Annotated in this window: 51 protein-coding genes; 26 read left to right on the forward strand and 25 right to left on the reverse strand. The window is 61.0% G+C overall.

Translation table 11 applies throughout. From position 1 onward, the window contains the following. A partial coding sequence (locus tag H4I99_RS24355) for a hypothetical protein (RefSeq protein ID WP_206683979.1) occupies positions 1-319 on the reverse strand: 319 nt, incomplete at its 3' end. Here H4I99_RS24355 and lhpI point away from each other — a divergent pair. The 4 genes from lhpI to H4I99_RS15280 all read left to right on the forward strand — a co-directional run bounded on the left by lhpI (position 318) and on the right by H4I99_RS15280 (position 5,742). Then, a complete protein-coding gene (lhpI, locus tag H4I99_RS15265; protein WP_163902492.1) occupies positions 318-1,277 on the forward strand; it encodes a bifunctional Delta(1)-pyrroline-2-carboxylate/Delta(1)-piperideine-2-carboxylate reductase in 960 nt (319 codons plus the stop codon). The two genes, H4I99_RS24355 and lhpI, sit on opposite strands and share 2 nt — an antisense overlap. Then, entirely contained in the window at positions 1,277-3,739 is a 2,463-nt protein-coding gene (hrpB, locus tag H4I99_RS15270; protein ID WP_164490818.1) for an ATP-dependent helicase HrpB, read from the forward strand. The genes lhpI and hrpB overlap by 1 nt, the downstream gene beginning before the upstream one ends. 29 nt (positions 3,740-3,768) lie before the next feature. Beyond that, on the forward strand, positions 3,769-5,073 hold the full coding sequence (locus H4I99_RS15275) for an ActS/PrrB/RegB family redox-sensitive histidine kinase (protein WP_163902490.1): 1,305 nt from the start codon (positions 3,769-3,771) through the stop codon (positions 5,071-5,073). A gap of 78 nt (positions 5,074-5,151) precedes the next feature. Next, positions 5,152-5,742 carry an ActR/PrrA/RegA family redox response regulator transcription factor gene (locus H4I99_RS15280; RefSeq protein ID WP_163902488.1) on the forward strand — a complete coding sequence of 197 codons (591 nt, stop codon included), beginning with the start codon at positions 5,152-5,154 and terminating at the stop codon, positions 5,740-5,742. Between the two features lie 12 nt (positions 5,743-5,754). On the opposite strand, the gene H4I99_RS15285 is transcribed toward H4I99_RS15280, so the two are convergent. Continuing rightward, entirely contained in the window at positions 5,755-6,240 is a 486-nt protein-coding gene (locus tag H4I99_RS15285; protein ID WP_163902486.1) for an MmcB family DNA repair protein, read from the reverse strand. Between the two features lie 179 nt (positions 6,241-6,419). Here H4I99_RS15285 and H4I99_RS15290 point away from each other — a divergent pair, with 179 nt between their 5' ends. Beyond that, positions 6,420-7,103, forward strand: coding sequence for a L,D-transpeptidase (locus H4I99_RS15290; protein WP_163902484.1), 684 nt, complete (start codon positions 6,420-6,422; stop codon positions 7,101-7,103). Positions 7,104-7,178: 75 nt separating this feature from the next. Here H4I99_RS15290 and H4I99_RS15295 read toward each other — a convergent pair whose 3' ends face one another. From H4I99_RS15295 to hslV, 6 genes are all read right to left on the reverse strand, one after another. Beyond that, entirely contained in the window at positions 7,179-9,350 is a 2,172-nt protein-coding gene (locus H4I99_RS15295) for a malate synthase G (RefSeq protein ID WP_163902482.1), read from the reverse strand. Between the two features lie 123 nt (positions 9,351-9,473). Beyond that, a complete protein-coding gene (locus H4I99_RS15300) occupies positions 9,474-11,480 on the reverse strand; it encodes a hydantoinase/oxoprolinase N-terminal domain-containing protein (protein ID WP_163902481.1) in 2,007 nt (668 codons plus the stop codon). A 90-nt stretch (positions 11,481-11,570) separates the two neighbouring features. Continuing rightward, on the reverse strand, positions 11,571-12,980 hold the full coding sequence (locus H4I99_RS15305; RefSeq protein WP_163905981.1) for a cytochrome P450: 1,410 nt from the start codon (positions 12,978-12,980) through the stop codon (positions 11,571-11,573). 44 nt (positions 12,981-13,024) lie between these two features. Beyond that, complete coding sequence (locus H4I99_RS15310) at positions 13,025-13,972, reverse strand: DUF1402 family protein (protein ID WP_163902479.1); 948 nt, start codon at positions 13,970-13,972, stop codon at positions 13,025-13,027. A gap of 160 nt (positions 13,973-14,132) precedes the next feature. After that, positions 14,133-15,440, reverse strand: a complete 1,308-nt coding sequence (gene hslU / locus H4I99_RS15315) for an ATP-dependent protease ATPase subunit HslU (RefSeq protein WP_163902477.1) — start codon at positions 15,438-15,440, stop codon at positions 14,133-14,135. 49 nt (positions 15,441-15,489) lie between these two features. Then, entirely contained in the window at positions 15,490-16,017 is a 528-nt protein-coding gene (hslV, locus tag H4I99_RS15320; RefSeq protein WP_163902475.1) for an ATP-dependent protease subunit HslV, read from the reverse strand. Positions 16,018-16,226: 209 nt separating this feature from the next. Between hslV and hisB the strand changes: the two genes are divergently transcribed. The 6 genes from hisB (at position 16,227) to coaA (ending at position 20,486) form a co-directional block, all read left to right on the forward strand. After that, on the forward strand, positions 16,227-16,835 hold the full coding sequence (gene hisB / locus H4I99_RS15325) for an imidazoleglycerol-phosphate dehydratase HisB (RefSeq protein ID WP_099055935.1): 609 nt from the start codon (positions 16,227-16,229) through the stop codon (positions 16,833-16,835). Between the two features lie 98 nt (positions 16,836-16,933). Then, a complete protein-coding gene (gene hisH / locus H4I99_RS15330) occupies positions 16,934-17,584 on the forward strand; it encodes an imidazole glycerol phosphate synthase subunit HisH (RefSeq protein WP_163902473.1) in 651 nt (216 codons plus the stop codon). Between the two features lie 31 nt (positions 17,585-17,615). Continuing rightward, positions 17,616-18,350: a 1-(5-phosphoribosyl)-5-[(5-phosphoribosylamino)methylideneamino]imidazole-4-carboxamide isomerase gene (gene hisA / locus H4I99_RS15335; RefSeq protein WP_163902472.1), complete on the forward strand. Its 735-nt coding sequence runs from the start codon at positions 17,616-17,618 to the stop codon at positions 18,348-18,350. A gap of 14 nt (positions 18,351-18,364) precedes the next feature. Next, positions 18,365-19,153 carry an imidazole glycerol phosphate synthase subunit HisF gene (gene hisF / locus H4I99_RS15340; RefSeq protein ID WP_163902470.1) on the forward strand — a complete coding sequence of 263 codons (789 nt, stop codon included), beginning with the start codon at positions 18,365-18,367 and terminating at the stop codon, positions 19,151-19,153. A 17-nt stretch (positions 19,154-19,170) separates the two neighbouring features. Further along, positions 19,171-19,494, forward strand: coding sequence for a phosphoribosyl-ATP diphosphatase (locus tag H4I99_RS15345; protein WP_163902468.1), 324 nt, complete (start codon positions 19,171-19,173; stop codon positions 19,492-19,494). Next, positions 19,491-20,486, forward strand: a complete 996-nt coding sequence (coaA, locus tag H4I99_RS15350) for a type I pantothenate kinase (RefSeq protein WP_099055930.1) — start codon at positions 19,491-19,493, stop codon at positions 20,484-20,486. The genes H4I99_RS15345 and coaA overlap by 4 nt, the downstream gene beginning before the upstream one ends. 49 nt (positions 20,487-20,535) lie before the next feature. Here the strand turns inward: coaA and H4I99_RS15355 are convergent, their stop codons facing one another. From H4I99_RS15355 to H4I99_RS15370, 4 genes are all read right to left on the reverse strand, one after another. After that, positions 20,536-21,162, reverse strand: a complete 627-nt coding sequence (locus H4I99_RS15355) for an alpha-ketoglutarate-dependent dioxygenase AlkB family protein (RefSeq protein ID WP_163902467.1) — start codon at positions 21,160-21,162, stop codon at positions 20,536-20,538. 39 nt (positions 21,163-21,201) lie between these two features. Beyond that, on the reverse strand, positions 21,202-21,675 hold the full coding sequence (lysM, locus tag H4I99_RS15360) for a peptidoglycan-binding protein LysM (RefSeq protein WP_163902465.1): 474 nt from the start codon (positions 21,673-21,675) through the stop codon (positions 21,202-21,204). 88 nt (positions 21,676-21,763) lie between these two features. Then, entirely contained in the window at positions 21,764-22,198 is a 435-nt protein-coding gene (arfB, locus tag H4I99_RS15365) for an alternative ribosome rescue aminoacyl-tRNA hydrolase ArfB (RefSeq protein WP_163902463.1), read from the reverse strand. Positions 22,199-22,296: 98 nt separating this feature from the next. Then, on the reverse strand, positions 22,297-23,907 hold the full coding sequence (locus H4I99_RS15370; RefSeq protein WP_163902461.1) for a phosphoenolpyruvate carboxykinase: 1,611 nt from the start codon (positions 23,905-23,907) through the stop codon (positions 22,297-22,299). Between the two features lie 339 nt (positions 23,908-24,246). Here H4I99_RS15370 and H4I99_RS15375 point away from each other — a divergent pair, with 339 nt between their 5' ends. The 12 genes from H4I99_RS15375 (at position 24,247) to trxA (ending at position 41,965) form a co-directional block, all read left to right on the forward strand. Next, entirely contained in the window at positions 24,247-24,969 is a 723-nt protein-coding gene (locus H4I99_RS15375; protein WP_194362135.1) for a response regulator transcription factor, read from the forward strand. Positions 24,970-25,041: 72 nt separating this feature from the next. After that, a complete protein-coding gene (locus H4I99_RS15380) occupies positions 25,042-26,823 on the forward strand; it encodes a sensor histidine kinase (RefSeq protein WP_163902460.1) in 1,782 nt (593 codons plus the stop codon). Then, positions 26,820-27,287, forward strand: a complete 468-nt coding sequence (locus H4I99_RS15385; protein WP_163902458.1) for an HPr kinase/phosphorylase — start codon at positions 26,820-26,822, stop codon at positions 27,285-27,287. Before H4I99_RS15380 ends, H4I99_RS15385 begins: the two co-directional genes overlap by 4 nt. Positions 27,288-27,410: 123 nt before the next feature. Next, positions 27,411-27,812, forward strand: a complete 402-nt coding sequence (locus H4I99_RS15390) for a PTS sugar transporter subunit IIA (protein ID WP_163902456.1) — start codon at positions 27,411-27,413, stop codon at positions 27,810-27,812. Between the two features lie 21 nt (positions 27,813-27,833). After that, entirely contained in the window at positions 27,834-28,106 is a 273-nt protein-coding gene (locus tag H4I99_RS15395; RefSeq protein WP_163902454.1) for an HPr family phosphocarrier protein, read from the forward strand. Between the two features lie 172 nt (positions 28,107-28,278). Further along, positions 28,279-29,679: an adenosylhomocysteinase gene (gene ahcY, locus H4I99_RS15400; protein ID WP_163902452.1), complete on the forward strand. Its 1,401-nt coding sequence runs from the start codon at positions 28,279-28,281 to the stop codon at positions 29,677-29,679. A 239-nt stretch (positions 29,680-29,918) separates the two neighbouring features. Continuing rightward, positions 29,919-32,477 (forward strand): PAS domain-containing sensor histidine kinase, encoded by a 2,559-nt coding sequence (locus H4I99_RS15405; RefSeq protein WP_163905976.1) that lies wholly within the window; start codon positions 29,919-29,921, stop codon positions 32,475-32,477. Further along, positions 32,474-33,988: a tRNA (adenosine(37)-N6)-threonylcarbamoyltransferase complex ATPase subunit type 1 TsaE gene (tsaE, locus tag H4I99_RS15410; RefSeq protein ID WP_163902450.1), complete on the forward strand. Its 1,515-nt coding sequence runs from the start codon at positions 32,474-32,476 to the stop codon at positions 33,986-33,988. Before H4I99_RS15405 ends, tsaE begins: the two co-directional genes overlap by 4 nt. Positions 33,989-34,106: 118 nt before the next feature. Then, positions 34,107-34,838: a nucleotidyltransferase family protein gene (locus H4I99_RS15415; RefSeq protein ID WP_163902448.1), complete on the forward strand. Its 732-nt coding sequence runs from the start codon at positions 34,107-34,109 to the stop codon at positions 34,836-34,838. Then, positions 34,807-38,025 (forward strand): double-strand break repair protein AddB, encoded by a 3,219-nt coding sequence (gene addB / locus H4I99_RS15420; protein WP_244625115.1) that lies wholly within the window; start codon positions 34,807-34,809, stop codon positions 38,023-38,025. Before H4I99_RS15415 ends, addB begins: the two co-directional genes overlap by 32 nt. Next, positions 38,015-41,569, forward strand: coding sequence for a double-strand break repair helicase AddA (addA, locus tag H4I99_RS15425; protein ID WP_163902444.1), 3,555 nt, complete (start codon positions 38,015-38,017; stop codon positions 41,567-41,569). The genes addB and addA overlap by 11 nt, the downstream gene beginning before the upstream one ends. A 75-nt stretch (positions 41,570-41,644) precedes the next feature. Beyond that, positions 41,645-41,965, forward strand: a complete 321-nt coding sequence (gene trxA, locus H4I99_RS15430; protein WP_099055916.1) for a thioredoxin — start codon at positions 41,645-41,647, stop codon at positions 41,963-41,965. 65 nt (positions 41,966-42,030) lie between these two features. Here the strand turns inward: trxA and H4I99_RS15435 are convergent, their stop codons facing one another. From H4I99_RS15435 to H4I99_RS15470, 8 genes are all read right to left on the reverse strand, one after another. Further along, complete coding sequence (locus tag H4I99_RS15435) at positions 42,031-43,374, reverse strand: bifunctional folylpolyglutamate synthase/dihydrofolate synthase (RefSeq protein ID WP_244625117.1); 1,344 nt, start codon at positions 43,372-43,374, stop codon at positions 42,031-42,033. Between the two features lie 139 nt (positions 43,375-43,513). Then, the gene (gene accD / locus H4I99_RS15440) at positions 43,514-44,422 is read right to left on the reverse strand and encodes an acetyl-CoA carboxylase, carboxyltransferase subunit beta (RefSeq protein ID WP_163902442.1); all 909 of its coding nucleotides are present in this window, start codon (positions 44,420-44,422) and stop codon (positions 43,514-43,516) included. A gap of 38 nt (positions 44,423-44,460) precedes the next feature. Continuing rightward, entirely contained in the window at positions 44,461-45,300 is an 840-nt protein-coding gene (trpA, locus tag H4I99_RS15445) for a tryptophan synthase subunit alpha (protein WP_163902440.1), read from the reverse strand. Position 45,301: 1 nt separating this feature from the next. Continuing rightward, the gene (gene trpB / locus H4I99_RS15450) at positions 45,302-46,522 is read right to left on the reverse strand and encodes a tryptophan synthase subunit beta (protein WP_163902439.1); all 1,221 of its coding nucleotides are present in this window, start codon (positions 46,520-46,522) and stop codon (positions 45,302-45,304) included. Then, a complete protein-coding gene (locus tag H4I99_RS15455) occupies positions 46,519-47,193 on the reverse strand; it encodes a phosphoribosylanthranilate isomerase (protein ID WP_163902437.1) in 675 nt (224 codons plus the stop codon). The genes trpB and H4I99_RS15455 overlap by 4 nt, the downstream gene beginning before the upstream one ends. 74 nt (positions 47,194-47,267) lie before the next feature. Beyond that, a complete protein-coding gene (locus H4I99_RS15460) occupies positions 47,268-48,026 on the reverse strand; it encodes a M48 family metallopeptidase (protein WP_163902435.1) in 759 nt (252 codons plus the stop codon). Between the two features lie 96 nt (positions 48,027-48,122). Then, complete coding sequence (locus H4I99_RS15465; protein ID WP_163905971.1) at positions 48,123-48,551, reverse strand: DUF2852 domain-containing protein; 429 nt, start codon at positions 48,549-48,551, stop codon at positions 48,123-48,125. Positions 48,552-48,692: 141 nt separating this feature from the next. Beyond that, the gene (locus H4I99_RS15470; protein WP_163902433.1) at positions 48,693-49,973 is read right to left on the reverse strand and encodes a polyhydroxyalkanoate depolymerase; all 1,281 of its coding nucleotides are present in this window, start codon (positions 49,971-49,973) and stop codon (positions 48,693-48,695) included. Positions 49,974-50,303: 330 nt separating this feature from the next. On the opposite strand from H4I99_RS15470, the gene H4I99_RS15475 reads away from it, so the two are divergent. After that, complete coding sequence (locus H4I99_RS15475) at positions 50,304-50,900, forward strand: nitroreductase family protein (RefSeq protein WP_163902431.1); 597 nt, start codon at positions 50,304-50,306, stop codon at positions 50,898-50,900. A 172-nt stretch (positions 50,901-51,072) separates the two neighbouring features. Here the strand turns inward: H4I99_RS15475 and gyrB are convergent, their stop codons facing one another. From gyrB to H4I99_RS15500, 5 genes are all read right to left on the reverse strand, one after another. Then, positions 51,073-53,508, reverse strand: a complete 2,436-nt coding sequence (gene gyrB / locus H4I99_RS15480) for a DNA topoisomerase (ATP-hydrolyzing) subunit B (RefSeq protein WP_163902429.1) — start codon at positions 53,506-53,508, stop codon at positions 51,073-51,075. A 138-nt stretch (positions 53,509-53,646) separates the two neighbouring features. Further along, positions 53,647-54,012, reverse strand: coding sequence for a type II toxin-antitoxin system RelB family anti-toxin (relB, locus tag H4I99_RS15485; protein ID WP_099055908.1), 366 nt, complete (start codon positions 54,010-54,012; stop codon positions 53,647-53,649). Further along, positions 54,009-54,569 carry a Smr/MutS family protein gene (locus H4I99_RS15490; protein ID WP_425314389.1) on the reverse strand — a complete coding sequence of 187 codons (561 nt, stop codon included), beginning with the start codon at positions 54,567-54,569 and terminating at the stop codon, positions 54,009-54,011. Before H4I99_RS15490 ends, relB begins: the two co-directional genes overlap by 4 nt. Next, positions 54,566-55,690 (reverse strand): murein transglycosylase A, encoded by a 1,125-nt coding sequence (gene mltA / locus H4I99_RS15495; RefSeq protein ID WP_163902425.1) that lies wholly within the window; start codon positions 55,688-55,690, stop codon positions 54,566-54,568. Before mltA ends, H4I99_RS15490 begins: the two co-directional genes overlap by 4 nt. Beyond that, entirely contained in the window at positions 55,687-56,385 is a 699-nt protein-coding gene (locus H4I99_RS15500) for a Tim44/TimA family putative adaptor protein (protein ID WP_163902423.1), read from the reverse strand. Before H4I99_RS15500 ends, mltA begins: the two co-directional genes overlap by 4 nt. 152 nt (positions 56,386-56,537) lie before the next feature. Here H4I99_RS15500 and H4I99_RS15505 point away from each other — a divergent pair, with 152 nt between their 5' ends. Both H4I99_RS15505 and secB read left to right on the forward strand, forming a co-directional pair. Further along, positions 56,538-57,032, forward strand: coding sequence for an FxsA family protein (locus tag H4I99_RS15505; protein ID WP_163902421.1), 495 nt, complete (start codon positions 56,538-56,540; stop codon positions 57,030-57,032). 103 nt (positions 57,033-57,135) lie between these two features. Then, positions 57,136-57,612: a protein-export chaperone SecB gene (gene secB / locus H4I99_RS15510; protein WP_163902419.1), complete on the forward strand. Its 477-nt coding sequence runs from the start codon at positions 57,136-57,138 to the stop codon at positions 57,610-57,612. Positions 57,613-57,671 lie beyond the last annotated feature (59 nt).

Genomic DNA, 57,671 nt, shown 5'->3' on the forward strand with positions numbered 1-57,671 from the left:
ATTTCAATGATTTCTTCAGAACGAGAAACTTCGTCGCCAGCAGCGCCGCCGCCCTCGTCAGTGAGCGGATGTATAATCCTACCCCCTCAATCAAGTCAACACTATCTATCACAAAAATTACAAAAATCAGACAACTCATTGATTGTAAAAGAAAATCTTCAGATGTGGATGAATAACGCAAAACCAGACGCCCAAAACACAGGGTTCCAGAGCACACCCCCAGCCCGCATTTGAGAAGGAAGAACCCCGGAAAGGATTTCACGCTTGAATGGACCGCCCCACTTGCTAGTGTCGGCACCCTTATAGAGGAGAGGATCATGCTGGTACTGCACGAAACCGAGACTGCGGAAGCGCTGAAGTGGGACGAGCTGACCAACGCGATCGAACGGATGTTCCGCAGCCATTGCGTGACGCCGGTCCGTCACCATCATGAAGTGGAGGTACCCGGCGAAGCGGCGGCCACTCTCCTTCTGATGCCGGCCTGGGTTCCCGGCGACTATATAGGTATCAAACTGCTTTCGGTCTTTCCCGACAACCATCTGCGCGGCCTGCCCGCAATCTATGGCAGTTATCTTCTTTCTTCCGGCAAGACCGGCAAGATGCTCGCCGTGGTCGATGGCGGTGAACTGACCGCCCGGCGCACAGCCGCGACGTCGGCCTTGGCAGCCGGTTATCTCGCGCGTGAGGATGCAAGCCAGCTCCTCGTTGTCGGCACCGGACGCCTTTCCCTCAATCTCATTCAGGCGCATTCAACAATTCGCCCCATAAAGAGTGTCAGGATCTGGGGCCGAAATCCGGCCAATGCGGAAAAGACCGCTGCAGACGCAAGGGAGATGGGTTTTGACGCCACCGCCTGTACGGATCTGGAAGCGGCAACGCGAGAAGCCGACATCATTTCCTGCGCGACGCTTTCCAACGAACCGCTGGTTCACGGCGCATGGTTGAAACCGGGCGCCCATCTCGATCTTATCGGTGCGTTCAAGCCGACCATGCGGGAGAGTGATGACGAAGCGGTGCGGCGCGCAACCATCTTCGTCGACACCCGGGAAGGCGCGATGAGCGAGGCGGGCGATATTCTGCAGCCTCTGAAGGCCGGAATCATTCGCGAGACCGATATCAAGGCCGATCTCTTCGACCTCGCGGCCGGCCGGCACCGGGGCCGCACCGCCAATCACGAGATCACCCTGTTCAAGTCGGTGGGCGCGGCGCTGGAGGACCTTGCCGGAGCCATCCTTGCCTATGAGGCGGTTACCGCGCGCTTCAAATCGGAAACCTGATGCCATTCAATCTGCCCAGCCTCCCGGTCTCGGAAAAGCTTGCCGATCTGGCTGAAGCGCTCCTCCGGGAGAACCGCGCCGTCCTTTCCGCTCCCCCGGGAGCGGGCAAGACGACGATCGTGCCGATCCATCTTCTGGACCAGCCCTGGCGGGGGGACGGCCGTATTATCCTGCTCGAACCGCGTCGGCTCGCGGCGCGGGCGGCGGCGAGCCGGATGGCGAGCCTCATCGGGGAAACCGTCGGCGAGACCGTCGGCTATCGCATGCGGCTCGACAATCGGGTTTCGGCGCGAACACGGATCGAGGTGGTGACGGAAGGCGTATTCGCCCGCATGATTCTCGAGGATCCCGAACTCAATGGTATCGCGGCGGTTCTGTTCGACGAATTCCATGAGAGATCGCTCGATGCGGATTTCGGTCTGGCGCTGGCGCTCGACGCCCAGACTGCGTTGAGGCCCGACCTCAGGATCCTCGTGATGTCGGCGACGCTCGACATCGAGCGCGTCGCAACCCTTCTCGACAAACCGCCCGTCATCATCAGCGAAGGGCGAAGCTTCCCCATCGATATCCGCCATCAGGACAGGCCGGGCGGCACGCGCATCGAGGATGCAGTGACCTCGGCCATTGCCACTTCGCTCGCCCAGGAAACGGGCTCAATCCTCGCCTTCCTGCCGGGACAGGCGGAGATCCGCCGCGTGGCCGAACGGCTCGACGGCAAGGTCACGTCATCGACCCATGTCGTACCGCTTTACGGGAACCTCTCGCAGAAGGAACAGGACGAGGCGATCCGACCAGCTGCGCCCGGCATGCGGAAGGTGGTGCTGGCGACCTCCATCGCCGAGACCTCCATTACCATCGACGGCGTCAGGATTGTCATCGACAGCGGGCTTCAACGCCTCCCGGTCTTCGAGCCGTCGACCGGCATTACACGGCTTGAAACGGTCAGGGTTTCACGCGCATCCGCCGACCAGCGCGCCGGCCGCGCCGGACGAACGGAACCCGGTATCGCCATCCGGCTGTGGCATCAGGGACAAACGGCTGCTCTCCCGGCATTTACGCCACCGGAGATTCTTGCGAGCGATCTCTCCAACCTCGTGCTCGACATGGCGCATTGGGGCGTTCTCGAACCCGAAGGCCTGCGCTTCATCGATCCACCACCGGCCGCGGCCTGGAAGGAGGCGAAGAACCTCTTGCAAATGCTGGGTGCGCTGGACAAGACCGGAGCGCTCACGGCCAAGGGGCGCACCATGCGTGATCTCGCCCTGCCCGCGCGACTTTCCGCCATGGTGCTTGCTGCTGCGGAGGATGGACAGGCCGCGGAGGCTGCGCGTCTTGCCGTGCTTCTCACCGAACAAGGGCTCGGCGGCACCAGTCTCGATCTGGAAGAACGCCTGCGCCGCTTCGAACAGGAGAAGGGCGAACGTGCTTCGGCAGCCCGCAAACTTGCCGAAAGGATCGTCGGCGGTTTGCGCAGTAATAAGCCTCAAGGTGTACGGACAACCGCCGGTCGCCTGCTGATCCATGCCTATCCCGACCGGATCGCCCTTTCCCGAGGTGCGCGGGGGCGTTTCGTCATGGCAAATGGCCGTGGCGCCGAGATTGAGGAAACCGACCGGCTTGCCGGCTCCCGTATGCTGGTGATCGCCGACCTGTCCGGCCAGGCGGCGCGAGGCCGGGTGCTTGCCGCAGCCGAAATCCGTCGCGATGATATCGACGAACTGATGCCCGAGGCCATTCGTACCGCGGACGAATGCTTCTTCGATCCGTCAAGCCGGCAGGTGCGGGCCCGGCGGTCAACACGGCTTGGCGCCATCGTGTTTGACGAGACACCCCTCCCCAAGCCAGCCGGTGCGGAAGCCGCGCAGGCGCTTGCCGATGGGGTCAGGCAGCTTGGACTGTCCGCCCTGCCCTTCTCCAAGGCTGGGGAACAATTGCGGCAGCGAATCGGCTTCCTTCACCGCAGCATCGGCGAGCCGTGGCCCGATATCGGAGACGACGCACTTCTTGACCGACTTGCCGACTGGTTTATCCCGTTCCAGACCAATGTCCGTGGTATCGACGATATAACATCGGGTTCGCTTTTCGACGGACTGATGTCACTCGTTCCGCACGAGGTGCAACGCGATCTTGAAAAGCTGGCGCCGACACACTTCACCGCCCCGACCGGGCAGAACCATCCGATCCGCTACGACGGAAACGAGCCGACGCTTGCGATCCGGGTGCAGGAACTGTACGGCCTGAAGTCTCATCCGGCGATCGGCGGCGGCAGGCTGCCGCTGTTGCTGGAGCTGACTTCGCCGGCGCACCGACCGATCCAGACGACGCGGGACCTGCCGGGTTTCTGGGCTGGATCCTGGAAGGATGTGCGCAGCGATATGCGCGGGCGTTATCCCAAACACCCCTGGCCGGAAAACCCGGCCGATGCAGCACCGACGACACGCGCAAAGCCGCGTGGTACGTGAGCCGTGACAGAGCAAAGGAGAGGCCCTGCATGATAAAGCCGACGCAGGATGTGGGGAGACATTTCGGACCCTCCAGCCGGAGGTTGAGACTGCAGACGCTGGTGCGCCTGCGCTGGCTGGCGGTGGCGGGACAAGGCATCACGGTCTTCATCGTCGCCTTCCTCCTGGAATATCCGCTGCCATTCACCACGAGCATGGCGTTAATCGGAGCGCTCGCGGCGGCAAACTTCCTGTTGTCCGTCACCTTCCCTCCGACCTACCGGCTGGAGCCGCTTGCCGCGTTCGCCGTGCTCGGGCTTGATCTGTTCCAGCTCGCGGCCCTGCTCTTCATCACCGGCGGGCTCGCCAATCCGTTTGCGCCGCTGATCTGCGTTCCAGTGATCATCTCGTTTGCCTCCCAGCCGCGGGGGCTTTCGATTGCGCTCCTGGTGCTCGCGCTGTTTTTCATTACCGCGCTGGCGTTCACACCCTATCCCCTCCCCTGGCATAGCGGCGAGACCCTGCCGACCCATCCCGTCATGCAGCTCGGCATCTGGTTATCAATCACCTCGATGATGACGTTTGCGGCTTTCTATGCCTATCGTGTCTCGCAAGAGGCGGCGCTGCTTGCCGACGCGCTTTCGGCGACCGAGCTGATCCTGCAGCGGGAAAAGCATCTCTCGCAGCTCGATGGCCTTGCCGCCGCCGCTGCCCATGAACTCGGCACTCCACTTGCCACGATCAGCGTTGTCGCCAAGGAGATGGAGCGCGAACTGGGGAATGACGAGCGCTTCGGCGAAGACGTGCAGCTCCTGCGCAGCCAGAGCGAGCGCTGCCGCGACATCCTGCGTCGGCTGACGAGCCTGCCCTCCGAAAATGAGGAACACATGCGGCGCCTGCCGCTTTCCTCGATGATCGAGGAAGTGCTGGCACCGAACAGGGAGTTCGGCGTCAAGCTTGAGCTGGTAGAGAAATCGGACCGGTCAAAGGAGCCGATCGGGGTGCGCAATGCCGGCATTCTCTACGGCCTCGGCAACCTCGTCGAAAACGCAATCGATTTCGCGCGCGACAAGGTGACCGTTACCGTGGAACACGACGCCTCGAAGGTGGTCATCACCATCGAGGACGACGGTGAAGGCTATTCCGCCGACGTTCTGCAACGCATCGGCGAACCCTATGTCACGAGCCGGCAACGGGACGACAAGGCAGGCGGACTGGGCCTCGGCCTGTTCATCGCCAAGACACTGCTGGAACGATCCGGCGCGACGCTCCGGTTTGAAAACGGCGGTCCGGACCGACCAGGCGCGCGCGTGCGGATCGCATGGCCGCGTGGCCTGATGGACGCAGGGCGCTGAAATGACTTTACCCGCCGGTCATAAGTGGCCATAACCGGACAAGAATGTGAACAGAATGCCCCGCAGGGATGGCAGACCATGACAGAATTCGCTTCATCCGGCTCGAAGAGCGACATCGCAACCAATATCGATGAAAGCATCGGCCCCGATCCGAGCCTGCTGATCGTCGATGACGATGCCCCCTTCCTCCGTCGTCTGGCGCGCGCCATGGAATCCCGCGGCTTCGCCGTCGACATGGCCGCTTCTGTCGCAGAAGGCATTGCGAAGTCGAAGGCCACGCCGCCGAAATATGCGGTGATCGACCTGAGGCTCGGAGACGGCAACGGTCTCGATGTGATCGAAGCCATTCGCGAGAAGCGGAGCGACACGCGGATCGTGGTTCTCACCGGCTACGGCAACATCGCGACCGCTGTGACGGCAGTCAAGCTCGGCGCGCTGGATTATCTCTCCAAGCCTGCCGATGCCGATGACATCTTCCTGGCGCTGACCCAGCGTCCGGGCGAAAAGGCCGAGGTGCCGGAAAACCCGATGTCGGCCGACCGGGTACGCTGGGAGCATATCCAGCGCGTTTACGAAAGCTGCGACCGCAACGTCTCGGAAACGGCCCGGCGCCTCAATATGCATCGTCGCACGCTTCAGCGCATTCTCGCCAAGCGTGCGCCAAAATAAGACAATCCGGTATTATTCGGTCGCGGGGGTTCTCGCGGCCCATTCCGCCATCATCAGCCGCTGTGCTGCGGTGCGCGAAAAGTTCAGCGTGACCGCCTTGCGGGTCGCCGGTGGCAGCCTGTGTTCGGGCGCCTCGCGCAACAAATGCGCGCCGTAACCATCCGAGACAAGAAGCCCGCAATCCTCCGGGAATATATCGAGCGGCACCTCACCGTGGGTCGCGAAAAACAGCCGGTCACAATAACTTCTATACTCCGGCCATTTGCGGTCGACACGAAAATCCTCGATCGAGGATTTGATTTCGATGATCCAGATCTCGCCCTTGTCGGTCAGGCCGACCAGATCGGCCCTGCGGCCATTGGCAAGCGACATTTCCGGAAGCAGGGCCAGCCGCATCTCGTTCAGCAGCACCTGCACGCCGCGACGCACCAGCATAGCGCGATCGGACTGGCGCCCGTCGATTAAGGGGTTGTTAACGGCAACGGAAACAATCGTCATGTATAAGCCTGGCCTGCCCTTGTGGCATGTTGCAAAAAAGCAATGCGGAGTCATTTTGCATTGCCGAAGTCCCGTGGTCCTTCCGCGCTACTTGCCAAGGCGAACTTAATCAAAAATAAACCATAAACAAAGATGGTTGAGCCCACCATCTCTCAGCTTGAACCCTACGAGACATCCCCATGCGCCTTCGCAATGCATTGACCGTGTTCGGCCTTGTCGCAACACTCGGCCTCGCCGGCTGCACAACCACTTCCACGACGACTACCCCTTCCGAAGAACCGAAGGAAGCCGCCGAAGCAACCACCACCAAGATCTTCAGCGATTCCTACGGCAGCGTAACTGACGCCGGCTTCGCTCTCCCGGCTATCCCGATCAGCCGCGTGGACAAGAAGTTCCACCGTCAGATTGTTGACTATTCTACCACGGAAAAGCCCGGCACGATCGTCGTAAACACCCGCGAACGCTTCCTTTATTATGTGCTGCCGAACGGCAAGGCCGTCCGTTACGGTATCGGCGTCGGCAAGCAGGGTTTTGCATGGCAGGGTGAAGCCTATATCGCCTGGAAGCAGGAATGGCCGACCTGGCACCCGCCGAAGGAAATGGCGGAGCGCAAGCCGGAAATCGCCAAGTATGTCGAGGCGGGCATGGGCCCGGGCCTCAGCAACCCGCTCGGTGCACGCGCCATGTACCTGTTCGACGACAAGGGCCGCGATACGCTGTTCCGCCTGCATGGCACGCCGGAATGGGCCTCGATCGGTACCGCCGCTTCCTCGGGCTGCATTCGCCTGATGAATCAGGACGTCATCGATCTCTACAACCGCGTTCGTCCCGGCAAGGGCGCTCGCGTGGTCGTCCAGCAGTAAGCTTCATCGACCGCTTCAGATATGAAAAAAGCCGCCGGGATCACCGGCGGCTTTTTTATTGGGCTTCAGCGGATCTTATCCGGCAAGCTTTGCCTTCAGTTCACGGCGGCGGCGATGCAGAACCGGCTCGGTGTAGCCGTTCGGCTGTTCACGACCCTTCAATACCAGTTCGAGAGCAGCCTGAAAGGCGACAGAGCCGTCGAAATTGCCGGCCATGGGGATATAGGCGGGATCACTCGCGTTCTGGCCGTCGACCACGGCAGCCATCCGCTTCATCGTCTCGATCACCTGCGTTTCGGGGATGATGCCGTGATGCAGCCAGTTGGCCATGTGCTGGGCGGAAATGCGCAGCGTTGCCCGGTCCTCCATCAGGCCGACATTGTTGATATCCGGAACCTTGGAGCAGCCGACGCCCTGATCGATCCAGCGAACGACATAGCCAAGGATACCCTGCGCATTGTTATCGATCTCGTGCTGGATTTCTTCCGCCGTCCAGTTGGGACGGGGTGCGACCGGTACCGAAAGGATGTCGACAAGCTTGGCGCGCGGACGGGATTTCAGCGTGGCCTGGATGTCGGCGACGTTGACGCGGTGATAATGGGTTGCGTGAAGGGTCGCCGCCGTCGGAGACGGAACCCAGGCGGTATTGGCGCCGGCCTTGGGATGGGCGATCTTCTGCTCCAGCATGGCGGCCATCAGGTCCGGCATGGCCCACATGCCCTTGCCGATCTGCGCATGGCCGGAAAGCCCGCATTCGAGGCCGATATCGACGTTCCAGTTCTCGTAGGCCGATATCCAGGCTGCCTGCTTCATGTCGCCCTTGCGGATCATCGGGCCGGCTTCCATCGAGGTATGGATCTCGTCGCCGGTCCGGTCGAGGAAGCCGGTGTTGATGAAAACGACGCGTTCGCGGGCAGTGCGAATGCATTCCTTGAGGTTGACCGTCGTGCGGCGCTCCTCATCCATGATACCCATCTTGATGGTGTTCGGCGCCATGCCGATCAGTTCTTCGACGCGCGAAAAGATCTCGCAGGCAAAGGCGACTTCTTCGGGTCCGTGCATCTTCGGCTTGACGACATAGAGCGAACCTTCACGGGAATTGGCCCGCCGGCCATTGCGGCCAATGTCATGCAGGGCAATGAGCGCGGTGACAGCCGCATCCATGATGCCTTCCGGAACCTCGTTACCGTCGCGGTCGAGGATTGCCGGGTTGGTCATCAGGTGGCCGACATTGCGCACCAGCATCAGCGAACGACCGTGCAAGACGAGTTCCGAACCGTCCGGCGCAGTGAACGTCTTATCCGGGTTGAGAGCACGGACGAAGGTCTTGCCGCCCTTGCTGACTTCCTCCGTCAGGTCGCCCTTCATCAGGCCGAGCCAGTTTCCGTAAACGACCACCTTGTCCTCGGCATCGACGGCAGCGACCGAATCCTCGCAGTCCATGATAGTGGTAATGGCCGATTCGAGGTGGATGTCGTCGATATGGGCAGCATCGGTCTTCCCGATCACGCCTTCCGCATTGATGAGGATCTCGAGATGCAGACGGTTGCGGCGCAGTAGGATCGCCTGCGGCGCGTCGGGCGCACCGCGATAGCCCACGAATTGTGCCGGATCGGCAAGCCCGGTGACGCCACCGCCGGAAAGCGTGACGAACAGCGCATCCTTGTCGATGGAAAGGCCCGCGACATCGGCCCATTTGCCGGCGGCGAGCGGTGCCGAATCATCGAGCAGCTGGCGACCCCATGCGATGACCTTCGCGCCGCGGACGGGGTTATAGCCCTTGCCCTTCTCGGCGCCATCAGTTTCCGGGATGGCATCGGTGCCGTAGAGCGCATCGTAAAGCGAGCCCCAGCGGGCATTCGCGGCATTCAGCGCATAGCGGGCGTTCATGACCGGTACGACGAGCTGCGGTCCGGCAATCTCGGCGATCTCCGCGTCGACATTTGCCGTCGTTACCGAGAAATCTCCACCTTCCGGCAGGAGATAGCCGATTTCGCGCAAAAAAGCCTCATAGGCACCCATGTCAACGGGTGCGCCATTTGCCTTGTACCAGGCATCGATCGTCGCCTGCAGTTCGTCCCGCTTTGCAAGAAGCGCACGGTTCTTCGGCGCGAGATCGTGAACGATCGCCGAGAGACCGGCGAGATAGCGCTCGGGGTCCACGCCGGTCCCGGGCAGCGCCTTCTCGATCAGGAAATCATACAGGCCCGTGTCGATGGACAGTCCGTGGCTCTCAATGCGGCTCATCGCCAATTCTCCTCGCAATCCGATTAGAAAATTCGTGCTGGGAGCATGCCTTGATCTTATTGAGTGTCAATCGAGCACGAATAACAAATATTTATTCCAAAAAGGAAAAAGTTAGCGTCGATCTCACACACTGGCCGATACACGGGGGCGTCCGCTCGCCGTCGCGATGATCCGGGCTTCCATCAGCTTGCGCCGTCCTTCGATTTCGGGCGCATCGATTTCACGCGCGAGCACCACGACGACATCGGCAGCACCGCTGGCCCGCGCATGCTCAAGCGCGTTTTGTGAAGCCCGTTCTTCAGCCTCGGCCAGCGCCGCTTCCTCTTCCGCAAAGCGCCGGTTGTCTCCCCCGCCAGCCACGATGAAGACCCCCTCTTCCGGCGAGGTGACGAAGATCGTTACGGTGGAGCGGACCTGTCCGACAACAGCGCCGACCGCATTGGCGACATCGGCGGCTTCCGGCACAGCACAGGTCGCTGACAGCATCTCGGCAATCGCCGGGTAGTAGACCGGAGCGGACGCGCCGAGACCTATCAACGGGCGGTCGAGGGACAGGGTAAAGCGCGCAATACCGGTCTGGCGGTTCAGAGCGCGGTCGATCAGCACCGAGCGGGCCGGATCGATATCAGCAAGACCATCTTCGGCAAGGCAGGCCGAAAGAATGGCTTCCGCCGACTGTCGCGTCAGCCTGTCTACGATGCGTTGGGCGAGCTCTTCCGGCGACCCGGCTATCGGCTTTCCTGTGCCGTCCTTCTGCCGCATGGCAACCTGCATGCCGAGATCGGCGGCCTGCAGGTTCCACTGGCCCTGCCTGCCCAGCACATGCATCGCGTCTGAGGGAGTGAGCCCGCAGATGTGCACGAGACCCCGTGCAACAAGACGGTCAAGCGTCGCCTTCTGCTGCGTCACCGTGAGCAGCTGGTCAAGAGCCACGGGAATATCGGTGATACGGGCAAAAAGGGTCGCTTCCTGTGGCTGCAGTCCGGCGGAGAGATGATCCGGCACTCCGGTACGGACCGCGAACCGCCCGTCGTGGCGACCGACATGAGCAGAGCGCAATTGCCGTTCCAGTGTGCCGATGACCGCCTCCCCGTGCAGCATCGCGGCAAGGCTGAGGGGCACGAAACGACGGGGACCGAGATCAATCCGCGGCGCAAGCCCGCGGTCGTCGAAGCGGACTTCGGAATCACCTCCGAGACCATAGGTGCGCATAGCGACCGCTTCCACCATGGTGCGATAACCGCCGACCACCGCACCATCGGCATCGAGACGCGGGCGGCCGTTTTCCATGACAGCCACATCCGTCGTGGTGCCGCCGATGTCGGAGACCACGGCATCTTCGAGCCCGGTCAGGTATCTCGCGCCGACAAGGCTTGCCGCCGGGCCGGAAAGAATGGTCTCGATCGGACGAAGCCGCGCCTCGGCCGCCGAAATCAGCGCACCGTCGCCACGCACCACCATCAGCGGTGCGTGGATACCACGATGTTTCAGGTGATCCTCGCAGGCGCCGACAAGGCGGTCGATCATCGACACCAGCCGGGCATTGAGCAGCGTCGTCAACGCGCGCTTCGGCCCCCCGAGCTTGGAGGAAAGCTCGTGGCTGCAGGTAACCGGCAGATGGGATTTCTCTCGGATGAAGTCCCTCACCCGTATCTCATGGGAGGGATTGCGGACCGCGAAATAACCGGCAACGGCGAAGGAGGATACGTTCGCCGCCAGTTCCGGCAGGATCGCTTCGAGCGCCGTCATGTCGAGTGGTGTCTCGTTGCCATGGACATCATGGCCCCCCGGCAGGAAGATCACCGGATCGGCACCCAGCGCATCCGCAAGACCATCTCGCCGCAGATCCTCCGGGCCAAAGCCGATCATCACCAGGGCAGCGCGTCCGCCCTGCCCTTCGACAAGCGCATTGGTGGCAAGCGTGGTCGAGAGCGACACGAGACCGATGGCATCAGCCGGTAGACCGGAAGCGGAGAGCACGTTTTCCAGCGCCCCGGAAATCCCGATCGACAGATCATGCCTTGTGGTAAGGGCCTTGGCCTTGGCGATCAGTCCATCCGTCTCGCTGAAAAGCGCGGCGTCGGTATAGGTGCCGCCGGTATCGATGCCCAACATATAATGAAGTGTCACGCCACGCCCCGCATTCCAGAAAGACCGCAAGAAACGGTCCTACGCTTTATGCACTCACGGAAATCGCCGCGCTAGCTGACAAACGGCAAATTATGACCTGTCGCGTGGAGTAACCAGCATGGGCAATCCGCCTGCCGGCTGAACGGTGAGCTTCTGCACCGGCCACGGCCGCGGGCCGGCCTTCGGCGTAAAACGAAAGCGATGCATCAGAACGGCAAGCGCAATGACGGCCTCCTGCAATGCAAAGGTTGCCCCGATGCAGACGCGAGGGCCGACGCCGAAGGGCAGATACTGGAAGCGGCCGATGCGCTCACGGTTTTCCGGCAGGAAGCGGGCGGGATCGAAGACTCGGGGGCGATCCCAATGCAGCTTATGGCGATGCAGCGTCCAGGGCATGATGAGGATCGTCGCACCCTTGCGGATATCCAGAACCTTGCCGTCCGCCGCAACGAACCTGTCGTCTTCCAGCGCCCGCCGGTTGATCGACGGCGCCGGCGGATAGAGCCGAAGCGCCTCTTCAAAGGCGGCCCGAACGTGTGGCATGCGATCGGCCCAGGTCACGGGATCGGCACCGCTTGCGATGACCTCGTCGATCTCCGCCTCCATCTTCTGCCGATATTCCGGCAGATGGGCGATACAGTAAAGCGTCCAGCCAAGCGCGCGGGCTGTGGTTTCGTGGCCGGCACCGATGAAGGTGAGGATGTTGTCCTCGATTTCCTCGGTTGTCAGCCCGTCAGGCCCTTCGATTTCCAGAAGCAGGGTCAGAAAATCCCGGGGCGCCGTCGCCGGATCCCGGGCAATCGCGGCGCGTCGACGTTCCATCGTATCGCGCACCAGCTTGCGGAACTTCTCCAGCACCCGCTGTCCGCCAATGCGCGTCAGCCGCGGAAGCCAGGTGGGGGCCGCCAGCATGTCGAGCGGATCGATACGTCCCATCCGGTGCAGCAGCGCATCCACGTCACCGGCAACGTCTCCACTTTCGGATGCCAGTTCGCCGGAAAACAACGTCTCCGACAGGATCTGATAAGTCAGTTCCGTCATGTCGGTGGAAATGTCGTGAGTGCTGCCGTGGATATCCGCGCTGATATAGCGAGCGGCAAATTCCTCGCTTTTTTCCAGCATCTGCCGCGCGAAACCCCTAGCGTGGCGAGGCGTAAAGACCGGCGCCATGGCCTTGCGCGAGCGCTTCCAGACGTCGCCCTCGGCAGTCAGCAGACCATCGCGCAGAATGGGACGCAGCACAAGCTGCCGCACCACGTCCATGGGATAGTTGCCGGCATTGTCGACCAACACATGGCGGATGAGGGCCGGATCGTTGACGATGATAGTGGTACGGCCGAAGAAGCGGGTTTCGATCCATGGCAGCGTGTAGGAAGGGTCGCCCCAGAGCTCCAGCGGATTGCGCAGCACCGTACGAATGATTTCGAGACGTGAGGGCGGGACCTTTCTCGGCAAGGGCGCCGGAGGCTCGTAGCCGTCATTTACGCTGTCCTCGGCCATCTCCGTCATCGTTTACCCTCGGATGAGACCGTTTCTAGTCCGTTTCAGAGCAGCTTTTCCAGCTCATCGAGCCGATCATTCACCAGCCAGCCGTAATAGTTTTCCTCCGGCCAGACCGTGGATCCACCGGCGTTCTTTCGTGCCAGCGCCTGCGCCCGCTGCCTGGAATTACCGACATTGAAGAGCGTCGCGGTCACGCCGGGATTGGTCGAGATATCCATGCCGGCAATCGACTTGTAATCGTCAATCGACTTGCGGATAACCGCCGCCATGAAGGCAAGCGAGATATCCGGGTCCATGATCGCCTTGTAGACGCCGGCCGCATCGGTCTCGTCCAGCTTGGCATAACCCGACTTCTGGGCCACGAGGTCCGACATCATCAGCGCCGTCAGCGGATTGATCTGGCCAAGGCCGAAGGTCTGGCCCGCATAGAAAGGCTGGAAGAAAACAGCGCTGAAGCGATTGTCGGGATAGGACTTGCCGCCAACCGAGCGGCCCTTGAACTTGGCATTCCAGACGTCTTCGCGGCAGGTCCAGAGCGCGTAGGAGTCATCCTTGCCCTCGCATTCGGCAAATTCCGGGCGGGCAACGAAATCATCGACATCCTCGCCCTTGTAGGCGAAGCGGAAGCTGTTGCCTGCATAGGAGGCCGCCTTCACGTAATAGCTCTGCAGATTGTCGTAGGCGTCGACATTATAGGTATGCTCGCCGACGATTGCCCCGATCATGTGGATCGGGTCGATGCCATAGGCAGACGCCGTACTGCGGATCTTCGACATCAGCCGCTTATCCGAGGCCAGAAGGTCGCGCACTTTTTCATACTTGACGTCGAACGTGGTCTTTCCCGCCTTGGTACGGCGGACGGAAGCTCCGGGAATGGCAGGTTGTTCGGCATTGCGGTTCCCCGCGGGCACTGCCACAGGCGCTGCCTGCAGACCAGCAGGCGCCATCACAAGAAGCGCCAGAAGAATTGCCGAAATGATACGTGCCACGATCCGTTTGCCCTCCAGACTTCACTTTCCGATCGGCTACCGCGGGGGATAAGCCCGGGCGGCGACTTCACTTACATAAGCGAAGCCGCCGTTGTCGACCGGGAGATATGTCACTTTCGTGCGATTTGGGGGCAAAAGCACGAAAATAGATGCTCCTGCGTCACAGAATGTAGCGCGACAGATCCAGATCCTGCGCGATCCCGCCGACATGTTTTTGAACATAATCGGAATCGATCATGATCGAGGAGCCCGCGCGGTCAGGCGCATTGAACGAAACGTCGTCGAGCACCCGTTCCATCACGGTCTGCAGGCGGCGTGCGCCGATGTTCTCGACGGACGTGTTCAGCTTCACGGCGACATCAGCAAGTGCGTCGATCGCATCCTCGGTGAATTCGAGATCGAGGTCTTCCGTCGCCATCAGCGCCCTGTACTGGCGGATCAGGCTCGCCTCGGTCTCGGTCAGGATGCGACGGAAATCTTCCTTGCTGAGGGGCTTCAACTCGACGCGGATCGGCAGGCGGCCCTGAAGCTCCGGCAGAAGGTCCGAAGGCTTGGCCACGTGGAAGGCGCCGGACGCGATGAAGAGGATATGGTCCGTCTTCACCGGGCCGTATTTGGTCGAAACCGTCGTGCCCTCGACCAGCGGCAGCAGGTCGCGCTGCACGCCTTCGCGAGAAACGCCGGCGCCGACGCCGCCGTCACGAGCCGCGATCTTGTCGATCTCGTCGAGGAAGACGATGCCGTCGTTCTCGACGGAGCGCACGGCCTCGCGCTGGATGACCTCGTTGTCGATCAGCTTGTCGGACTCATCCCGGATCAGGTCGGCATAGGATGCCTTGACGGTGGTGCGCACCTTCTTGGTGCGGCCGCCCATGGCCTTGCCGAACATTTCGGAGATGTTGAGGATACCGACATTGGCGCCAGGCATGCCCGGGATTTCGAAGCCCGGCATGCCGCTGCCGCTGTCTGCGACCTCGATGTCGATTTCCTTGTCGTCCAGTTCGCCGCTACGCAACTTCTTGCGGAAGCTGTCACGGGTCGCCGGCGAAGAGGTAGAGCCGACGAGCGCGTCGAGCACCCGCTCCTCGGCGCCGGCATGGGCCTTGGCCTGAACCTCGGCGCGCTTCTTTTCACGAACGAGGCCGATGCCGATCTCGACGAGATCGCGGATGATCTGTTCGACATCACGGCCGACATAGCCGACTTCGGTGAACTTGGTGGCTTCCACCTTGATGAAGGGTGCGCCCGCAAGCTTGGCGAGGCGGCGGGAGATCTCCGTCTTGCCGACGCCGGTCGGGCCGATCATCAGGATGTTCTTCGGCATCACTTCGTCGCGCAGCGTCTCATCAAGCTGCTGGCGGCGCCAGCGATTGCGCAGCGCAATCGCCACTGCGCGCTTGGCCTCGTGCTGGCCGATGATGAAGCGGTCCAGTTCCGAGACGATCTCACGGGGAGAAAAGGTTGTCATATCGATGTTCCAAAGGGTCGAATGGGTTGATGATGACGGATCGGGCCGATCAATTGTCGCTGTCGAGGGTTTCCACCACGACATTGTCATTGGTGTAGACGCAGATGTCAGCGGCAATCGCCATGGCGCGGCGGGCCACTTCTTCCGCCGACTTGTCCGAATCCATCATGGCGCGCGCTGCGGCGAAGGCGTAATTGCCGCCGGAGCCGATCGCGATCGCCCCATGCTCGGGCTCCAGCACGTCGCCATTGCCGGTGATCGCAAGCGTGATGGTCTTGTCGGCGACGAGCATCATGGCTTCGAGATTGCGGAGATACTTGTCGGTGCGCCAGTCCTTGGCGAGCTCGACGGCCGCGCGCATGAGCTGGCCCGGATATTGTTCGAGCTTCTTTTCAAGCCGCTCGAGCAGCGTGAAGGCGTCAGCCGTGGCACCGGCGAAACCGGCGATCACCTCGCCCTTGCCGATGCGCCGCACCTTGCGGGCATTGCCCTTCATGACCGTCTGGCCGAGGCTCACCTGCCCGTCGCCGGCCATGATGACCTTGCCGCCCTTTCGTACAGTAATAATCGTTGTCATTGGGCACCTGTCTGGTCCCGTAGGGGACTGTTTTCCTGGGGGCGCGACACGGCCCCGTTGAGCCCTATGTAGGTGAAGCGCCGTCGAATACAATCTCGCTGCCGACCCCAGCAGCCTATGCCTGCTTTTGCTGGATATTTACCGCTGTGCCTGATAAGGAGCGCTCATCAGGGCCCGGGTTCCCGGTCCTCAGCATGGAGCAGACCTTAATGGGCGAAGCAGCCACCCCGCGCTCGGGAAGCATTTCCCGCAAGACCAACGAAACCTCGGTTTCCGTTTCCGTCAATCTCGACGGCACCGGCAAGGCGAAGATTTCCACGGGCGTCGGTTTCTTCGATCATATGCTCGACCAGCTTTCCCGACATTCGCTCATCGACATGGACATCGAGGTGAAGGGCGACCTGCACATCGACGACCATCATACCGTCGAGGACACAGGCATTGCGATCGGCCAGGCGATTTCCAAGGCGCTCGGCGAGCGGCGTGGCATCACCCGCTACGCCTCGATCGATCTTGCCATGGACGAAACCATGACGAAGGCGGCAATCGACGTTTCGGGCCGGCCGTTCCTCGTCTGGAACGTATCGTTCAGCGCGCCGAAGATCGGCACCTTCGATACCGAACTCGTTCGTGAATTCTTCCAGGCGCTGGCGCAGAATGCCGGCATCACGCTGCATGTGCTCAACCATTATGGCGCCAACAATCACCATATAGCGGAGACCTGCTTCAAGGCCGTGGCGCGGGCAATGCGAACCGCAGTCGAAATCGATCCCCGGCAGGCGAGCCGCGTTCCCTCCACCAAGGGCACGCTGGTCTGACAGCAAACGACAGGGGCGGATGGCCGGCGACCGGACCGCGAAAGCGGCGTCTTGGTTGATCCCGGGTCTCCAGGCTCCGATAGAAAGGATATTCGACGATGCGCGTTGCGATCATCGATTATGGTTCGGGAAATCTGCGTTCCGCGACGAAGGCCTTCGAGCGCGCAGCCCGGGAAAGCGGCATCGACGCTGAAATCGACCTGACGGACAAGGCGGAGCGGGTGGCATCGGCCGATCGCATCGTGCTTCCCGGCGTTGGCGCCTATGCCGATTGTCGCAACGGTCTCGACGCCGTCTCCGGCATGCATGAGGCGCTTGTCGATGCAGTCGAGAAGAAGGCGCGGCCGTTCCTCGGCATCTGCGTCGGCATGCAGCTCATGTCGTCGCGCGGGCTGGAAAAGACCGTCACGCAAGGCTTCGGCTGGATCAAGGGCGATGTCGTCGAGATGACGCCGAGCGATCCGACGTTGAAGATCCCGCAGATCGGCTGGAACACACTGACGCTCAATCGGCCGCATCCGCTGTTCGACGGCATCGAGACCGGCCCCGATGGCCTGCACGCCTATTTCGTGCATTCCTACCATCTCGCCGCGGAAAACCCCGGCGACGTCATCGCCACCACCGACTACGGCGGCCCGATGACGGCTTTCGTCGGTCGCGACAACATGGCGGGCGCCCAGTTCCATCCGGAAAAGAGCCAGAAGCTCGGCCTGAAGCTCATTGCGAACTTCCTCGCCTGGGCCCCGTAATTCTCATTTCATCCAATATCGGACAATTCGCATGATCCTCTTTCCCGCAATCGATCTGAAAGACGGCCAGTGCGTGCGCCTCAAGCTCGGCGACATGGAGCAGGCAACCGTCTACAACGCCGATCCCGCCGCGCAGGCGAAAGCCTTCGAGGACCAGGGCTTCGAATGGCTGCACGTGGTCGACCTGAACGGCGCCTTCGCCGGTGAAAGCGTCAACGGCAGTGCCGTCGACGCGATCCTCAAGGCGACGAAGAACCCGGTCCAGCTCGGCGGTGGCATCCGCACGCTCGAGCATATCGAGAACTGGCTTTCACGCGGACTTTCCCGTGTCATCCTCGGCACCGTGGCGGTGCGCGATCCCGCACTCGTCATCCAGGCCTGCAAGCTCTTCCCCGGCAAGATCGCGGTCGGAATCGACGCCAAGGGCGGCAAGGTCGCAGTCGAAGGCTGGGCGGAAGCCTCCGAACTCGGCGTAATCGAGCTTGCCAGGAAATTCGAAGGCGCAGGCGTCGCGGCGATCATCTACACGGATATCGACCGTGATGGCATTCTCGCCGGCATCAACTGGCCCTCGACGCTGGCGCTTGCCGATGCCGTTTCCATCCCGGTGATCGCGTCCGGCGGGCTTGCATCGCTCGACGACATCCGCCGCTTGCTGGAACCGGATGCCCGAAAACTCGAAGGTGCGATTTCCGGCCGCGCGCTTTATGATGGCCGGATAGATCCCGCGGAAGCGCTGGCGCTGATCCGCGCCGCAAGATCCTGAACGAGGAACCACCGATGACGCTGAAAGCCCGCGTTATTCCCTGCCTGGATGTCAAGGACGGCCGCGTCGTGAAGGGCGTGAACTTCGTCGACCTGATCGATGCCGGCGACCCCGTCGAGGCGGCCAAGGCCTATGACGCCGCCGGTGCCGACGAACTCTGTTTCCTCGACATCACCGCCTCCTCCGACGGGCGCGACACGATCTTCGATGTGGTGACCCGCACCGCCGAGCATTGCTTCATGCCACTCACCGTCGGTGGCGGGGTGCGCAGCATCGCCGACATCCGCAAGCTGCTGCTCTGCGGAGCCGACAAGGTGGCGATCAATTCCGCTGCGGTGAAGAACCCGGATTTCGTTGCGGAGGCCGCCGACAAGTTCGGCGACCAGTGCATCGTGATCTCGATCGACGCCAAGCGGCGGCGCACGCAGGCGGCCGGCGGCGACAACATGAGCGCCTGGGAGATCTACACCCATGGCGGCCGCAACCCGACCGGCATCGATGCCGTGGAATTCGCGAAGCAGGTTGTCGAGCGCGGCGCCGGCGAACTGCTCGTCACGTCGATGGATCGCGACGGCACGAAATCAGGCTACGACCTCGAGCTGACACGGACCATTGCGGACGCCGTGCGCGTTCCGGTTATCGCCTCTGGCGGCGTCGGCACGCTTGACGATCTGGTGGCAGGCATCAGCGAAGGCCACGCGACCGCCGTTCTCGCCGCTTCCATCTTCCACTTCGGTACGTATTCGATAACCGAGGCCAAGCAATATATGGCGCAGCATGGCATCGCCATGCGGCTCGACTGACAGGACACGCAAGGATCATGACCGAGTTTACCCTCACCGATCTCGAGAGCATCGTCGCGACACGCGCCACGGCGCGACCCGACGAGTCTTGGACGGCAAAGCTGGTGGCCGGCGGACAGTCGAAAGCCGCCAAGAAACTGGGCGAGGAAGCCGTGGAAACGGTGATTGCTGCCATCAAGGACGACAGGGAAAACCTCGTCTACGAGAGTGCGGACCTGCTCTATCATCTTATGGTCGTATTGAAAATTGCCGATATCCCGCTAGAAGCGGTGATGCAGGAGCTTCAGCGGCGTACAGCCCAGACAGGCCTGAGCGAAAAGGCCAGCCGGCAGGATCCATGACAACAGCGCCCCGGGAATCCGAAACGCCAGAAATGCTCGATCATTTCGAGGCGAATGGCTATTCGCCCTATCTCTTCTTCGATTCAGAGGAGTGGGCCCGGTTCCGCGCCGACACACCGCTGACGCTGACGGCAGACGAGGTTCACCGGCTGCGTTCGATCGACGACCCGATCGACCTACACGAAGTGCGTCGCATCTACCTGTCGCTGTCGCGTCTTCTGTCGGCGCATGTCGAATCCTCGCAGCTTCTTTTCGAGCAGCGCAACCGGTTTCTCAGCACCTCGGACGTCGCGAAGACGCCGTTCGTGATCGGGATCGCTGGTTCGGTCGCGGTCGGAAAGTCGACGACCGCCCGTATCCTGAAGGAACTTCTGGCACGCTGGCCCTCCAGCCCGAAAGTGGATCTCGTCACAACCGACGGCTTCCTCTATCCGAATGCACATCTCATTCGGCACAACATGCTGAACCGCAAGGGTTTCCCGGAGAGTTACGATATCGGCGCGCTGCTGCGCTTCCTGTCCGCGATCAAGGCGGGCCTGCCGAACGTCAAGGCGCCGAGCTATTCGCACCTGACCTACGACGTGCTGCCGGATGAGTTCAAGGTCATCGACCGGCCGGATATCCTCATCTTCGAGGGCATCAACGTGCTGCAGTCGCGCGATTTGCCGGCCGACGGCAAGATCGTGCCGATCGTCTCGGACTTCTTCGACTTCTCGATCTATATCGACGCCGACGAGAACCTGATTCACCGCTGGTATGTCGACCGCTTCATGCGGCTCAGGCAGACGGCGTTCCGCGATCCGAACTCCTACTTCAATCGCTATGCCGCCATCAGCGAGGAAGAGGCGCTGAAGATCGCCGAGGGCCTATGGCAGAATACGAACCTGAAGAATCTCAGGGAAAACATCCTGCCGACCCGCCCGCGCGCCGATCTCATCCTGCGCAAGGGTGACAACCACCTCGTCGAGAAGGTCGCTCTCCGGAAACTCTGAAACGCGCGGCGATCTCTGAGTTTCGCCGCAAACGAGAGCCGTTACATCATCAGGGATTGACCCGCCGCAGCGTGAGGTTGATCCGACCGCCATTCTTCAGGAGCGTCGAGGTCGAGGGATAGACGCGGTCTACACCGTGGAAACAAAGGCGTCCCTCGCCTCCGATGACGAAGACGTCACCACTTTTCAGCTTCAGCGACATGGTGGGATCGGTGCGGTTGACGCCTCCTACCCGGAAGAGGCAGCTGTTGCCGAGCGAGATCGAAACCACAGGTGCGGCGAATTCCTTCTCGTCGCGGTCCTGATGGAGGCTCATGCGCGCGGAATCGTCGTAATAGTTGACCAGACAGGCCTCGGGTTCCCCTTCATAGCCGGATACCCGTTTCCAGATATCGAGCAGTATGTCGGGGATCGGAGGCCATGGCCGTCCTGTCACGGGATGGGTCGACTGGTAGCGATAGCCGCTTTCCTTGTCCGTGACCCAGCCGAGCGGGCCGCAATTGGTCATCCTGACCGACATTGGTTTCCCAGTACCGGGCATGGCTGGCACGAAGAGTGGTGCTTCCGCGACGATGCCGCGAATGATCTCGACCAGCTTCTCCTGATCAACACGCTCGATGAAATCTGGATAGTAGCGCAGCCCGTCCGGCAGACTGCGCTTGTTGTTTTCTGCCATTTTCGTCATCGGCAGCCCGGAGGCTGCCGCCTTGGCATATCAGTCGGCGAGTTCCGGAATGCGCAGGACCTGGCCGGGGTAGATCTTATCGGGATGGGTGAGCATCGGCTTGTTGGCTTCGAAGATCAGCGTGTTCTTGACGCCCTTGCCCTTGCCATACTGCGCCTCAGCGATCTTCCAGAGGTTGTCGCCCTTCTTCACCGTATAGAAAACCGGCTCCTTGGCAGGTGCGGGTGTAGCTGCCGGATTTTCGGCAATCTTCAGTTCACCGGCCTCGACCTTGGAAACGCCGAGAGTGTTGCCGACAGCGACCACGGCCTTTTCGAAGATGGACTGATCCTTGACCACGCCCTTCAGGACAATCTTGTCGTCCACGACTTCCACGTCGACCTTGTCGGTTCCGAGATCATGGGAGGCAAGCTCCTTCTTGACCGCCTCGACATCCGGCGCTTCGTCATCGCCGCCGATGCCGAGCTTCTTGCCGGCGCTCTTGATAAAGCTGAAAAGACCCATGGGTACCTCCTGTTATCCTTTTGCAATTGCAAGATGAAACCACCAGGCATCAAAACACAAGCAATTATCTAAAACATGTCACTCTTTATCATTCGCCGCCGGGACGGCCGCGCATTTTCTTGACCTCGGATCGCCCGGACTTTTCCTTCAGGCGGCGCTCCACCGAACCCTTGGTCGGTTTGGTCTTCTTGCGCGGTGGCGGCGGGGGGGCGGCGGCGGCGAGAATAAGCTCCTTCAACCGCTCGCGCGCATCTTCCCGGTTTCGCTCCTGGCTACGAAAGCGGCTCGCCTCGATCATCAGCACACCCTCCTTGGAGGCGCGACGACCGGCGAGTTTCAACGCGTTTTCCTTGACGCGATCATTGAGCGAAGGCGATCCCGAGATGTTGAAGAACAGCTGGACCGCCGTCGAAACCTTGTTGACGTTCTGTCCGCCCGGCCCGCCCGCCAGCACGAACTGCTCGGTCAGTTCCCATCCGGCGATGGTGATCCGGTTGCTGATGTAGAGCGCGTCGCTGGCCATGGTCGGTCTCCGTTCGACCCTCCTCATAATCGATGATGCCGAAAAACAAAAACCCGGCGGTGGAACCGCCGGGTCTTCATCATTCATTCACTCCGCGATTATTCCGCAGCGATGTTGGCGCTCGGAGCAGCCGCGCGCACCTTGTGGTCCACATGGTCTTCGAACTTGGCGAAGTTGGTGATGAACATCGCCACCAGCTTCTTGGCCTGCGCATCGTATTCCGCGCCATCGGCCCAGGTCGAACGCGGGTCGAGGATCTTGGTCTCGACGCCTTCTACCGCGACCGGTACCGCGAATCCGAAGTTCGGGTCGACACGGGTTTCGATCTTCTTCAGTTCGCCATTCAGTGCGCTGGTGAGCAGGGCACGGGTGGCCTTGATCGGCATGCGGCTGCCGATGCCATAGGCGCCGCCGGTCCAGCCGGTATTGACCAGCCAGCAATCGACGTTGTGCTTGGCGATCAGGTCGCGCAACAGGTTGCCGTATTCAGCCGGGTGGCGCGGCATGAACGGAGCGCCGAAGCAGGTCGAGAAGGTCGCTTCCGGTTCGGTCACGCCCTTTTCAGTGCCGGCAACCTTTGCGGTGTAGCCGGAGAGGAAGTGGTACATGGCCTGTTCCGGCGTCAGCCGAGCAATCGGCGGAAGCACGCCGAAAGCGTCTGCCGTCAGCATGATGATCGTCTTCGGATGGCCGGCAATACCGGTTTCCGATGCATTCGGGATGAAGTGCAGCGGATAGGCGCAACGGGTATTCTCCGTACGCGACGCATCGTTGAAGTCCGGAACGCCCCTTTCATCGAGAACGACGTTTTCGAGAACTGTGCCGAAACGCTTGGTGGTCGCGTAGATTTCCGGCTCGGCTTCGGCCGACAGACGGATAGTCTTGGCGTAGCAGCCGCCTTCGAAGTTGAAGATGCCGTCTTCGCCCCAGCCGTGCTCGTCGTCACCGATCAACGTGCGGCTCGGATCGGCCGAAAGCGTGGTCTTGCCGGTGCCGGACAGGCCGAAGAAGACTGCAGCATCGCCGGCCGGGCCGACGTTTGCCGAGCAGTGCATCGGCATGACGCCCTTGGGCGGCAGCAGGTAGTTGAGGGCGGTGAAGACTGACTTCTTCATCTCGCCGGCGTAGGATGTGCCACCGATCAGCACGATGCCGTTGGTGAAGTCGCAGGCAATGACGGTCTCGGTGCGGCAGCCGTGACGGGCCGGATCTGCACGGAAGCTCGGCAGGTTGATGATCGTCAGCTTCGGCTGGAAGCTTGCCAGAGCGGAGCGCTCCGGACGGATCAGCAGGTTGCGGATGAACAGCGAATGCCAAGCGAATTCACTGATGACGCGGGTCGGCAGTGCGTTTTCGGCATCGGCGCCGCCGATCAGGTCCTGCACGAAGAATTCCCGGCCGGCCGCATGAGCCAGCATGTCCTTGTGGAGGATGCCGAAGTGCTCGGGCGACATCGGTTTGTTGTTGTCCCACCAGATCACGCCATCGGTGTTGCCGTCGCGAACGATGAACTTGTCTTTTGCGGAACGGCCGGTGTGCTGGCCGGTGACGGCGCAAAGTGCTCCGTCAGCGGTAAGCTCGGCTTCGCCACGGCGAATCGATTCCTGATAGAGATCGCGCTCAAGCAGATTGTAATAGACGCGCGAAGCATCACCCAATCCGATTGCCGCTACCCCTACCAGGGGATTGTTTACACCGATTTCCTCCATAAGCACACTTCCTCTACTATGGGGCCGTTGGGTTCGAATGGTGGGGAACCTAGTGTTCGAAATTTCAAAACGCAAGATAGCAATTCGAAAACATTCAATAATTTCAAATATTTAATCGATTTAAATGGAAATCTTCATTTTTAAATCGGTTTGCATGACGAGCTGGAAACGGCAAATAGCGGACCATTTGCGCCTCTACCCTGGATGTGCGACACCGACACCCTTTATCTTTGCCACAATTTGTTCCACCTTTATCCTCATTAAGCGCATCCTGACCGCCACCACCTGGGCTGGGAATGATACCAGGAGCCGTGCTTCATGTTGACGGAGACAAACAGTATGCAGACGATCGCCCTCGTAGACGACGACCGCAATATCCTCACTTCGGTGTCCATCGCACTCGAAGCGGAAGGATATAAGGTCGAGACCTATACCGACGGCGCCTCGGCGCTCGACGGTCTCCTGGCGCGACCTCCGCAGCTGGCGATCTTCGACATCAAGATGCCGCGCATGGACGGCATGGAGCTGCTTCGCCGCCTCCGGCAGAAGTCTGACCTGCCAGTGATCTTCCTCACCTCCAAGGACGAGGAAATCGATGAGTTGTTCGGCCTGAAGATGGGCGCCGACGATTTCATCACCAAGCCGTTCTCGCAGCGCCTGCTAGTCGAGCGTGTCAAGGCGATCCTTCGCCGCGCCGCAAGCCGCGAAACCCTCGCTGCCGGCGGACCGGCGAAGACCGGTGCGGAAGTGCAGGCCCGAACCCTGGAACGTGGGCAGTTGGTGATGGACCAGGAGCGTCACACCTGTACCTGGAAGGGCGATCCCGTTACCCTCACCGTCACCGAATTCCTCATCCTGCAGTCGCTTGCGCAACGCCCCGGCGTTGTCAAGAGCCGTGACGCATTGATGGATGCGGCCTATGACGAACAGGTCTATGTGGACGACCGCACCATCGACAGCCACATCAAGCGGCTTCGCAAGAAGTTCAAGATGGTCGATGTCGAGTTCGACATGATTGAAACGCTCTACGGTGTAGGATACCGCTTCCGCGAAGCTGCGTGAGGTGCGCCGGTCCGGTTTTCCTCGCATCCACGGATGCGGGAAGACGGACGTGTATGCGCGAAAGGGTAAGACTTGGCCAAGCAGGTTGCCGACGGAAATCTCGATGAACTGGAAAGCCTGACAGAACCGCGTCGCTTCCTGGTACATCCCTTCACGATTATCCGCCGCATCTTCGGGCACGCCCTCTTTTCCAGCCTGACGCGGCGGATCGTGTTCTTCAACCTCGCGGCCATCATCGTGCTGGTCGGCGGCATCATGTATCTTAACCAGTTCCGCGAGGGGCTGATCGATGCCCGCGTGGAAAGCCTGCTTACCCAGGGTGAAATCATCGCCGGGGCGATTTCCGCCTCGGCATCGGTCGACACCAATTCGATCACCATCGATCCGCAGAAACTGCTTGAGTTGCAGGCTGGCCAGAGCATCACGCCGGTTCCGAGCGACGAGGATCTGGATTTCCCGATCAATCCCGAGCGCGTGGCGCCCGTCCTGCGGCGACTGATTTCTCCCACCCGCACACGGGCACGGCTGTTCGACGCCGACGCCAACCTGCTGCTCGATTCGCGCCACCTCTATTCTCGCGGACAGGTGCTGCGATTCGACCTGCCGCCAGTGGACGGTGAAAGCTCTGGCCTGACCGACTGGGTCGCGCGCACTTTCAACTCAATGCTTCAACCGAGCAATCTGCCGGTCTACAAGGAAGCGCCTGGCGGCGACGGCTCAATCTATCCGGAAGTGATGAATGCGCTGACCGGGGTGCGCGGTGCAGTCGTGCGCGTCACCGAAGGTGGAGAGCTCATCGTTTCAGTTGCAGTTCCGGTGCAGCGCTCGCGGGCCGTGCTCGGCGTCCTGCTGCTTTCCACCCAGGCCGGCGACATCGACAAGATCGTGCACGCCGAACGCCTCGCCATTCTCAGGGTCTTCGGCGTCGCGACGCTGGTCAACATCGTGCTGTCGCTGCTCCTCTCCTCAACCATCGCCAATCCGTTGCGACGCCTTGCGGCAGCGGCGATCCGCGTACGGCGGGGGGCCAAGGAGCGCGAGGAAATCCCCGACTTTTCCTCCCGTCAGGACGAGATCGGCAATCTTTCCATCGCGCTGCGCGAAATGACCACCGCGCTCTACGACCGGATTGACGCGATCGAGAGTTTCGCGGCCGATGTCAGCCATGAGCTGAAGAACCCGCTCACATCTCTTAGAAGCGCCGTCGAAACACTGCCGCTCGCCAAGAACGACAATTCCCGACAGCGGTTGATGGATGTCATCCAGCATGACGTTCGACGCCTCGACCGCTTGATCAGCGACATCTCGGACGCATCGCGCCTTGACGCGGAACTCGCGCGTAGCGACGCCAAGCCGCTTGACCTCGAGGTGTTGATCTCAAGCCTCGTCGAAGTCTCCCGGCAGATCCGCAGCAGCAAAAAGCCGGTCGAAATCGACTACATCATCGACCAGAAGCCGGGAGCAAAACAGCGCTTCATGGTCAACGGCCACGACCTGCGGCTTGGCCAGATCGTTACCAACCTGATCGAGAATGCCCGTTCCTTCGTTCCCGATGTCAGCGGGAAGATTACCGTGCGGCTTTCCCGCACCCGCGGGCGCTGCCTGATCCAGGTGGAGGATAACGGTCCCGGTATCCAGGCCGAAAATATCGACCGCATCTTCGAGCGCTTCTATACCGACCGTCCGGAACGCGAGGGCTTCGGGCAGAATTCCGGTCTTGGCCTGTCGATCAGCCGGCAGATCGCCGAGGCCCATGGCGGTACGCTGCGAGCAGAAAACATCGTCGACCCCGAAAGCGGCGGACTGCTCGGCGCGCGCTTCATCCTGTCGCTACCGGCGGAAAATACTCCATGACCGCGGATTGGACGGCCGAGAGCAATGTTCACGGTACGGCCATCGTCGTCGGAACGACCGGCCTGATCTTCCTCGGTCCCTCAGGTGCTGGCAAATCGGCGCTTGCCTTCTACTGCATGGCGGAGGCCCGTCTCGCGGGTGATTTTGCGGCACTGATTTCCGACGATCAGGTGTTCGTTTCCCGGCACGGCACCAATGTGCTGGCCCGCAGGCCGGAGACCATCAGGGGCCTACTCGAGCTTCGACATGCTGGCATCGTCAGAGTCGAGAACGTGCCACGTGCCCTGCTGCATTATGCCATCCTGCTCGGCCAGGACGGAGAAAGACTGCCGCCGGAGCACGAAACCGCGACACTTACGGCAGAAATAACGCTTCCTGCCCTGCGCATGCCCACTGGCGCTCGAATGCCATTTGCCTTTATAAAGGCCCTGATTGCGACTGAAGTCGCCACCCGCCCAACATGAGGCATCGCAGTTTGCGCTTGAACTTCCGTTTTTCATCGCCAAGATGGCGTCCCACAGATGGACGCGGCTTGAACGTTAGGTTATCTGGCCGGCTGTTTGCGCAGGCAAGGGGGCAGTAGAAGTATGATCGGACTAGTGCTTGTCACTCATGGCAAGCTGGCTGAAGAGTTTCATCACGCGGTGGAACATGTGGTTGGCCCCCAGAAATTCATCGAAACGGTGTCGATCGGTCCCGAAGACGACATGGACCAGCGTCGGCAGGATATCCTGGATGCCGTCATGCGTGCGGACGACGGGCATGGCGTCATCATTCTGACCGATATGTTCGGCGGTACGCCGTCGAACCTAGCAATTTCCGTGATGAACAGCGGCCGTATCGAAGTGATTGCGGGCGTCAACCTGCCGATGCTGATCAAGCTCGCCGGTGTGCGGGGCGACAACGACATGGAAAAAGCGCTGGTCGAAGCATCGGAAGCCGGCCGCAAGTACATCAATGTCGCCAGCCGCGTCCTGAGCGGCAAGTAAGCACCCGGAGAGCAGCCCGAGATGTCACTCTCCCGAGAAATGCTGATCACCAACAAGCGCGGCCTTCATGCTCGAGCTTCGGCAAAATTCGTCCAGACCGTCAGCGGTTTCGATGCCATCGTCCAAGTCACCAAAGACGGCACGACGGTCGGCGGAACCTCGATCATGGGCCTGATGATGCTGGCGGCAAGTCCGGGCTGCAGCATTCTTGTCACGGCGACCGGCGCGGATGCCGAAGTCGTGCTGGAAGCCCTCTCCCGCCTCGTCGGCGACAAGTTCGGCGAGGAAGCCTAGTATTTCAGTAGACATATAAAGACATAAAGACTTCTTTATATCTTGTTGCCTCAAGCTCCATTCCCTGCTAGATGCTCTCCAGGAGACCGAACATTTCGATGATCGGGTAGATATGGACGTGCGCGTCCGTTGAAAAGACTGAACACCGACCTCGTTTCAGCCGGAGAGATTCATGAGCACACACAAGGACTACGTCGTCGCCGACATCGGCCTCGCCGATTTCGGACGCAAGGAAATCAACATCGCCGAGACCGAAATGCCGGGCCTCATGGCATGCCGTTCCGAGTTCGGTGAAAGCAAGCCGCTGAAGGGTGCCCGCATCAGCGGCTCCCTGCACATGACGATCCAGACCGCCGTGCTGATCGAAACTCTGGTGGCCCTCGGCGCAGAAGTGCGCTGGGCTTCCTGCAATATCTTCTCGACCCAGGACCACGCGGCATCGGCCATTGCCGCTGCCGGCATTCCGGTCTTCGCGATCAAGGGCGAGTCGCTTGAGGACTACTGGCAGTATACCGACCAGATCTTCCAGTGGACCGATGGCGGCGTTTCCAACATGATCCTCGACGATGGTGGCGATGCCACCATGTACATCCTGCTCGGCGCCCGCGCCGAAGCCGGCGAGGACGTGCTCTCCAACCCTGGTTCGGAGGAGGAAGAAATCCTCATCTCCCAGATCAAGAAGCGCCTCAAGGCCTCGCCTGGCTGGTTCACGAAGCAGCGCGACGCGATCCGTGGCGTAACGGAAGAAACCACCACTGGCGTTCACCGCCTCTATGAACTCAGCAAGAAGGGCCTCCTGCCCTTCCCGGCCATCAACGTCAACGACTCGGTTACCAAGTCGAAATTCGACAACAAGTATGGCTGCAAGGAATCGCTGGTCGACGGCATCCGTCGTGGCACCGATGTCATGATGGCCGGCAAGGTCGCCGTAGTCTGCGGTTACGGCGACGTCGGCAAGGGTTCGGCTGCCTCGCTACGCGGCGCCGGCGCCCGCGTGAAGGTCACCGAAATCGACCCGATCTGCGCCCTGCAGGCCGCCATGGATGGCTTTGAAGTCGTTACGCTGGAAGATGTCGTCTCTTCAGCAGACATTTTCATCACCACGACCGGCAACCGAGACGTCATCCGCATTGAGCACATGCGCGAGATGAAGGACATGGCGATCGTCGGCAACATCGGTCACTTCGACAATGAGATCCAGGTCGCCGCACTGCGCAATCTGAAATGGACCAATGTCAAGCCGCAGGTTGATATCGTAGAGTTCCCCAAGGGCAACCGCATGATCCTTCTGTCCGAAGGGCGACTGCTCAACCTCGGCAACGCAACCGGCCATCCGTCCTTCGTAATGTCGGCCTCGTTCACCAACCAGGTGCTTGCCCAGATCGAGCTTTTCACCAAGCCCGGCGAATACAAGAACGACGTCTATATCCTGCCGAAGCACCTCGACGAAAAGGTCGCGCGCCTGCATCTCGAAAAGCTCGGCGTGAAACTCACTGAGCTGTCTGAAGAACAGGCAAGCTATATCGGCGTCGAAAAGGCCGGTCCGTTCAAGGCCGAACACTATCGCTATTAATTAGCCGACAATCTATCCACAAGATATAGTGGCCGCGTCCTTGACAAAGGGCGTGGCCTCTTTTTTGGCCTCCGGCCTTCCCGCAGATTCCCTAAGGCAGTATTGTTTTAGAACTTGATTCGTGGCGCGGCCGGAGGGATGCGACACGAAATGGGATGTCTTGTCGACAATGCGGCACATAGGACGGAGACAGACCGAATATGTCGGTAAATGATAGCGGCCCGCTCGTGCGGGAAACGATGGCACGCCTTGGCTTGAGCGGCTTCGGTCAGGCGGAGAAGCGGGCTGATGACCAGGCGAAGCTGCGCCCTGCGAAGGCGTTGCGTGGACGCAAACGATACCAGCTTATGCAGATCTGGTCGGTCTGCATGGGTGCCACGGCGCTCACGGGACTGATCGTTCCCGGACTTGCCCGCGCACAGACGTCGTCCCCGGCCGAGCGACTTTTCACCTCCGTGGAAACCGTCGGCTATTCCCTCGTGATCGGCATCATCTCCGCTGCGCTCGTTTCGGCCGTCTGGCTGATCCGCCAGCGCGCGCGCCTTGAGAGCGAGGGAGCGGAAATGCGTTCCGCACTGTCCGAGGCCAACCAGCAGATTTCACGCTATCAGGCGCTGATTGCCGACAAGAATCGTCGGATCGTCATCTGGGACGGACAGAACCGCCCGGAATTCCTCGGACAGCTACCAGTTGAAACGGGTGCTCCGCCGTCCGACAGCGATTTCCTTGCCTTTGGCCGATGGCTGAAACCGTCTTCGGCAGGAGAACTTGAAAAGGCAATCGAGAAGCTCCGCTTCGACGCCCACAGCTTTGATCTCATCGTTGAGACCCAGCGGGGAGAGGTTCTGGAAGTCCAGGGCCGGCTTTCGGGCGGACGCGCCTTTGCCCATTTTGTCGCGCTTAACAACCTGCGGGCCGAACTTGCCGAACTCAAGATCGAACGCAACCGCCTGAAAACGTCCATCGCCACCTTCGAAGCTCTTCTGGATGCCATCGAGCAGCCTGTATGGCAAAGGGATGCCGACGGCCGGCTGCTCTGGGTCAACCATGCCTACAGCGAAGCGGTCGAGGCCGGGTCTCCCGATCAGGCCGTACGCGAGAGCCGCGAGGTTCTGACCAGCCTGACCCGCGAGAAGATCAAAGCGAGTGTCACGCCTGAATCCCCATTCCACGACACCGTCTCCACAGCTGTGAGGGGCAACCGGACCTTTTATGACGTGGTTGACGTGCGCGGCCCTTCAGGCTCATGCGGCATGGCGATCGACGTCTCCCAGAAGGAGGCTCTTCGCGAGGAGCTGAAGCGAACGCTGAAGAGCCATGCCGAAACACTCGATCATCTGGCGACGCCCGTTGCAATCTTCGATGGCAACCGTCGGCTGCAGTTCTTCAACCAGGCCTTCGTGCAGCTCTGGGAACTCGACCATGCGTTCCTCGAAACCCGGCCCGACCACGCGGAACTGCTTGACAGGCTACGTTCGGCGCACAAGCTGCCGGAACAGCTGAGCTGGAAAGCTTGGAAGGAAAGCACACTTGCGGTCTACCGTTCGCTCGATACGCAAACGGAACTCTGGCATCTGCCGAACGGCCAGACACTTCGTGTCATCGCATCGGCGCATCCGCAGGGGGGCGCTACTTGGGTCTTTGAAAACCTCACCGAACAGGTTGATCTCGAAACACGCTACAACACGCTGCTGCGCGTACAGGGCGAAACGATCGATCATCTTTCTGAAGGCGTTGCTGTGTTCGGTCCGGATGGCCGCATCCAGCTTTCCAACCCGGCATTCCGAGCGCTTTGGGGCATCACCGAAGCCGAAGCGCGGCATGGAACCCATATCCGTGCCATCGAAACGGCCTGCGCGCCTTCCTACGACAAGCCGGACGGCTGGAAGAGTTTCAGCAAGATCATCACCAGCTTCGAGGACGAGCGTCCCTCCAGCCAGGGCACGCTGGAGCTCTATTCCGGCCTCGTGCTCGACTATGCGGTGACACCGCTGCCGAACGCCCAGACCATGCTGACTTTCGTCAACATTACCGACAGTGTCAGGGCCGAGCGTGCATTGAAAGAAAAGAACGAGGCGCTGCGCAAGGCCGACGAGCTGAAGAACGATTTCGTCCAGCACGTCTCCTACGAATTGCGTTCGCCGCTGACCAACATCATCGGCTTTACCGACCTTCTCAAGACGCCGACGATCGGCTCGCTCAACGAGCGGCAGGCCGAATATATAGACCATATCTCCACCTCGTCTTCAGTGCTGCTGACCATCGTCAACGACATTCTCGATCTGGCGACGGTCGACGCCGGCATCATGCGGCTCGATTATTCCGATATCGATCTCAACGATCTGCTCGACGACGTGTCGATGCAGATGACCGACCGCCTTCAGGAAGGCAATGTGACGCTGGAGATCGCGGCATCAGCGAAGCTCGGTCATATCGTCGCGGACCAGCAGCGACTGAAGCAGATCCTCGTCAAGATCCTGACCAACGCAGTCAATTTCGCGCCGGAAGGATCCGCCGTTGAAATGAAGTGCTGGCGCGAAGACAGCGATTTCGTCTTCACCGTTCACGACAATGGCTGCGGCATGACGCCCGACATGCTGGCGACCGTGTTCCACCGCTTCTCCACCAACGGCAAGGGCGGCCGGCGCACCGGCGCGGGCCTCGGTCTTTCCATCGTCGAAAGCTTCGTCAACCTCCACAACGGTCAGGTCTCCATTGACAGCACACCCGGGCGCGGTACGACTGTTGCGTGCCGTATACCGACAGCCGTCATGCCCCAATCCGTTGCCGCAGAATGACCGATAGCCAGAACAGTATTTCTCTCTTCCTGCCCTCCGAAGCAGCCACCCAGCAACTTGGCGAGGATCTCGCGCTTGCCCTCAAGCCTGGTGACTGCGTTGCTCTGTGGGGCGACCTTGGTGCCGGAAAGTCCACGCTTTGCCGCGCCCTGCTCCGCGCCATGGCCGATGACAGCGAGCTCGAGGTTCCGAGCCCCACCTTCACGCTGGTGCAGAACTACGATCTGCGCCTTCCGGTCGCGCATTTCGATCTCTACCGGCTCAGCGACCCGGGCGAACTGGACGAACTCGGTTTCGAGGACGCGCTGAAGGATGGCATATGTCTGGTGGAATGGCCGGAAAAGGCGGGAACCGCCCTGCCCGCCCGCCGGATCGATATCCGTTTTGCCTTCGAGGTCAGTGGCGGTCGACAGGTCGTTATCGAGGCCGAAACCGCCAAGCTCGCAAGAATATCGCGGGTGCTTTCCATCAGGGGCTTCCTCGACAGCCACGGTCTGGCCGGCGCCCGTCGGAGACACCTGACTGGCGACGCCTCCACGCGCGCGTATGAGTACATCTACCCGGCAGAAGGGCCGCGAAGGATCCTGATGGATTCGCCGCGCCAGCCGGATGGGCCGCCGATCCGCGACGGCAAGCCCTATTCGCAGATCGTGCATCTGGCGGAGGACGTCTATCCCTTCGTCGCCGTTGCCGGCGCCCTGCGGGACAAGGGTTTCGCCGCCCCGGAAATTTACGAGAGCGATTGCGAAAACGGTATCCTGCTGATCGAGGATTTCGGTCCTGAAACCGTTCTCGACAGCAACGGCGTTCCTATACAGGAGCGCTATCAGGCGAGCGTCGAATGCCTCGCAGCCCTGCACGAGGTATCCTTCCCCCGCGAAATCACCTTCAATGGCGGACTGGTGCATCGTATTCCCGACTATGATCGTACCGCCATGAAGATGGAAGCGGAGCTTCTGATCGACTGGCATCTTCCGTGGAAACGCGACGGCAAGCCCGCGACGACGGAAGAACGGGCTGAATATCTGGCGATCTGGGACGGGCTGATCGATGCGCTTGCGGATGCGGAGAAGTCGCTGGTTCTCAGGGACTTCCATTCGCCCAACATCATCTGGCGCGGTGACAGGCAGGCAAGCGACAGGATTGGCCTTCTAGATTTTCAGGACGCCATGATCGGGCCGACGGCCTACGACCTCGTTTCCATCGTTCAGGACGCCCGCGTTACCGTCGAGCGGCCTCTCGTCGACCGGCTGATGGAAGACTATCTCTCGCTGCGCCGGAAGAGCCCGGCCTTCGACGAGGCGAATTTCCTCAAGAGCTGGGCGATCATGTCGGCACAGCGGGCCTGCAAGCTGAACGGTTTGTGGATCCGTCTTCTTCAACGCGACGGCAAGCCGGGCTATATGAAGCATATGCCGAGAACCCTGTGGCATCTGTCCGTCGCCTTCGAACATGAGGCTCTCGCCCCCTTGCGCGACTGGTGCACACGGGTTGGAATCGGCTCGGTCTAGAGTGTGTCAGGTTCATACTGAACCTGACACACTCTGAATTCTTTTGTTTTCGTTTGTCTTTGCGGGAAACCGGTATCCACTTTTCCCTGACAAACTCTAATCAGCGTAGCGGCTTGCCATGAAGATCACCCAGGCGATGGTGCTGGCAGCGGGGCTCGGAGCCCGACTGCGGCCGATCACGAACACGATCCCGAAGCCTCTTGTACCTGTCGGCGGCAAGCCGATGATCGACTATGTGCTCGACTCGCTGGCCGATGCCGGCGTGGAGCGGGCCGTCGTCAACGTGCATTATCTTGCCGACCAGATGGTCGAGCATCTGTCCCGCTATGAGAAGATAGAGATCGTCATTTCCGACGAGCGCGACGGGCTGATGAATTCGGGCGGCGGGCTGGCCAAGGGGCTTAAGCTACTGGACCGCTCTCCCGTCTATGTGATGAATGCCGATCTTTTCTGGCTGCAAGACGAGACAGGTGAGGCTTCCAATCTGCGCCGCCTCGCACACTTCTTCGATCCCGACAGCATGGATATGGCGCTTCTATGCGTTCCCATGGAGAACACCACGGGGCATAACGGCAAGAAGGACTTCTCGCTCGGCGAGGACGGCCGCCTTGTGCGATATTCCGAGGGGCTGCCGAAACCTGTGGTCTATGCAGGCGCAATCGCCATGCATCCCTCGCTTCTCGACGATGCGCCCGAGGATGCCTTCAACCTCAATATCTATTTCGACCGGGCCATCGCAACGGGCCGTCTGGCAGGTTTAGAGATGGCGGGCCACTGGATGACGGTTGGAACGCCCGAGGCGCTCGACGAAGCCGAGGATGTCATCCGGCGCCTCTCCGGCGGGGCATGACGCCATGCGGCCTCATCAACCGCATGTCCTGACCATCCCGGCCGGCCTTTCCTTCCTGAAGGTGCTTGCGGCATCGCTCCTCGATGGAAGGCTCGCACCCGGATATCGATATGAGCCGCAGGACCCGCTTTCGCTGGCGAGAGTGACGATCCTCGTGCCGACCCGGCGTGCCGCCCGTGTGCTGCGCTCGGAATTCGTGGAATTGCTTGGTGGGCGCTCCGCCATCCTGCCGGTGATCCGGCCGCTTGGCGAAACCGATGACGACAGCGGTTTCTTCGAGGAAGATGCGCCTTTCCTGCTCGACCTCGCGCCACCGGTCAGCGGCATCGTCATGCTGCTCGAACTGGCCCGACTCATCCTCGCCTGGCGCAACCAATTGCCGAACGTGGTTCGCAGCATCCATTCCGACACGCCGCTGGTCGCGCCGGCAAGTCCGGCGGACGCCATCTGGCTCGCCCGGGCGCTGACGGAACTGATCGACGCAGCGGAAACGGAAGGCTGCGACTGGGCGTCGCTCAAGACGCTCGACACATCGAATTTCGCGACATGGTGGCAACTCACAACCGAATTCCTGGGTATCGCCACCCAGTTCTGGCCCGCACGTCTGGAAGAATTAACCCGCTCCTCGCCAGCGCGGCACCGCGACGCCGTATTGCGCGGCGAAGCCGAGAGGCTTTCCCGCTCGACTTCCAGCGATCCTGTCATCGTTGCGGGTTCCACCGGTTCCATCCCCGCGGCGGCCGACCTTATTGCGGCCATCGCCGCCCGTCCCGAAGGAACGGTGGTCCTGCCCGGCCTCGATGCGAGCATGCCGGACGATGACTGGACGCGCATCGGGCTTGCCGCCGAACGCGTCTCCGATCCCGCCTCGCGCGGCCATCCACAATACGGTCTCTTTCATTTGCTTCGACGCATGCGCGTCGAGCGCCGGGATGTCGAAACGCTTGCGGAGGCGCCTTCCGACCTTGCGGATCGCGCCGAGGTATTGTCGCGGGCGATGGCGCCTGCGGGTGCAACGGACGGCTGGAAGATCTGGCGCGATGATTTCGGCACCGCACGAATTGAGGCCGCCTTCGCCGATGTCGGCCTGATCGAGGCGGCGAACGAGCGCGAGGAGGCAACGGCCATCGCCATCGCGCTCCGGCTCGGTCTCGAAAAGCAGCAGGAGGGCAGCGAAAGCAGGGTGGCGCTGATTACCCCGGATCGCACGCTGGCGCGGCGCGTGACGGCCGAACTGGCGCGCTTCGGCATCATCGCCGACGATTCGGCCGGTACGCCCTTTACCGCGACGCCGCAGGGCATGCTGGTGCAGCTTCTGCTCGAGGCAGCGCTGCGGCCCGGCGATCCGGTGGCCATCGTCTCGCTGCTCAAGCATCCGCTCGCCCGGTTCGGCTTCGATGCGGAGACTTACCGGACTGCCGCCGATGCACTGGAAACGATTGCGCTGCGCGGCGGTGTGCAACCCGTCGACCTTGCGACGCTATCGGTTCTCTTCCGGCAACGGCTTGAGGAACAGGCGACCGATCGCCATCCGCCGCAATGGCGGATCGGCGTTTCCCGTGAAACACTCGATGCCGCGGGAGAGCTTGCATCGCGCATATCCGCAGCTGCCGAGCCGCTCGTCTCCGCCCTTGTGGTGAAGATCGGCGAACGCCGGCTCTCGGACAGGCTGCCGGTCGGCCAATGGGCCGAGCGAACGGGACGGACGTTGGAAGCGGTCTGCGGCGACGACAAGGGCGACCTCTCGCTTCTCTGGTCCGATGAGGCCGGCGACAGGCTCGCCGACCTGCTGGCGGAAATCATGAGCGCCGACGGCCAGATCGAGGCCGATGGTCCCCAGTGGATCGATATCATGGCGGCGCTGATGACCGGTGTCGCGGTCAAGCCTAAGGCGATGCGCCATCCGCGCGTCTTCATCTTCGGGACGCTGGAAGCACGGCTACAGAATGTCGATACCGTCATTATCGGCGGCCTGAACGAAGGTTCATGGCCCGGCCAGACCACCAACAATCCGTTCCTGTCGCGCATGATGAAGACGGAGATCGGGCTGGAGCCGCCGGAGAAACGCATCGGCCAGCTCGCCCATGATTTCGAGATGGCCTGCGGCACGCGCCAGCTGATTTTCTCCCGCGCGCTGCGTCAGGGTTCTGCTCCGACGGTCGCTTCCCGCTGGCTGCAGCGGCTTCTGGCGCTCGGTGGCGGCGATTTCGAAAGCCGGCTAAAGGAACGCGGCGATATCTTTCGCCACTATGTCGAACTGCTCGACAAGGGCGAGAGCCAACCGCTGGCGCAACGGCCCGCGCCGAAGCCGCCGGCCGAGCTTCAGCCACGCAGCTATTCCTTCAGCGAGGTCGGCCGCTTCCGTCGCGATCCTTATTCCATCTATGCCCGCCGCATCCTGCGGCTTGATCCCGTCGATCCGTTCAATCAGGATCCGGGTGCGGCCGAGCGCGGCACGCTCTATCACAAGATCATCGAACGTTTCATAAGCGAGGGTCACGATCCCTTGACACCGGCCGGAGCCGTCGCGATGCGCGCGATCACCGACCGGCTGTTCGACGAACAGGGCCTTCCCACCCATATCGACATCGTCTGGCGGCAGCGGTTCAGGGCGGTCGGAGACGCCTTCCTTCGCTGGGAAGGCAAGCGCCGTCCCGAAATCCGCCAGACCCTGACCGAGGCTCGTGGCGGCGTCGATCTGGCGCCGGTCGGCATTCGCCTCACCGGCGTTGCCGACCGGATCGACATCAAGGGTGGCGGTCATGCCGATATCATCGACTACAAGACGGGTCTCAACCCGAGCCCTGCGCAGGCCCGCAGCCTGCTCGACCCGCAGCTCGCGCTGGAGGCAGCGGCCCTGATGGAAGGAGCATTCCGCGACGCCGGCCGGCTTCATCCCGAAAACCTCATCTATGTCCGGTTGCGGCCCGGCGACCGCTTCCAGACCGATCAGGTGAACAACGAACTGACTGGACGCGGCGACAACAAGAAATCCGCGCTCGATCTTGCGGCGCAATCGGTCGCCGAACTCGGTCGCTTCGTCGCGGCCCTGCAGGCAGGCGAACGTGGCTTCGTTTCGCGGCTCATACCGGCGCAGCAGAACGATTTCGGCGGGGAATACGACCATCTGGCCCGGGTTGCCGAATGGTCGACCGCAGACCGCGAGGAGACCGGCAATGACGAGTGATCCGCTTGCACTGCCGACGGGAGACGATCCCCGCACATGGCTCGACTGGACGACGATGCAGCAGTCGCTCGCCTCGGATCCTGAGCGCTCCGCCTGGGTGTCGGCCAATGCCGGCTCCGGCAAGACCCATGTGCTGACGCAGCGCGTCATCCGACTGCTGCTCGGCGGCGCACGTCCCTCCTCCATTCTCTGCCTGACCTACACCAAAGCCGCGGCCTCGGAGATGTCGAACCGCGTGTTCGCGCGGCTCTCCGACTGGGCGACGCTATCGGACGACGCCCTCTCCGACCGCATCTACGACATCGAACGGCAACGGCCTGACAGGCAGAAGCTTGCGGATGCACGCCGGCTGTTCGCCAAGGCGCTGGAGACACCGGGCGGGCTGAAAATCCAGACGATCCATGCCTTCTGCGAAGCGCTACTGCACCAGTTCCCGCTGGAGGCCAATGTCGCCGGTCATTTCAACGTTCTCGACGATCGGGCATCCGTCGCGGTTCTGGCCGAAGCAAAGCGCCTGCTTCTGACCGCGACCTCTTCGGAGGAAGATGTCGATCTCGCCGCTGCCTTTGCCGATGTCCTTTCCATTTCGGACGAAAGCGGCCTTGAAGCACTGCTGGGCGAAGTCGTCGCCAACCGTCATGCTATTAGGCAGTTCTCCCGCGCCTCGGAGCGTTCTGGCGGCATCGACCCGACGCTGAGGCGCGGCTTCGGCCTCTCCGACGATGCGTCAGAAGCTTCGCTTGCGGATGAATACTGGCCGCTCGCCGGGCTGAACGGCGGAATGCTGGCGCTTTATATCCGCCTTGCGGAAGAGAAAGGCGGTGAGAAGGTCAAGGCCGTTGCCGATGCGCTTGTCGTTGCCCGCCAGAGCGACGATGCGCTCGAACGCGCCCGCATCCTCGATTCGGCTTTCCTGACGGCCACCGAGACGCCGAAGGCCGACAGTTCGCTGATCGCGGCGGCCATGAGCAAGGCGGCACCGGAACTGAAGGATGCAGTCATCGCCGCACGCGAGCATGTTCTCGCTTGCCGCGACCGACTGCGGATCTTCCGCATGTATGCAGCGACAAAGGCGGCACTGACGCTGGCCTTGCGGTTCGACGCCGATTACGAGGAACTCAAGAAGAAACGAAGCCAGCTCGATTTCGAGGATCTGATCGCCCGGACGGCCGAGCTGCTGATCCGCTCCGATGCCGGTCCGTGGGTGCATTACAAGCTCGACCAGGGCATCGATCATATCCTCGTGGACGAGGCGCAGGACACCAGTCCGCTGCAATGGTCGGTCATCCGCTCGCTACGCGGGGACTTCTTCACCGGCAGTGGAGCACGCGACGTCCTGCGTACCTTCTTTGCGGTGGGTGACGAGAAGCAATCGATTTATTCGTTCCAAGGCGCCCGGCCGGAGCGCTTCTCGCAGGAGGCAAACCAGACCGCGCGGGAGGTCGACCGGGGCGGACAGCTTTTCAGCTCCGTCAGGCTGCCGCTTTCCTTCCGCTCCACCTCTACCGTTCTCGCGGCGGTCGATCAGGTGTTTTCGGTCGAGGACAATATCCGAGGCCTCAGCGCCGCCGGCGATCCCGTCGTGCACATGTCGAGCCGCAGCGGCCATCCGGGCGCCGTCGATCTCTGGTCGATGATCGTCGCCGAGGCCAATGAAAAGAGCGAGGACTGGACGGCACCCTTCGACGCGACGCCGGAAAGCGCACCATCCGCCATACTGGCCCGCCGAATCGCCTCCGTGATCGGCCAGATGATCGGCCGGCAGACCATCATCGAAAAGGGCAAGGAACGGCCGATCCGCGCCGGCGATGTCCTCGTTCTGGTGCGCAAGCGCGACAGCTTCGTCAATGCGCTGACGCGTGCACTGAAGCGTCTCGACAATATCCCCGTCGCCGGTGCCGACCGGCTGAAGCTGACTTCCCATATCGCCGTGCAGGATCTGCTGGCGCTCGGGCGCTTCGCGCTGCTGCCGGCAGACGATCTTTCGCTGGCTGCCCTTCTCAAATGTCCCCTGTTCAACCACACCGAGGACGAGTTGTTCGAGCTTGCGGCGCGCCGTCCGGAAGGACAGGGTCTCTGGGAACACATGCTGGCGGTGTGTGCGGAGCCGGGCTCCATATGGGAGACGACCGCGAAACGCCTCGGCGAATTCCGCCTGCTGTCGCAAAACATGCCGGTGCATGATTTCTATGCCCGCGTGCTCGGCCCCCATGGCGGACGCCGTGCCTATCTCGGCCGTCTCGGCAGCGAAGTCAGCGATATTCTCGACGAATTCCTGACCTTCGCGCTGTCCTTCGAGACTGCCGGACTGCCGGGACTTCAGGCCTTCGTCTCGACGCTTGAAATGGAAGGACCCGAGGTCAAGCGCGAGCAGGACAAGGATCGCGACGAAGTCCGCATAATGACCGTGCATGCCTCCAAGGGTCTCGAAGCGCCGGTGGTCTTCCTGGTCGATGGCGGCTCGAAATCCTTCAATCACAGCCACCTCGCCAAATTCCGGCTGATCGAGACCGACGAGAGCCTGCCGGCCCTGCCCGTCTGGGTGCCGGTCAAAGCGCTGGGTAATTCACTTGTCGCCGCCGATACCGACCGTCGCAAGCAGCTCGCGGAAGAAGAATACCGGCGTCTCCTCTATGTGGCGATGACGCGGGCCGCAGACCGGCTGGTCGTCTGCGGCTATCGCGGCGTGCAGGATCCCGGCGACATCTGGCACCGGATGATCGAAAGCGCGCTGCGCAGTGACGAAACCCATTGCCGCGAGGTGGCATTCAGCGGTCCGGACGGTGAATGGCAAGGCCTCTCCTGGCGCCTGCCCGGCAGCGACACCGCATTTCCTCAAGAGGCGGAAGGTTCCGTCGAGGCGCCGACCGAAACCCTTCCGGACGCTCTGCTTCGACCGCTGCCGCCGCAGGCAAGTCTGCCCCGGCCGCTCAGCCCCTCGGGAGCCGGCACGATCGTCATCGACGATGCGGATGACGCGCTGGTGACTTCACCGCTGTTCGACGAGAAGGAATCGGCCGGCATCGCGCTCCAGAAAGGCCGCCTCGTTCACCGCATGTTGCAGGCGCTTCCGACGATTGCCGAGGCCGAGCGCCCCGCGGCCGCCAGACGCTATGCGGAGAGGGCTGCGCGCTTCTGGCCGCAAAAGGAGCGCGAACGCTTGCTCGACACGATCCTTTCGGTTCTCGACAACCCCGATCTCAAGCCGGTCTATTCATCCCGTGGCGAAGCAGAAGTCTCGGTCATGGGCACGTTTGTGCTGAACGGTGAGGAACGCGCCGTCTCCGGCCGGATCGACCGCATGGCGGTGACCGCTGATCGGGTCATTCTGTTGGATTACAAGACCAACCGCACCCCGCCTGCATCGCTATCGCAGGTACCGTTGTCGCATCGCGCGCAGCTTGCGATCTACCGGGAAATCCTGCGCCCGCTCTATCCGGGCAAGAACTTCGAATGCCTGCTCGTCTACACCGAAAACGGCTCAGTCGTCGCACTTCCCGACACACTGCTGTCGCAATCCCTTGCCGAGCTCAAGACATCGTGAGATACAAGATATTGAAAATGTCGGGCACCGACATCAGATATGTTGCAAGTCAAGCACCCCTGAAGGAGCAGCCCCATGGCTACCGTAAAAGTCGATAACTCCAATTTCCAGGCTGAAGTTCTCAATTCCGTAGAACCGGTCGTCGTTGATTTTTGGGCCGAATGGTGCGGCCCGTGCAAGATGATCGCTCCGAGCCTCGAAGAAATTGCCACTGAAATGGCTGGCAAGGTGAAGGTCGCAAAGCTCAACATCGACGAGAACCCGGAACTGGCTGCCCAGTTCGGCGTTCGTTCGATCCCGACGCTCGCCATGTTCAAGGGCGGCGAAGTGGCCGACATCAAGGTCGGCGCCGCTCCCAAGACGGCGCTCGCAAGCTGGATTTCGAACGCAGCCTGATCCGCTCACCAAAGAGCAAAAGAAAAGCCCGGCAATGCCGGGCTTTTTTCATTTAACCTTTATGGTCACTTGGGCGGAGTGCCATTGTCGGCAAGAACGTTGCCGACCAGATAAAGTGATCCCCCGATCAGTATTCTCGGAGCAGGCAGAGCCGAATCGACCTGTTCGCGGATTTCCTCAAGGGCTTCGGCAACGGTAGAAACCGGGGACGCAACCAGTCCGGCATCGAAGGCCGCATGCGCGAGTACGACCGGATCGATCGCTGCATCAGTGCCGCGGATCGGCACCGTATAGACGTGCTGGGCGATATCGGCAAAGGCCCGGAAGTAACCGACCGGGTCCTTGGTGTTGATCATGCCGGTGACGAGATAGAGCGGCCGTGACTGGCGCTCCTCGAAGCCTGCCATAGCTTCGGCAATGACTTCGCCGGCACCGGGATTGTGTCCGCCATCCACCCAGATCTCCGCCCCTTCTGGCGCGTGAGCCATCAGCCGGCCTTCCGTCATGCGCTGCAGACGGCCGGGCCATTCGACGCTGGTCATCGCCTTTTCAGCGATGGCCTCGGTCATTGGAAAACCGGCAGCCTTGACGGCGCGGATCGCAGCAGCCGCATTGGCGAACTGGTGACGACCCGGCAAACGCGGAAGCGAAAGGTCCATCAGGCCGAATTCGTCCTGGTAGACGAGACGGCCGAACTCCTCATGGGCGGAAAAATCCTGCCCATAGACGACGTGCGGACAGCCTAGCCGTTCGGCCGTCGTCACCAGCACTTCGCGGGCGGATTCGTATTCCTGATGGCCGATCACCACCGGAAGCCCATGCTTCATGATGCCGGCCTTTTCGGCGGCGATCAGTTCGACGCGGTCGCCGAGATAGGGCTGATGGTCGAGCGAGATCGGCATGATGACCGAGACGGCCGGCTTTTCGATGACGTTGGTCGCATCGAAACGGCCGCCGAGGCCGACTTCGATGATCGCCACATCCGCCGGCTTTTCGGAAAACAGCAGAAAAGTGACCGCCGTCAGGATCTCGAACACCGTGATCTGCTGGCCGCCATTGGCTTCGGCGACGCGGCGCAGCGCATCGGCGAAATCGGCATCGTCCACAAGCTGGCCATGCCCGCCCTTGGATCCGATGCGGTAACGCTCATGCCAATGCACAAGATGCGGCGACGTATGGACGTGCACGCTCAGGCCCTGCGCTTCCAGAAGCGCGCGACAGAAAGCCGTAACCGACCCCTTGCCATTGGTTCCGGCGACGTGGATGACCGGAGGGAGCTGCAAGTGCGGATTGCCGAGAACCTTGAGCAACCGGCGAATGCGATTCAATGAAAGATCGAAGCCCTTGGGATGCAACCCCATGAGCTTGTCTATTACCTGTTCTGCCTCACTGAAGGCGGGCTCAGTCATGATATTTCGATTCCGCAGCTTCGGCTCGGTGCAAGACCATTTCCGGCGAAAACGGAATCGCCTTCAATGCTCTATCTCTTTGTTTGACGCATTCCGGACGCAAAACCGCTTCGCACTTTTGCTGGAATTGCTCTATCGCTCAGGCCGCTGGCTTTTCCACAAGAGCCGGGGGGTTTTCCGGGGCAATGTCGGTATTGGCCGGACGTTTCAGCATGATCTTCAACACACGTGCCAGCAGCGACGGAATATCGTGACGCTTGACGACCATGTCGATCATGCCGTGATCCAGCAGATATTCCGAGGTCTGGAAGCCCTCCGGCAGCTTTTCGCGAATGGTCTGCTCGATCACGCGCTTACCGGCGAAGCAGATTTCCGCGCCGGGCTCGGCGATGTGAAGATCGCCCAGCATGGCGTAGGAAGCGGTGACGCCGCCCGTGGTCGGGTTGGTCAGCACGACGATGTAAGGCAGGCCGGCTTCCTTCAGCATATCGAGCATGACGGTGGTGCGCGGCATCTGCATGAGCGACAGGATACCTTCCTGCATGCGGGCGCCGCCCGATGCCGGGAACATGACCAGCGGGCACTTCTCCGCCAGTGCACGTTCGAACGCCTTGACGATCGCCTCGCCAGCGGCAATGCCGAGCGAACCGCCCATGAAGTTGAACTCATGCACGACGGCGACCAGCTTGAGGCCTTCGACCGTGCCGACGCCGGCGAGGATCGTGTCTTCCTGCTCGGTCTTGGTGCGGCTATCCTTCAGGCGGTCGGTATATTTCTTGGAATCGCGGAATTTCAGCGGATCCTGAGCGACCTTCGGCTGGGGCAACGCCTCGTATTTACCGTCGTCGAAGAGATCGAGCAGGCGGGCCTTCGCCGGCATCTTCATGTGATAGCCGGAAGCGGGGATGACCCACTTGTTTTCCTCAAGGTCCTTGTGAAAGACCATCTCGCCGGTTTCAGGGCACTTGATCCAGAGATTTTCCGGAACTTCCCTGCGGCCAAGCATCGAATTGATCCGCGGCCGCACATAGTTGGTGATCCAGTTCAACTGACTAACTCCTGACTGAAAAAGCCAATATCGGAAGATTATTCGGCAGCAGCAAGGCGCGCGGAACGCACGCCGCCGGCAAGGCCGCTTACGAAGGTCACGACGGCCTGCACGGTATCGGCGGTTGCCTCCCCGGCAGGCGTCAGATTGTTGGCAACCTGGTTGACGATTGCCGTCCCGACGACAACGCCGTCGGCATTCGCACCGATCAGGCGCGCATGTTCCGCCGTCTTGACGCCGAAGCCGACGCAGACTGGCAGATCCGTGTGTTCCTTGATGCGCTGCACAGCGCTGGAAACCTTCGACGGGTCGGGGAGCGCCGAACCGGTGATACCAGTCATGGAGACATAATAGACGAAGCCGGAGGTGTTCTGCAGGACGGTCGGAAGACGCTTCTCATCCGTCGTCGGCGTTGCAAGACGGATGAAGTTGATATCCCGCTTGCGAGCCGGAAGGCAGAGTTCGTCATCCATCTCGCGCGGAAGATCGACCACGATCAGTCCGTCGATGCCAGCTTCCAGCGCTTCGTCAAGAAAGCGCTCGACGCCGAAAACGTAGATCGGGTTGTAGTAGCCCATCATGACGATCGGGGTTGTCTGATCATCCTTTCGGAATTCGCGAGCAAGTTCCAGCGTCTTCTTCAGCGTCTGGCCGGATTTCAGTGCACGCTGACCGGCAACCTGGATCGCCGGGCCATCGGCCATCGGGTCAGAAAAGGGCATGCCGAGTTCGATCACGTCGGCGCCCGCTTCCGGCAAAGCTTTCATGATCGCCAGCGACGTTTCGTAATCCGGATCGCCACCCATGAAATAAGTGATCAGCGCGGGGCGACCTTCCGCCTTGAGATCGGCGAAGCGTTTGTCCATGCGTGCGGTCATTTCAGAGCTCCATGCCGAGGATGTTGCCAACGGTGAAGATATCCTTATCGCCGCGACCTGAAAGGTTCAGCAGGATGATCTCGTCCTTGCCCATCTTCGGGGCGCGCTTGATGACTTCGGCCACGGCATGGGAAGGCTCGAGCGCAGGAATGATACCTTCGAGCTTCGTCAGGAGCTGGAAGGCTTCCAGCGCCTCGTCATCCATGATCGGAACATAGTCGACCCGGCCGATATCGTTCAGCCAAGCATGTTCCGGACCGATGCCCGGATAGTCGAGGCCGGCGGAAATCGAATGGCCTTCCTTGATCTGACCGTCCGCATCCTGAAGCAGGTAGGTACGGTTGCCATGCAGGACGCCCGGAGAACCAGCGGTGATGGAAGCACAGTGCTCGTCGCCGGAAAGGCCCTTGCCGCCGGCTTCGACGCCGACGATCTTCACGTCCTTGTCGTCGAGGAACGGGTGGAAGATGCCGATGGCATTGGAGCCGCCGCCGACAGCCGCGATGACCAGGTCGGGCAGCCTGCCTTCGGCTTCGAGCATCTGCTCGCGGGCCTCGCGGCCGATCACCGCCTGGAAATCGCGCACCATTTCCGGATAGGGGTGCGGACCGGCAGCCGTGCCGATCAGATAATAGGTATCCTCGACATTGGTGACCCAGTCACGCAGTGCCTCGTTCATGGCATCCTTCAGCGTACCGTGGCCAGCAGTCACCGGCTTCACCTCGGCACCGAGCAGCTTCATGCGGAAGACGTTCGGAGCCTGGCGCTTGACGTCAGTCGCGCCCATGTAGACGACGCAGGGGAAACCGAAACGGGCCGCGACGGTCGCCGAGGCAACGCCATGCTGGCCGGCACCGGTTTCAGCGATGATACGCTTCTTGCCCATGCGCTTGGCAAGCAGGATCTGGCCGATGCAGTTGTTGATCTTGTGGGAACCCGTATGGTTGAGTTCTTCCCGCTTGAAATAAATCTTGGCACCGCCGAGATGTTCGGTCAGGCGCTCGGCGAAATAGAGCGGGCTCGGTCGGCCAATGTAATGGGCGCCGAGAGATTTAAGCTCCGCCTGGAATTCGGGATCGGTCTTCGCCTTTTCCCATTCTGCCTGCAGGTCCAGGATCAGGGGCATCAAGGTCTCGGCGACAAAGCGTCCGCCGAAAATACCGAAACGACCGTCCTCGTCGGGACCTTCCCGGAAGGAATTGGGCTTGAGTGACTCGTTCACGCTGCGCTCCCTGATGCAGGCTCGCGGATCGAAGCGCCTTCGACCGCGGCAAAAAACTCGTCCATCTTGTGCAGATCCTTGACGCCCGGAGCACTCTCCACGCCGGACGACACATCGATGCCGCGCGCGCCGGTTTCCCGTAGCGCGGCGGCGATGTTGTCCTTGTTCAGGCCTCCGGAAAGCATGTAATCCACGCTCGCGTCAAGCGTACGCAGGAGACGCCAGTCGAAGGTCACGCCGTTGCCGCCCGGCAGGTCCGATCCCGCTGGCGGCTTGGCGTCGAAAAGAAATCGATCCGCAATACCGATATAGGGCTCGACGCGCTTCAAGTCATCGGCCTCGCGGATGGAAAATGCCTTCATGATTGGCAGACCGGTAACCGCCTTGACGGTCAGCATCCGCTCCGGGCTTTCCTTGCCATGGAACTGAAGAATATCGGGCTTCAGGAGCGCGATGATTTCATCGAGATCGTCATTATCGGCATCGACCGTGACGGCAACGATCTTCGCCCTGCCCCTCACCCGGTCCGCCAGCTTGCCGGCGATGTCGGGCTCGATGTTGCGAGGGCTCTTGCCGAAGAAGATGAAACCCACATGGGACGCACCGCGCTCGACGGCGCGATCCACGGCTTCTGCCGTCGTCAACCCACAGATCTTGATATCCGGTTTCATGGCAGCGGAATTGACATGAAAATGCAAAAGAGTCGAGCCAAATTGCGACAAAGCAGATCCCGCTCTCTCCGCCCTCAATCGAAATCGATCGCGTGGAGCCGGGCGCCATGCCGTTTCAGCCATGCCTTGGCTTCGTCCATATGCGGGCAAAGCTCCCGGCAGAGCGCCCAGAAGGCCGGACCGTGGTTCATCTCCCTCAGATGCGCCACCTCATGGGCGGCGAGATAATCGATCACGGGCGGCGGCGCCATGACGATGCGCCAGGAAAAACTCAGATTGCCGTCCCAGGAGCAGGAGCCCCAGCGGCTACGGGTGTCCTTCATGGTCAGCGACTTGACCGGCCGTCCCACCCTCTTGGCATAGGTGGAGACCAATGCTTCGAGATCGCTCCGGGCTTCCTTCTTCAGGAAGGTCGCGACGCGCCGGCCGAGATGTTCCTCCATGCCGCTGACGCTGAGCACCGGGCCGATCTCGGAATCCAGCGCCTCGGTCAGCCCGCGCAGATGACCGGAATGAATGATCCGGTGCGGCACGCCGCGCAGCGAGATCTCGCCGCCATCGGCAATCGGCGGAGAATCCGAGTAGCGCGAAAGCTTTGCCTTCAGCCATCCCTGATGCCGATCGAGGAAGTCAGCGATCTCCCGTTCCTTGAGACCCGGCGGCACCGTCATCTTCAGGGCGCGGCCACCTGGTTCGATCCGTAGCGTGATGCGGGTCGCGCGGGCATTGCGGCGAATGGTCAGCGGCATTTCCCGCCCGTCGACCGCGAGCTGCCGGGTCGAGGTCGCTATCGGCTTCGTCTTGTCTGCCGGTTTTTTCAGGAAGGGAAACATAGCCTCTTTCTAGCCGATTCGAGCTTTTTACGCTCCAAAAAAAGACCGGCACCCTCAGGGGTGCCGGTTGTCGTAGGCGTCGATGCGGCAGAGTCGTCAGACGCCGGAATATCCGGAAGCCGCGCCGTCATCCTTGCGGGCGTTGGCCCGCTCGCGCATGAAACGGTCGAACTCTTCCTGGTCCTTGGCGCGACGAAGTTCGCGCAGATAGCTGTCGAACTCCGCACGCATTTCGTCGAGCTTGCGGCGTTCTTCTTCCATCCGGTCAAGCTCGGCCTTCCGCCAATCGTCGAAGGCTACGTTGCCGGTCGAGAAGTGGCTGCGGCCGTAGCGGCCACTGCGGCATTTCGAAAAGATACCATCGGCGGAGCGGTTCGCCTCCCGCTTGAAATCGCGGAAACGATCACCGAACAGGATATAGCCGAGCATGGCCAGACCCAGCGGCCAGAAGACCATGAAGCCGATCACCATCAGCGCGACGGTTGCCGGCGTCCAGTCCGGACGAAGCAATGCTGACTGATTCATCATCATTTACCCTTCGCTTTTGCACGGGGGCGACATGCCGCCCGATGAAATCGATGTGGTAAACGCCCTCCCCGCCTTCAAGACGAGGTCCCGGCAATTCGGGCAAGGGCCTGAATCACCCGGGGAAAATCGACAGCCCCGTCAGGTCGACTTGCCGCCCTTGATGACCCTCTTGACCGGTCCCGTCTTTGCGGCAGGCGTATGCTGCTTCGCGAACGCGATGATCCGAGGCGCGATTTCCCGACGGAAACGCGAACCGTTGAACACGCCGTAATGGCCGACATCCGGCTGCATGTAGTGCATACGCATGTTTTCCGGAATGTTGACACAAAGGGTCTGGGCCGCCTTGGTCTGGCCGACGCCGGAGATGTCGTCGTTTTCCCCTTCCACAGTCAACAGCGCCACCTTGCGGATGGCGGTTGGATTGACGGGGTTGCCACGATGGGTCATCTCGCCCTTCGGCAGGGCATGCTTGATGAATACGGTATCGACCGTCTGCAGGTAGAACTCAGCGGTCAGGTCCATCACGGCAAGATACTCGTCGTAGAAATCGCGATGCTTCTCGGCCGAGTCACCGTCGTTCTTGACGAGGTGCATGTAGAAGTCCTTGTGAGCGATCATGTGCCGGTCGAGGTTCATCGACATGAAACCCGAAAGCTGCAGGAAGCCCGGATAGACCGCGCGCATGCAACCTGGGAGCGGCCATGGCACGTTCATGATGACATTGTCGCGGAACCAGTCGATCGGCTTGTTCTGCGCCAGTTCGTTAACGGCGGTCGGATTGATGCGGGTGTCGATCGGGCCGCCCATCAGGGTCATGGACGCAGGCGCCAGCGGATCATCGTTGCCTTCCATGACGGAGACGGCGGCGAGAACCGGGACCGACGGCTGGCAGACGGCCACGACATTGGTGCCCTTGCCCAGATGATGCAGGATCTCGATGACGTAGTCGATGTAATCGTCCAGATCGAAATTGCCATCCGTGACCGGCACCGTGCGGGCGTCGATCCAGTCGGTGATGTAGACATCCGCATTCTGGATCAGCGCCTCGACCGTTCCACGCAGCAGGGTGGCATAGTGGCCGGACATGGGTGCTACGATCAGGATGCGCGGTCCCTGCTCCACCGTTGGCGGGAGGTCCCGCTTGAAGTGGATGAGATTGCAGAATGGCTTCTTCCAGACGATTTCCTCGGTCACGTTCACCGTGTGACCATCGACCGTGGTGGTCGGCAGGCCGAACTCCGGTTTTCCGTAGCGCCGCGTGACGCGCTCGAAGACTTCGAGTCCCGCTGCCATCGTTCGGCCGAGGACGGTGTGGGAGAGCGGGTTCAGTGGACTGCTGTAGGCGAGCCGCATCATGTCGGCGCTCGCCCGGAAGGGGGCCATGGCCGCATGGTTCAGTTCATAGAGTTGATAGAACATAGGGGCGATCGCCTTTCCGCTGCTGTCATCCTGCGATGTTGCGCTTCATTCGTTAAAAACTAGCAGAGTTTGCATCAATGGAAACTGCTTTGTGAATTTGTCCTTTGGTGGCGGGAAAGTCCGTTCTCCAGGGTCAGAATGCCCAGGAGGGATTAATGTTTCATGGGGCAGGAAGGTTATCGATCCTATATTCCGCCGGTGCCCGAGACGAAAGGCCGGCGCGAAATACGCCCTGCCGCACTTGTAAGCACTGATCATCGCAATATCTTCTGACCGCACCGGGAGGCGCATTCCTCTTCCCCAGCCTCCTCCCCTAAGACAGGTTTCCAGATGACGAGCAGCAACAACCGCCACTCCGAATATTCCATCCACCCGATGTTCCTGGACCGCTGGTCGCCCCGCGCCTTTACCGGCGAGGCGATGTCGGAGGCGGATCTTCTGACCATTCTGGAGGCAGCGCACTGGGCACCATCGGGGAGCAATTATCAGCCTTGGCGTTTCGTCTATGCGCTGAACACCGCTCCCGAATGGGAGACGTTTCTGGGGCTGCTGGTCGAGTCGAACCAGGTGTGGGCCAAGTCCGCGTCGGCGCTGGTCTTCCTGTTTTCCGATACGCTGAGCCGGCGCGATGACGGCTCCGAGCCCCGCCCTTTCCGCAGCCACAGTTTCGATACCGGCGCGGCATGGGCGTTGCTTGCGCTTCAGGCGATGCATTCGGGATATGCCGCGCATGCCATGGGCGGCGTCGATTTCGAGCGCGCCGTCGAGGTTCTCGGGGCGCCGTCTGGTTATCGCGCCGAGGCGGCCGTTGCCATCGGGCATCGTGGCGATAAGTCGTTGTTACCACCGACGCTTCAGGAACGGGAGGTTCCCAACCAGCGCAAACCGCTTTCCGCAGTTACCTTCAGCGGCGGCTTCAAGGCCTGAAGTTCGGCACATCGGCCCGGAAATATGTGAGGATCTCAGGCGAGTTTGAGATGTAGATTCACAAAATCAAAGCCCCGTGTGTCGATCCGGACCCACGGGGCTTTAGCAAACATTAACCGAATGTTTCACGTGAATCATTTCTTAGCCGGATTCACATGAAACTTACTCGTTATCAGATATCGAGGTTGGCGACGCTCAACGCGTTGTCCTGAATGAACTCGCGACGGGGTTCGACCTCGTCGCCCATCAGGCGGGAGAACAGGCCGTCGGCATCGGTGGCATCGCTTACCCTCACCTGCAGCAACGTGCGGACGTTCGGATCGAGCGTCGTTTCCCAAAGCTGCTCGGCGTTCATTTCGCCAAGACCTTTATAGCGCTGCATCGTCAGGCCCTTGCGACCCGCAGCAAAGATCGTGTCCAGCAGCATGCGCGGGCCGGAAATTTCCTTGCGTTCTTCCTTGCGGGCAAGCTTCGGCGGATGGGCATAGATCTCGTGAAGCCGCGAATAGAGCTGGTCGATGTGACGGGCATCGGCGGAACCGATCAGTGCGACATCGAGGGACGCCACTTCCTTGACGCCGCGAACCATACGCTCGAAGCGCAAACCGCCTTCATTCGTGACGTGACCGGTCCAGCCACGTTCGGTTTCCTCGGCGATGAGATCGAGACGCCGGGCCACTTCGGCTGCGGTCTCTTCCGCGCGGGCGCGATTGTCGGTCAGTTCCGGATTGAGCGCGCCGGCAATTGCCGCCTGTTCGATGACATTGCGATTGTATCGCGAGTGCAGCCCGTCAATCAGCGAACGAAGCCTGAGAGCATCCTGAATGACATCGCGCAGATCCTGTGCGGCCCGGACCTCGCCATTCCCAAGCGTCAGCGTGGCTTCCTCGATACCCATGGTGATAAGGTAATCTTCGAGCGCCTTCTCGTCCTTCAGATACTGAACGGACTTGCCGCGCGCCACCTTATAGAGCGGCGGCTGGGCGATATAGAGATGGCCGCGTTCGATCAGTTCCGGCATCTGCCGGAAGAAGAAGGTCAGAAGCAGAGTACGGATGTGCGCGCCGTCGACGTCAGCATCCGTCATGATGATGATCTTGTGATAGCGCAGTTTGTCGGCGTTGAACTCGTCCTTGCCGATCGAGGTGCCCAGCGCGGTAATCAGTGTGCCGATTTCCTGGCTCGAAAGCATCTTGTCGAAACGGGCCCGTTCCACGTTGAGGATCTTGCCGCGCAGCGGCAGGATGGCCTGCGTCTCTCGCGAACGGCCCTGCTTTGCCGAACCGCCTGCGGAGTCACCCTCGACGAGGAAGACTTCGGACTTGGCCGGATCGCGTTCGGAGCAGTCTGCGAGTTTGCCGGGCAGAGATGCGATATCAAGCGCGCCCTTGCGCCGCGTCAGTTCGCGCGCCTTACGGGCGGCTTCGCGGGCGACGGCAGCTTCGACGACCTTGCCGACGAGGATCTTGGCGTCCGCGGGATGCTCCTCGAGCCAGGTGGAAAGAGCTTCGTTCACCAGGCTTTCGACGACAGGACGGACTTCCGACGAAACCAGCTTGTCCTTGGTCTGAGACGAGAATTTCGGATCCGGAACCTTGACGGACAGGACCGCTGTCAGGCCTTCGCGGCAGTCGTCACCGGTCAGTGTCACTTTCTCCTTCTTGATGATGCCGGAAGTGTCGGCATAGGAGGTGATCTGGCGGGTCAGCGCGCCCCGGAAGCCGGCCATATGGGTACCGCCGTCACGCTGCGGAATGTTATTGGTGAAGCAGAGCACGTTTTCGTGGTAGCTATCATTCCACCACATCGCAACTTCGACGGTAATCCCGTCTTTCTCGCCACGGATGGCGACCGGCTTTTCGACCAGCGGCTTTTTGGAGCGGTCCAGATAACGAACGAAAGCCTCAAGACCTCCGTCATAGACCATCTCTTCCTGGCGGATATCGGACTTGCGCTTATCGGTCAGCAGAATGCGGACACCGGAATTGAGGAAGGCGAGTTCGCGCAGGCGATGCTCCAGCGTCGCATAGTCGAATTCGGTCTTGGTGAAGGTTTCCGCGCTCGGCAGGAAGGTGACCTCGGTGCCAGAGCGGCCCTCATAATCACCCGTAACCTTGAGCGGCGCATCGGCAACACCATGGGTGAAGCTCATCTCATGAACTTTGCCGCTGCGACGAATCTTGAGGCTCAGCTTGACCGAGAGTGCGTTGACGACTGAAACGCCCACGCCGTGCAGACCACCCGAAACCTTGTAGGAATTCTGGTCGAACTTACCGCCAGCGTGGAGCTGGGTCATGATGACCTCGGCTGCCGACACGCCTTCTTCCCTGTGAATGTCGGTCGGGATGCCACGGCCGTTGTCGGTCACGGTGACGGAACCGTCCGCGTTCAAGGTCACGGTGACGATGTCGGCATGACCGGCCAGGGCTTCGTCGATCGCGTTGTCGACGACTTCGTAGACCATGTGATGCAGACCCGAGCCATCGTCGGTATCGCCGATATACATGCCGGGACGCTTGCGGACTGCATCCAGCCCCTTCAGCACCTTGATCGAATCCGCGCCGTATTCGGCCGGACCATCATTTTTATTGATCGGCATATCGGTCATTCAGCAATCTTTCCAGTCAGGATGTTCAAAGCGTCGATATCGAATCAGCGCCATCGAGCACATCGACTATAGGAGGTTTGACGCAAGTTCCAAAGGCAGGCCGCGCGAAACCCGTGGATATGGCGGCCATAGAGCGTTTCAAGCCGGCTTTTTTGCGGCTTCTAGGACTTCATTGAGTTGCTTTAGCACATCGGGCGGTAGGGTGCGAATCCTGCGGGCGAGTTCATTGGCAAAAACCGTATATTCCGCCGGCAATCCCGCCGTATCCACGACCACCCTTGGATGAGACACGCCCGCAATGGCGAAAAGCTCCTCCGCCTCATCCCAGATGATGTTGAAATAGCCGGCGACACGCTGGAGGAAATCGAAATTCGGCTTGCCCTTGCGGCCGTGTTCGAGCGCGGAAAGATAGGCCGGGGAGACCCCGATAGCGGCGGCCATCTCCTTCTGGGAGACGCCCTTCCTTTCCCGCAAGCGTCGCAGAGCCTCGCCGAACGGCGTCATCCGCGGTCTCCCCTGCCCCGCGACAGGCGAACATAGAGCGCACCGTCGCCACCATGCTGACGCGCAGCCGTCTCATAGGACGAGATGAGAAAGCGGAATTCGGGCTTGGAAAACCAGAGCGGCACCGAGCGCTTCAGTGCGCCGTCGCTGCCCATCGAGCGCCCCTTGCCGGTGATTACCAGCACATGCCGAAGCCCCCGGTCATGGGCGCGCAGGAGAAAATCGAGGAGAATGCCGTGCGCCTCGCTCTGGATCATACCATGAAGATCGATGCGGGCCTCAAGCGCAAGGTGACCGCGCGAGAGTTTGCGCTTGACCGGTTTTTCGAGCGGATGATGGATGCCGCCGGGCTTTTTCTGCGCGGCCTGAGTTTCAGCTGCATCGCCAACAGGAACTGACGAAGCCGAAAATATTCCTTTGCTCTCTGGTGTCGGCTCGACGAATATCTCCTCGAACTCGGCCAGTTCCTCGAGACGCCCGGGCATGGGCCTCGTCGACCGGGCGACCTTGCCCCAGAGTATACGATCTTCTGCGCTGAGTTTTCCCTTGCCCTTCACCAACCGAACCTCGACGCCGCCTCTTTCGGGACGAGTATATAGAAGTCTGCGGCATTTCGCACGGCACCGGCGCGTTCACCGGCATCGTCACCGGAGCCGGTAAAGATGTCGCCCCGCGCCGGGCCTACGATGGCCGACCCGGTATCGAGCGCCAGCATCAGCCGGGCGAAGGGTTGTCCGTCATCGAGGCGGGTCAAGGTCTCGGAGCGGATGAAGAAGGGAAAGCCGAAACTGTGGATCAGCCTGTCGACCGCCAGCGAACGGCCTGCGGCCAGCGGCACCTTGGCCGCTGCGATCGGACCAAGATTGGTGTCCGACACTTCGGCCTCGCGGAAGAAGATATAGGACCGGTTGTGCCAGAGGATCTCATCCACCCTTTCAGGATGATCTGCGAGCCATGCACGAATGGACTGCATCGAAATCCCGGCAAGCGGCAATTCGCCGGTATCAACCAGAAGCTTGCCGATGCCGGAGAACGGATGTCCGGCCTTGGCAGCATAGGTGATGCGACCGATACGACCATCGGCATAGCGAAGCCGGGCAGCACCCTGAACGTGAACGTAGAAGACATCCACCTTCGATCGCGCCCAGGCTATCTCCAGACCTCTGCCTTCAAGATAGCCTTCGTCGATGGTCCGGCGATCGGGATAGGGTGAAATAACACCACTCTCCGAACGCGCGAACATATAGCTCGCGTCCATATCGGCAGGGCGATTGCCATCATCCAGATCGACGAGATCGTCGGGACGCCTGTAGAAAGGAAAGCGGAACTCGTCGTCCCGCTCGGCCCGCACTTCAACTTCCGGCTCATAGAAAGCAGTGACGAAACCCCGCCCCCCGTTTTCCGGCTCGATGAGGAAGGGCCGACATTCCGCTTCGAAAAAGCTCCGTGCTTCCGCAGCGCTCGATGGAGCGAACTCGGCCGCACTGTCCAGAAGCGGCAAAAGGTCGCTGGAAGACAGACCTGTCGAGCCCGTACGGTAGGGTTTCACATTCTTTATATGCTGGCGGCAAGCCGCCATAGCATCAAACAGTGGAGACGGGTCGTCGAAGGCCCAACCCTCCAGATCGGCGAAAGCGACCGGCTTCAGCCGGAATGATGATGCCGACGCGCCGGTCATAGTTCGGATTCGGTCGCGACCAGCTTCCAGTTAGGATCGCGCGAACGGATGTCACGGGCGAAGGTCCAGAGATCGTTGACCTCGGAAACAGCTTCGGCATCACCATCGATCAGCTTGCCGGCCTTGTCATAGGTTGCGGTGATCAACTGGCAGACGATGCGAACAGTCACCTGCTCCTCACTCTCCTTCATGGCCGCCTGAATTATGTCCGCCTTCTCGATGCCGACGAAGGTGGACTTCACCACCTCACCACGCGCTTCGCGCTCGGAGATCGCGGCCTCGAAACCTTCCAGAACCTCACGGGAAAGCAGGCTCTTCAGGGTTTTCCGATCGCCGTCGGCATAGGCCATGACGATCATCTCGTAGGCCATCCGGGCGCCGTTCAGGAATTCCTTCGGATTGAAGCTGGGGTCCTGCTTGACCACTTCGCGCAGAGATTCGTTCAGCTCGCTGCCCGGAGTGGCAAAGGCATCCACTGCGGCGAAACGTTCATCGACGCCCTGTTCATCGCGACGCGGCAGAGTGACGACCTTGCCGTCATCACTACCGGGACCCTTGGCAAGATCGCGGGGGGAATAGGGATCGAAAGGTGGCTTCTCGTTGCCGGTACGGCGACCAAGTACGCTACGCAGCTGCAGGAAAATCAGGACTGCCGCCACCAGAAAAAAGATAGTCACAAAGTCGTTCGATCCCATGGCAATCCGTCGGCCCTGTTTAAATTCCTGCTTGTGAGACCCATATAGTCTGCATATGCCAATGATTCAAATAGCGAAGTGCTTTCACTTCCGCTTGAAATCATTCCGGACGATGGATACCGGAAGCCTCAGAGAAGGATAAAGGACCACCGATGCGCGTGCCGCTCGCCATTCTATTGCTGATGCCTTTTGCCGAGATTGCCACATTCGTGCTGGTTGGAAAGGCGATTGGCGTCCTCGCGACACTCGGATTGACGCTTCTTGCGGTCTTTGCCGGACTTGCGCTTTTGCGCATCCAAGGAGCGGGTATTCTTCAGCGCCTGCAGAAAGACACCCAGACAAACCAGAATCCGGGACGCGAAATCGTCCATGGGGCGATGATCGTCGTGGCGGCAATCCTGCTGATCATTCCGGGCTTCCTGACAGATATCGTCGGTATCCTGCTTTTCGTTCCCTTCGTGCGCGATTTCATCTGGTCCTTCATCGGTCCCCGCGTTACCGTCTTTCGAACCAGCAGCTTCAGTTACCAGGGCGCCGGCGGGGAAACATCTCGCCCCAAGGACGGTCCGATCATCGATCTGGACGAAGACGATTTCCAGCGCGGCGCGAACCGGCAGTCTCCATGGTCGCTCGGAAAAGATCAGTGACCCCACCCCGAAAAAGGCCACGGACGGCTCAAGGCGTAAGGGTTGTAAGCATCCGGTCGAAATGATAGACGGCCATAGCAATTCAATGCGTGAGGAAGCCCCAATGGCCAACGAAAATCAGGGAACCGCAAGTCCTTCCCTCAACATACTTGCCCAGTACATCAAGGACCTGTCCTTCGAGAACCCCGGCGCACCGCGGTCGCTGCAGGCGCGTGACAAGGCTCCCGCCATCAACATCAATGTTAACGTCAACGCGAACCCGCTGACCGAGTCCGATTTCGACGTGATTCTGTCGCTCAGCGCGGAAGCCAAGGACGGCGACAAGGTCGTCTTCGCAGCCGAACTGGTTTATGGCGGCGTCTTCCGTATCACCGGTTTTCCGCAGGAACACATGCTGCCGGTCCTCTTCATCGAGTGCCCGCGCCTTCTGTTCCCGTTCGCCCGCCAGATCATTGCTGACGCCACCCGCAATGGCGGCTTCCCGCCGCTGATGATCGATCCGATCGACTTCGCGCAGATGTTCACCCAGCGCGTTGCCGAAGAACAGGCTCGCGCCAAGGTTCAGGCTGTTCCGAACTGATCTTCGGATATGACAGATCATGGAAATCAAAAGGCCCGGTTTTACCGGGTCTTTTTCGT

Origin of the sequence: Paenirhizobium daejeonense, assembly GCF_014280875.1 — a bacterium.
Lineage (GTDB): Bacteria > Pseudomonadota > Alphaproteobacteria > Rhizobiales > Rhizobiaceae > Allorhizobium > Allorhizobium daejeonense.

Coding starts and splice junctions, on each gene's coding strand:
- lhpI (WP_163902492.1), top strand. CDS start 318: ATGCTGGTACTGCACGAAACCGAGACTGCGGAAGCGCTGAAGTGGGAC.
- hrpB (WP_164490818.1), top strand. CDS start 1,277: ATGCCATTCAATCTGCCCAGCCTCCCGGTCTCGGAAAAGCTTGCCGAT.
- H4I99_RS15275 (WP_163902490.1), top strand. CDS start 3,769: ATGATAAAGCCGACGCAGGATGTGGGGAGACATTTCGGACCCTCCAGC.
- H4I99_RS15280 (WP_163902488.1), top strand. CDS start 5,152: ATGACAGAATTCGCTTCATCCGGCTCGAAGAGCGACATCGCAACCAAT.
- H4I99_RS15285 (WP_163902486.1), bottom strand. CDS start 6,240: ATGACGATTGTTTCCGTTGCCGTTAACAACCCCTTAATCGACGGGCGC.
- H4I99_RS15290 (WP_163902484.1), top strand. CDS start 6,420: ATGCGCCTTCGCAATGCATTGACCGTGTTCGGCCTTGTCGCAACACTC.
- H4I99_RS15295 (WP_163902482.1), bottom strand. CDS start 9,350: ATGAGCCGCATTGAGAGCCACGGACTGTCCATCGACACGGGCCTGTAT.
- H4I99_RS15305 (WP_163905981.1), bottom strand. CDS start 12,980: ATGGCCGAGGACAGCGTAAATGACGGCTACGAGCCTCCGGCGCCCTTG.
- hslU (WP_163902477.1), bottom strand. CDS start 15,440: ATGACAACCTTTTCTCCCCGTGAGATCGTCTCGGAACTGGACCGCTTC.
- hslV (WP_163902475.1), bottom strand. CDS start 16,017: ATGACAACGATTATTACTGTACGAAAGGGCGGCAAGGTCATCATGGCC.
- hisB (WP_099055935.1), top strand. CDS start 16,227: ATGGGCGAAGCAGCCACCCCGCGCTCGGGAAGCATTTCCCGCAAGACC.
- hisH (WP_163902473.1), top strand. CDS start 16,934: ATGCGCGTTGCGATCATCGATTATGGTTCGGGAAATCTGCGTTCCGCG.
- hisA (WP_163902472.1), top strand. CDS start 17,616: ATGATCCTCTTTCCCGCAATCGATCTGAAAGACGGCCAGTGCGTGCGC.
- hisF (WP_163902470.1), top strand. CDS start 18,365: ATGACGCTGAAAGCCCGCGTTATTCCCTGCCTGGATGTCAAGGACGGC.
- H4I99_RS15345 (WP_163902468.1), top strand. CDS start 19,171: ATGACCGAGTTTACCCTCACCGATCTCGAGAGCATCGTCGCGACACGC.
- coaA (WP_099055930.1), top strand. CDS start 19,491: ATGACAACAGCGCCCCGGGAATCCGAAACGCCAGAAATGCTCGATCAT.
- H4I99_RS15355 (WP_163902467.1), bottom strand. CDS start 21,162: ATGGCAGAAAACAACAAGCGCAGTCTGCCGGACGGGCTGCGCTACTAT.
- lysM (WP_163902465.1), bottom strand. CDS start 21,675: ATGGGTCTTTTCAGCTTTATCAAGAGCGCCGGCAAGAAGCTCGGCATC.
- arfB (WP_163902463.1), bottom strand. CDS start 22,198: ATGGCCAGCGACGCGCTCTACATCAGCAACCGGATCACCATCGCCGGA.
- H4I99_RS15370 (WP_163902461.1), bottom strand. CDS start 23,907: ATGGAGGAAATCGGTGTAAACAATCCCCTGGTAGGGGTAGCGGCAATC.
- H4I99_RS15375 (WP_194362135.1), top strand. CDS start 24,247: ATGCAGACGATCGCCCTCGTAGACGACGACCGCAATATCCTCACTTCG.
- H4I99_RS15385 (WP_163902458.1), top strand. CDS start 26,820: ATGACCGCGGATTGGACGGCCGAGAGCAATGTTCACGGTACGGCCATC.
- H4I99_RS15390 (WP_163902456.1), top strand. CDS start 27,411: ATGATCGGACTAGTGCTTGTCACTCATGGCAAGCTGGCTGAAGAGTTT.
- H4I99_RS15395 (WP_163902454.1), top strand. CDS start 27,834: ATGTCACTCTCCCGAGAAATGCTGATCACCAACAAGCGCGGCCTTCAT.
- ahcY (WP_163902452.1), top strand. CDS start 28,279: ATGAGCACACACAAGGACTACGTCGTCGCCGACATCGGCCTCGCCGAT.
- H4I99_RS15405 (WP_163905976.1), top strand. CDS start 29,919: ATGGCACGCCTTGGCTTGAGCGGCTTCGGTCAGGCGGAGAAGCGGGCT.
- tsaE (WP_163902450.1), top strand. CDS start 32,474: ATGACCGATAGCCAGAACAGTATTTCTCTCTTCCTGCCCTCCGAAGCA.
- H4I99_RS15415 (WP_163902448.1), top strand. CDS start 34,107: ATGAAGATCACCCAGGCGATGGTGCTGGCAGCGGGGCTCGGAGCCCGA.
- addB (WP_244625115.1), top strand. CDS start 34,807: ATGTCATCCGGCGCCTCTCCGGCGGGGCATGACGCCATGCGGCCTCAT.
- addA (WP_163902444.1), top strand. CDS start 38,015: ATGACGAGTGATCCGCTTGCACTGCCGACGGGAGACGATCCCCGCACA.
- trxA (WP_099055916.1), top strand. CDS start 41,645: ATGGCTACCGTAAAAGTCGATAACTCCAATTTCCAGGCTGAAGTTCTC.
- H4I99_RS15435 (WP_244625117.1), bottom strand. CDS start 43,374: ATGACTGAGCCCGCCTTCAGTGAGGCAGAACAGGTAATAGACAAGCTC.
- trpA (WP_163902440.1), bottom strand. CDS start 45,300: ATGACCGCACGCATGGACAAACGCTTCGCCGATCTCAAGGCGGAAGGT.
- H4I99_RS15455 (WP_163902437.1), bottom strand. CDS start 47,193: ATGAAACCGGATATCAAGATCTGTGGGTTGACGACGGCAGAAGCCGTG.
- H4I99_RS15460 (WP_163902435.1), bottom strand. CDS start 48,026: ATGTTTCCCTTCCTGAAAAAACCGGCAGACAAGACGAAGCCGATAGCG.
- H4I99_RS15465 (WP_163905971.1), bottom strand. CDS start 48,551: ATGAATCAGTCAGCATTGCTTCGTCCGGACTGGACGCCGGCAACCGTC.
- H4I99_RS15470 (WP_163902433.1), bottom strand. CDS start 49,973: ATGTTCTATCAACTCTATGAACTGAACCATGCGGCCATGGCCCCCTTC.
- H4I99_RS15475 (WP_163902431.1), top strand. CDS start 50,304: ATGACGAGCAGCAACAACCGCCACTCCGAATATTCCATCCACCCGATG.
- gyrB (WP_163902429.1), bottom strand. CDS start 53,508: ATGACCGATATGCCGATCAATAAAAATGATGGTCCGGCCGAATACGGC.
- relB (WP_099055908.1), bottom strand. CDS start 54,012: ATGACGCCGTTCGGCGAGGCTCTGCGACGCTTGCGGGAAAGGAAGGGC.
- mltA (WP_163902425.1), bottom strand. CDS start 55,690: ATGACCGGCGCGTCGGCATCATCATTCCGGCTGAAGCCGGTCGCTTTC.
- H4I99_RS15500 (WP_163902423.1), bottom strand. CDS start 56,385: ATGGGATCGAACGACTTTGTGACTATCTTTTTTCTGGTGGCGGCAGTC.
- H4I99_RS15505 (WP_163902421.1), top strand. CDS start 56,538: ATGCGCGTGCCGCTCGCCATTCTATTGCTGATGCCTTTTGCCGAGATT.
- secB (WP_163902419.1), top strand. CDS start 57,136: ATGGCCAACGAAAATCAGGGAACCGCAAGTCCTTCCCTCAACATACTT.